Genomic DNA, 57,671 nt, shown 5'->3' with positions numbered 1-57,671 from the left:
TTTCATCACTTTTACGAGGCGCAATAGGTTTTGGTTTAGCTTGAACCGGTGCCTTAGTGCTCGGTGTAGCTTTGGGTTCAATAGTCGCTTCAACAACTTTATTCTCTACAGCGTAGTCACTCTCATCCATAGCGTTTTGCTGCTCAAAAGCTTCATCGTCAGCTTGAATATCTTCAATTTCATCTTGTTTTAGTGGCTCAGCATTAGCCATGTTTTCATCAATTGACTCTTGAAGATCGATTGTTTTGAACTCAGGGCGATCAGGTATCGCTTTAAAGCCTTCTTTATAATGCACTTTTTCGCCATCGAGTATATTAGGGATAAACACAATTGCTGCGATCACTACTATACTTGTTCCGACTAAGCGATTAATAAAACTTGAGTTCACCGACATCCTCTCTATTTTTTAAAGTAATTAATAGCGCCGGCCACTGTAAAAAATGAACCAAATACAATCAACATAGTATCACTTTGTTGTTTTGGTAAAATTACACTCAGTGCCTGTGCCACACTATCATAGCTATTGATAGTATTATGATGAGATATACCCTGCAGCGCATTTTGTAAATTACTTGCAGTGTCGCCTCGCGGACCACTTAAGCTCGCTAATGACCACTCATCGACCAAGTGACTTACTTCTTTAAGTACACCCACTTTATCTTTATCAGCAAGCATAGCGGCTAATGCATGAATTTTAAAGCCTTTATCTTTATAGCTTGATAACTTATTGGCTAAATAACGCGCCGACTCAGGGTTATGTGCTACATCGGTAAAGACTAAAGGCTCAGCGCTTAACTGCTGAAACCGCCCTTCTACAACTAAATTAGCGAGGCAACTTCGTATGACTTGCTCACTTGGTAATAAGTTTAAAACGCTTAGCGCAGTTAACGCCGTTGCTGCATTTTGACACGGTATTGCTGGCTTATCTATTACAAGATTATGTTCTTTATATTGCCAATTAAAGCTCTCAGTATTCTCTTTGAAAATAAAGTCACTGCCCGACAACGTCATATTGGCATTAATTTCTTTGCCGTAATCAGTCATTGTGTGAGGAATATTTAAATCCCCTATAATAGCAGGCGTATTTTCACGAAAAATACCGGCTTTATCATAAGCCACTAACTCTCGTGTATCACCTAGGTACTCTTTATGATCTAAATCGATAGTGGTGATCACGCTTGCAAAGGGAGTTACTATATTTGTAGCATCAAAGCGCCCGCCTAGACCAACCTCTAGTAATACATAATCGACCTTACAGCGTTTAAAAATTGCCAACGCACCCAAAGTACCATATTCAAAATAAGTCAGAGGAGTGTCTTTACGGCCTTGCTCAAGCTGGTGAAAAGAATCTATATGGAGTTGGTCTGCCAGTTCTTCGCCATTAACTCGTACACGCTCGTTATAACGAATTAAATGAGGAGATGCGTAAGTGCCCACGCTAAAACCTTGCGCTAGTAATAGCGACTCTAAGCAACGTGCAGTGGTGCCCTTACCGTTTGTACCGGCAATAAGAATAATTTTACTTGGAGTGTTTAAAAGGCCAATATTGTTGGCAACATTAGCAACTCGTTCTAAACCCATTGCAATGTTAGCTGGGTGAACACTTTCTAAATAAAAAAGCCAATCATCAAGGCTTGATGATTGGCTAGGAATTGTTTTTGTCATAGCGTGTAATCAGTAAAGCTGAAATTTACGCTACTCTATGCTCTTGTTCCGTAGAAGGCAAGTTCATAAATTTAGCTAAAATGCGTGCAAGGGTATCGCGCATTTCACGGCGGTCAATAATCATGTCAATTGCACCATGTTCTAGCAAAAATTCACTACGCTGAAAACCTTCAGGTAATGTTTCGCGAACAGTCTGCTCAATAACACGAGGACCTGCAAAACCAATTAACGCTTTAGGTTCAGCAACGTTAATATCACCCAGCATAGCAAGTGATGCAGATACACCACCCATTGTCGGGTCGGTCATTACTGAAATAAATGGAAGACCTTTTTCCGTCATTTTTGCAAGTGCAGCACTTGTTTTAGCCATTTGCATAAGCGACATAAGCGCTTCTTGCATACGTGCTCCGCCTGATGCAGAAAAACAAATAAGCGGCATGTTATGCTCTAAACATTGATCAACAGCATCAACAAAGCGAGCGCCAACAACAGAAGCCATTGAACCACCCATAAATGAGAACTCAAATGCTACCGCTGCCACTGGAATACCTTTTAATCGGCCTTTCATAGCTACAAGTGCATCTTTTTCACCACTTGCTTTTTGGGCTGCACTGATACGGTCAGAGTACTTTTTAGAATCTTTAAACTTAAGAATGTCTTTAGGCTCATGTTGTGTACCAAGCTCTTGACGATCACCTTCATCTAAAAAGTGCTCTAGGCGCTTACGGCCACTAACACGCATGTGATGGTCACACTTAGGACATACGTTTAATGACTTTTCTAATTCAGCTTTATATAAAATTGAATCACACGATGTACACTTAGCCCAAACACCTTCTGGGATTTCTTTACGACCTGATGATTTTGTCGTTTTAGGTAAGATTTTTTCTAGCCAACTCATTTGCAACTCTCTTAATACTGTTCTGTGTCGCGAGCCTGCTAATAGCAATTAGCAGACAAATTTTTTCAATTAAAACATGAATTACACTAACGCGGTATAAAAAACTGGTCTTAGTAGTTAAAAGTGCTCATAAAAAGTACTTATACCACATCTATATCAGGCAAAAATAAAGGGCCTAAAGGTGTTTGAGGAATATTAAATTGCTCAGGGTAGTCAACATCCACTAAATACAAACCAGCAGCCTTAGCGGTAGCACTGGCCTTTGCGCGTTCTTTACAATCAAGTAGCTCTTTTATCCATATAGGTTGTTGTTTATGTAAACCAACATCCATTAAGCTGCCTGTGATATTACGTACCATGTGATGTAAAAATGCATTCGCTTTAATATCAATAATAACGTAAGTACCTTGGCGCTGTACCGACAGATGATGAATTGTTCTTGTCGGTGTATTCGCTTGGCAATGTATCGCTCTAAAAGAGGTGAAATCGTGTTTACCTATTAAGTACTGACACGCCTCTTGCATCTTTGTTTCATCAAGATGATGATGAAAATGCGTAACCCCCTCGTTTAATACCGCACCTCGTAGGGGGGAGTTATAAATAACATAGCGATAACGACGAGCTGTAGCACTAAAACGGGCATGAAAGTCATCAGCAACCGGTTGGGCAAAGCGAATAGCAATATCTTTAGGCATTAAAGTATTCATACCTAGTGTAAATGCGACCATATCGCGATCGGCTTGCGTTTCAAAGTGTATTACTTGGCCTGTACCGTGCACACCAGCATCTGTACGCCCTGCACATATAACTTCAACAGGATGATTACAAATACGCGACAACGCTTTTTCTACTTCTTGCTGTACGCTATTTACATGTGATTGACGCTGCCAACCACTATAACGTGCGCCGTTGTATTCAACTCCAAGTGCTACTCGCATAATTACCGTTTTACCTACTGTGCTAATGAACGAGGCATTTTATGCTATCTAACGATGCAATAAAAGGAGACCTGTCGTAATCAAACCAATACACATAAAAAAACCCGTATTTAGCTAAGCTAGATACGGGTTCTTATAAACATTTTAATTATTTTAGTTTAGCTTTTAAGCTAAGTGCTTCCTCTTGAACTTCTTCAGGACCTTTGTTAATGACATCCTCAATAACTTTAAGCGCAGAATCAAAATCATCAATTTCAATATAAGCACGCGCTAAATCAAGTTTAGCTGAGTAGCCACCACTTTCAGCATCAACATCCGTTGGGTTATCACCTGCAAGTAATGCATCAAACTCACTCAAACCGACATCCATATTAACGTCGGTGTAAGGTTCGTGTTCAAGTTCAGCGTCGTCACTTTCTTCTAATAATGAATCAATATCTACAAATTCGTCATTATCAAGTTGCTCAACATCACTACCTTCAACAAGTGACTCTGTTGTAGTTAATGAATCATCTGTCTCTAAGTCTTCTTTTAGCAAGCTGTCAAAGTCAACATCAAATTCACTGCTGTCATCAACACTTAAGTCTTCAGGCTCTGCTAACTCACTAAGTAATGAATCAAAATCAGTTTGCGTCAAATTCGACATAAACTCTTCATCAAGTTCATCGTCAGAGCTAATATCAGTGCTACCCACTTCATCTAAGCTTGTTAACTGTGCTTCGCGCTCTGCATTTGTTTGCTCTTGCGATTCGTCTGATAACTCATCAGTTAGCGCTTGCTCTAAACTATCTTCGTCAAATTCAGCATCTAATTCAGAAAAATCATTTTCAATTAAAATCTCATCATCAAAATCATTTTCTAAACTATCTAAATCAGCATCTGCCATAAGTGCGTTTGCTAAATCTTGCTCAGCTTGGCTGGAAGCGACTCCCGGTGCCTCACCATCTAAATCATCCCCTTGTAATTCTTCAGGGATAAATGGCAACTCACTTTCTAATGTTTCTTGAACTTCATCAAGGTTAAGAGGTTTGATGTCATCTTCAATACTTGGTGGTTCAACAGAATCAACCTCATTATTAATTTCTTGAAGTAAATCATCATCAAGCGACTCATCTTCAATCTCCGTTTCAGTTTCTAATTCAGAGAAGTCATTATCAATTAATAGTTCATCATCAAAATCATCTTCTAAACTATCTAAATCACCATCTGCCATAAGCGCATTTGCGAGATCTTTCTCTGTTTGACTAAGTGCTACTGCATTTTCATCACCCGATGCATCTCCTTTAAGCTCTTGCGGCTCAAACGAAGGCTCATTCTCTAATAATGATTGATCATCGTCTAATTCAAGTTCAGGATATTCATCCAACTCTTCACTTGGCGTTACAAGCTCGCTATCAAGCTGCTCTTCAATTTCAGTAAGATCTGAGTCATCGTCGCCCGCTAGCGGATCGTCACCAAGATCAACTTCTATTTCTTCAAGATCATCATCAAGCTCATCTAAAGACCAATCAGGTGTTTCTATATAGTCGTCATCAGTGGCCTGTTGTAGCTCACTTAAAAGCTCATCAACGCTCTTTAAAGTATCATCTGTGTATTCTTCAAGTGCATCTTCAGGATCAAGAAGCGACTCTGATGTGTCTGAAAAATCATCAACCGTTACATCTATAAGTTCTGGCTCTTCTTCAAGCTTAGGCTCTTCTGCAAGCTCTGGCTCTTCTTCAAGTTCTGGTTCTTCTTCAAGCTCTGGTTCTTCTTCAAGCTCAGGCTCTTCTTCAAGCTCAGGCTCTTCTACAAGTTCTGGTTCTTCTTCAAGCTCTGGCTCTTCTTCAAGCTCTGGCTCTTCTAAAGGCTCAAGTTCTTCTTCAAGCTCTGGCTCTTCTTCAAGCTCTGGCTCTTCTTCAAGCTCAGGCTCTTCTTCAAGCTCTGGCTCTTCTACAAGCTCTGGCTCTTCTACAAGTTCTGGTTCTTCTTCAAGCTCAGGCTCTTCTAAAGGCTCAAGTTCTTCTAAAAGCTCTGGCTCTTCTTCAAGCTCTGGCTCTTCTAAAGGCTCAAGTTCTTCTAAAAGCTCTGGCTCTTCTTCAAGCTCTGGCTCTTCTTCAAGCTCTGGCTCTTCTTCAAGCTCCGGCTCTTCTTCAAGCTCTGGCTCTTCTTTAAGCTCAGGCTCTTCTTCAAGCTCAGGTTCTTCTTCAAGCTCAGGTTCTTCTGCAAGTTCAGGCTCATCGTCAAGCTCGGGTTCTTCATTTAATGATGAAGCAAGCGACTCAATATCATCAACATTTAATTCTTCTTGAGCATCTGCTAAATCCTCAACTGAGTCTGCTAATGCATTATCAATTTCTGAATCTCTTACATCTGAATTTTTTAGTTCATCATCAATTAGGTTATCTATGTCGTCTAAATCAAAATCATCGCTTTGTTCAACTAATGAATCATCTACAGTATCTACTGCAGCCTCATCAATTAAGCTATCTATGTCGTCTAAATCAAAGTCGTCACTTTCCTCAACTAATGAATCATTTGCAGTATCCACTGCAGCCTCATCAATTAGGTTATCTATGTCGTCTAAATCAAAGTCATCACTTTCCTCAACTAATGAATCATTTGCAGTATCAACTGCTGCCTCATCAATTAAGCTATCTATGTCGTCTAAATCAAAGTCGTCACTTTCCTCAACTAATGAATCATTTGCAGTATCAACTGCTGCCTCATCAATTAGGTTATCTATGTCGTCTAAATCAAAGTCATCACTTTCCTCAACTAATGAATCATCTGCAGTGTCAACCGCTGCTTCATCAATTAAGCTATCTATGTCATCTAAATCAAAATCGTCGCTTTCCTCAACTAATGAATCATCTGCAGTGTCAACCGCTGCTTCATCAATTAAGCTATCTATGTCATCTAAATCAAAATCGTCGCTTTCTTCTAGAAGTTCATCTTCGTCGAGTAACTCTGCATCAATTGAGTCATCTACCACATCACTTTTTGGGTCATTCGCTTCATCAATTAAGCTATCTATATCGTCTAAATCAAAGTCGTCGCTTGTATCAAGTTCAGCTGAAGTGTTATTTGAGGTATCTAATTCTGTTGATGTTTGATCTAATAATTCATCTATATCAAAATTATCATCATCTGCAAGCTCCTCACTTAAAGCCGCCATTTCATCATGAGACTCTAAGCTATCATCCTCTAAAGCTTCGCTTGTTTGCTGTGCATCAAACTCAGGTAGACTATCGTCTTCATCAAACAAGCTATCTAAATCGTCATTAGTTAGAATTTCATCATTGTTTATTGAGTCATCAGATAAGTCTAAATCAATATCTTCAGCGTTTTCATCTGAAGGTTGATCAAACCCTTGCTGCATAAAAATATCGAGTTCATCATCGTCATCGGTATTTTCATCATCAAAAACAATGTCATCACTTAGTAGACTTTCAAGCTCATCCTGATCGAGTAAATTCTCACCACCTGAAAAATCATCTAGGCCGTCATCTAAATCATCATCAGGCAACATATCATTTTCGAGATTATCATCAAGTTGAACACTCAAGTCATCTAAAGGGTCGGGTACAATTGGATCGTCATTTAAACTTGGGCCTAAATCATCATCGCCAGTGTAAATTGGGGTTTGTGGTAAAAAGTCATCATCGTTTTGTGGCTCTTCTTGATTACTTGCTCGTTTGCGTAAAAACATAACAATTGCAAAAATAATCAGTAGCCCAGGAATAAACATTAATAAACCCAGCACTATCGGATTTAAAAATAATGAGCTTAAATCAAACGATTCTTTTGGTACTATCTCTTGTTTTTTTTGCTGTGCAATAATCTCGTTTTGCTTAACAATTAGTTCTTTTAATTGATTTTGAATTTCACTGTCTTGTCCTAACTGTAAGCGTAAGTTTTCGAGTTCGTTTGAAATACCTGATAATTGTTTTTTAAGATTATTATTCTCAACTAAAATTTCTTCTACATTGCTTACAGAATTTTTAAATTGTTGTTGTAACTCAACCAGCTTAGTACTTTGCTCTGTTTTTATTTCATTTAATTCTTTCTGTATCTCTTTTTTGGCATCGTCTACGTCGACTTTACGAGCTTGGGTTACTTTTGTTTGTGCTGAGGTAATTTCGCTTTGCGTAAGTGTGCCATTTTTTTTCTTTTCCCATAATGCATCATCTTGCTCTGAGCGTTGTTTTGCAAGCTGTGTATTTACACCTTTTATTTCGGCTAAAGTAGGGATTTTTAAATAGGCACCATTTTGAATATGATTAAGATTTTGTTCTAAAAATGAGTTGGGGTTTTTGTTATACAAGGCCTGCATAACTTGATAAATGCTGACGGAGTTATCTGGGCGCACTTTAGCCGCTATACGCCAAAGTGTGTCTGTTGGTTTAATTGGCCCAATAGATCGTCCTTGCGCACCATAGTCAACGCCTTTAGGCCCCTTTAATTGGGTACTGTCTTGAGAGTAAACTGGCGTTACTATCAATGCAGACGCTAATATAATAAGTGTAACTAAACCGCGCATGCTGATCCTTTAATATTTAAATATTAACAAAACACTTAAAGCTTAAGTGCATAAATATTGTTGATTATTGCTGTTATCAGCCAAATGACTGACTCGCATTTATTATTACAATCTATTTTTATTGCAAGCTCTATTCCAATTACAAACTATAAACCAGTTAAGGCTTAATATCCATCGCAACACCTTGAAAATAAATGCCTTAAAACATCTTTATAAATATTAATTTATTGAGTGTTATCAATCAGTTTTTATACTTTCAAAAATAAACGGCAAAAAATTGACAAGCTCTATAAACAAAAAGCGGCAAACAAATAATGTTTACCGCTTCGAAAGTGTGTTCAGCGCTATTAACTATTACATGTAATTAGCAATAAGCTCTTCTGCAATTTGAATACTGTTAGTTGCAGCACCTTTGCGAGTGTTATCACTTACAACCCACATGTTTAATCCATGAGGATGAGAAATATCAGCACGTAATCGGCCTATATAAACAGTATCGTTACCACTAGCGTCAGACACTGCTGTAGGGTAATCACCTTCATCATCAATTAGCTCGACACCAGGCGCGTCTTTTAAAAGTTGCTTAACGTGTTCAAAGTCATAAGGCATGCGCGTTTCAATATTAATTGATTCTGAGTGACCAAAAAACACGGGAACACGTACACATGTAGGATTTACTGCAATAGTGGTATCACCCAAAATTTTATGAGTTTCATTTACCATTTTCATTTCTTCGCGTGTATAGCCATTATCCTCAAAGCTATCAATTTGAGGAATAACGTTAAATGCAATTTGCTTCGGAAATACTTTATTATCCATAGGGCGTGCATTCATCAAGTTAGCTGTTTGCTTTGCAAGTTCATCAACCGCTTCTTTACCTGCGCCCGATACAGCTTGGTAAGTAGATACGTTAATACGGTCTATTCCGTAAGCATCATAAATTGGTTTAAGTGCTAACATCATCTGAATAGTTGAACAGTTAGGGTTAGCAATAATATTACGATTCCTAAAATCAGCTAGGCTTGAAGCATTAACTTCTGGCACCACTAGTGGGATTTCAAAATCATTTCTAAAGTGCGATGTATTATCGATTACAATACAGCCGGCATCAGCAGCAATAGGAGCATATTTTTCAGATACACTACCACCAGCAGAAAACAAACCTATATGCGCTTGGCTAAAATCAAAGCCTTCAACGTCAAGTACTTCAATGGTCTCACCACGAAACTTTATGTCTTCACCTGCGCTGCGGCTGCTCGCAAGTAAAAAAAGCTGATCTACAGGAAACTTACGATCTGCTAGCGTTTCAATGATTTGACGGCCTACTAAACCAGTAGCGCCAAGTATGGCAACGTTATATTTTTGCGACATATTTCTTCCTCTATAAACGACATTAAAACAACATCGTTAGTTAAATAATTATTTAGCTATGCTAAAGCCAAGTTGACTAAGTGCTGCTAGTTGTGGGCTATCACCTTGTAGGAATAAGGTGCTAAATTCTCGCCTTACCGGATAGTTTTTACGTAAACTATCAAAGCCCTCACCTTCTAAATGACGAAGTAAAATTCCGTCATCGCGGCGTACGTCATAAATTAAATGCACCAAACGGGCAATATCTTGCTCGCTTAGGCTTTGCGTAACAGTTGCATTTGTAATAGCAGGTATTGGTAAAAAATCATCCAACGATTTACTCACTTCTACACCTTTTAGGTCACACAATTTTTGATACAACATTTGTGTACCTCGTGCTTTCCCCTCAAGTGTATGCCCTGCGATATGCACACTGGCATAACGCACATGCTCTAGTAATTCAGTTAGAATATTGGGCTCTTTTTCCCATACATCAAGTACTATATCTAAATCAGCCCCAGCTTCCATTACCTCAAGCAATGCTTGGTTATCAATTACATCGCCTCGGCTTGCATTAATTAGCGTGGTTCCTGGTTTAAGTGATTGTAATCGCTCTTTATTCATCATGTGCAGCGTTTTGTGCTCGCCACCTTTAATAAGTGGAACATGAAAAGTAACAACATCTGATTGCGCTAATAACTCATCAAGCGCTACATGCTCTTGTAGTAAGCCCTGTTCGTGCTTAATTGGATCGCATAACAGTACGTCGACATTTAATGCTTTTAATTTTTGCGACAAACACGTGCCAATGTTACCCATTCCTACAATACCAATTGTTTGACCACACAATGGGCGCGCATTTTCTTGGCTTAATGCAAATAAACTACTAATTACATATTCAGCTACAGCAACTGCATTACAACCAGGAGCACTGGTAAAAGCAATATTTCTATCATGTAGTAATTGCGTATCAATATGGTCAATGCCAATTGTAGCAGTGCCCACAAAGCTCAGCTTGTTAGCTTGTGCCAATAGTTCATGATTAACATTAGTCACTGAACGAGTAAGGAGTACATCTACATTTATTAATTGTTCAGGCGTTAATTTACGACCATCAAAACGCTCAACCTCACCAAAGTCTGCAAAGTACTGCTCAACTAAAGGCATATTTTGATCGGCAAGAATTTTCATCACTGAGTCCGTTTGGCAATTAAGTGGCGCCATTGTAACGAACAACCAAGCCTTTACACAAACTAAAAAGGCGCATTTTAGCTGATACAAATACTTAAAAGTGGTTATGTTGATTGTTTTAAATCAGCAATTTAAATTAGGGATTTAAATTATGTGGATAATAATTTTACTATTGAATATATAAAGGCCGAATCACAGCATGATTCGGCCTTTGTTATGAAAAATAAACTTCAATTACATTGAATTTTATTTACTTGATTTTAGTTTATAGCTCAAAATCTTTTTTGAATTTCAAACCAAATTCACTGCGGTCATTACTACGCATTACACCAACAAAACCTGATTGTTGTAGGCGACCAACATCGTAAACTTCGTTTAGAACGTTTTCACCATACAGTGTAACTTCCATATCGCCATATGGATTAGTGTACGAAATATTAAAACCAACTAGTTCACGAGAATCAATGGTCTCACTTTGGTTGTAAACTGATTGACCTTGCATTTCACTGCGATACGAATAATTAGCATTAAACGCAAGTGTTGCGCCACTCTCTAAATCCATAAAGTAAGAAGGTGCAACCATGACAGTCCAGCGTGGCGTCAGTGCTGGTGAATCGCCTTTACCTATGCCTTGTACACCCTCAGCCACTTCTGTTATTTCAGAATCTAAATAACCAACTGCACTGCGAATAGTAAAGTCATCGGTAATAGCAACGGTTGTTTCAAGCTCAATACCTTGCGCTTTAGACTGACCCGCATTTTCTACAATTGTTACAAAGCCACCACCCGCTGTTGGATCTGAAAACGGTAATGCTAAATCGGTGTAATCAGTCACAAATACCGCAAGCATCATAGATACATTTTCGTGTACTTGGCCTTTTAAGCCCATTTCGTAGTTAATTGCTTTTGTTTCGTCAAACGATACAAATTGATCTGGTCCACCAAATGGACGCGGTGGAAAACCACCTGTTTGATAGCCTTTTTGAATCTGGCCATACACATTCATATTATTGCTAAGCTGATAAGATGCATTTACATCCCACGTAACCGCATCAAAATCTGCACTTACATATTTACGAGTTGGAAATGATGGGAATATAGCATTTGCATCTTTCTTATCTTTTGAATAACGAAGACCACCACCAACCGTTAAATCGTCAGTTAAATCGTAGCTGGCATTTATATATGCTGCATACGAATTAGTTTCTTGGTTAATTTCAAATTCGCCGTAACCGCCAAATGATTCTGTTACACCATCATTCAACAAGCCATTAGGTGTATTAAATGGGCTAAATACAAACGGGCCTGAACGTGTAAAGCCATCTTCATTAAAAAAGTAAAGACCAGATACAAAGTCCATATTATCGAATGTTGCATTTAGCTGAACTTCAAATGAGTATTGGTCAGCACCGCCCTCCTCTGGGAACTCAGACAAGTTTAAAGGAGATGCATCATCATCAAGACCACCTTCGTATTCAGATGTACGGTAGCTTGAAATAAACTTAGTAGTATAAGTGTCATTAATTGCCCAATCGGCTGAAAACGATGTGCCCCAACCTGAATAAGAAGTAGATTCAATACCAGCAACAGTCGTACCTAAATCATCAGGATCTGATGGTATTAAATCTTGAGTCAATAATGGGAAGTCGCCATTAAAAACATCATTTGAGTCTAGTGGGTCTGTTAATTCAATTGTATAAGGCGATTGGCCAGATTCGTTATCAACACCATCTAAAGAAAAAGTGAATGCTAAGTCGGTATTTGCTTGCCATTTAAGTGCAACACGACCACTAAATTCTTCTTCTTCACCAATTTCTTTTTCTGGGTTTGCTAAATTAACAGCTTCGCCCACACCATCACGTGTTTTGTATGATGCACTTGCAGACATACTTACATCATCTGTTAGTGAGTTATTAAAATAAGCATCACCGGCAATACGTCCTCGGCTTCCCAGCTTAGCTGTAGTAGTAACAATACCTTCATCACCAGGTTGCTTTGTAATTACATTTACAGCGCCACCTAATGTATTACGGCCATATAAAGTACCTTGTGGGCCACGAAGCACTTCAACACGCTCAACATTAGGTAATGATAAGTTAGAACCCATTTGACGACCTAAGTACACACCATCAAGATACACACCCACACCCGGATCGGTAGTTATTATGTGATCTTGCAAACCTATACCGCGGATAAATACAGACGCATGCGCAGAATTGCCCACGCCATAGCGGGTAATATTTAAATTTGGAACATATTTACCAATATCTTCTAGGTTACTCATATTGGCTTTATCAATTAGGTTAGCGCCAATTGAAGTGATAGCGGTTGGAGATTCAAACAGGCTCTCTGTACGTTTACGAGCTGTGACTTCTATCTTTTCAAATGCGTCTTGTTTAGCTGTTTTTTTAGTTTCTTCGGCGTTTACAGAGGTAGTGAGTGCAGCAAAAATTGCTAGACTTAGCTGTGAGAGGTTACGTAATTTCAAAATATTCTCCAAAGGATACCGTGTGATTTAGTTATGCATTTATACTTAAGAGTATAAATTTCAGGCATAAAAAAAGATGCGTAATGCATCTTTCCTCTGGATGGGTATTATATGACAGAATTGTGAAGAAATGTATAAATTATTTGAATAAATGTATAAAGAATAAAAGCAATTTAGACATTGTTAGCTTTAGGTGGATTATCATAAATAAAGAACATTAATATCAACCTCACTAAAAAGCTGTTTTAAAACAAAAAACCGCATAAATACAATTTTAAAAAGCACATAAAACGTACTTTACACATGTACTTTAGTGTATAAAAAAAGAGCTACAACACATTCTCCTATCATTGAAATTAACTAAAAATAAGAATATAGTACTAAAATGTAGTCTATGGATAGAATATTATGAATATTGAAAACACAGCTGATAAAAGCCTCAAATGCTTCACAAATCCAAATTACACTTCACTTTTTTGTGTTGCAGCTGACTTCAACGTTTTACTTGTTAATTATCAAGCTTTAAACGTCATTACCAATTATGAACTTATTAATCAATTCATGCTAAAAAATGGTCACCAAGGACTGGTAATTTTTGATGTCCCAAAAGACTGCGATGTACTAGCATTAAAAGAGTGGCCAAATTTAAAAGGATTGTTTTACGAAGGCACTGACGAAGTACTACTTCAACAAGGATTAGAAGCCATTGAACAAGGAAAGTTATGGTTCCCTCGTGCAGTAACCGATGATTGGATGAGGCAAATGCTAGCGAGTGAACAACAAACTACGCTGCAATCAAACAACTTAACCTGCAAAGAAATGAAAGTATTAAACTTATTATTTTCTGGCTTACATTCAAGTGCAATTGCCGACACTTTATTTATAAGTGAAGCTACTGTTCGCGTTCACCTACACAAGGTTTACCAAAAAATTGCTGTAAAAAAACAAGCAACAAGCATTACTTTGGTGTCAAAAAAACTTAAATAGAATTAATAGTTAAGTGGGCTTATTTGAAACCTTATTATGTCAGAATATTCACCGGCAGCTTGCCTTTCAAAATCATTTAGCTGAATTTTTAAAGGTAATAAGTAAACGGTTTGCCCTGAATATGAGAATTTATGTTGTGATACGTTATTTAGTTCAAGCCAACTTCCTGCCAGATCTAGACTGTAATTAATTGCATATTTATCTCTATAGAGACTGTGTATTAATTTACCATTATTATCTGAACTTACAGATAATTGAATATCTGAATTAGTAACAACTTGTAAACTAGGTAACATAGTGTATTCCTTACCCGGTATTAGCTCTCCCAAATTAATAGTATTTGAAAATGTATTATACCCAAGTACAGAAAGACTTGTTCTAGGCACAATATTTTCTTGAATGCTATATTCTCGTTCATCTAACAACTTGCTCCCCTGATCGTATAATTTCATTTGGAGTCTATCTGTATAGACACCAGCTTTAATCGGTGTTCCTGATGGTATTAGTAATGACAATATCGTCGAAGAATTAGTAAAGCTCAACTTTAAAGTTGATGTGCTAACTAACTGACTCTGTATACTTTGCATTTGGTACGGAACACTTTGAAATTGCCCTTTTAACTGAGCTTGGTTCTCACTTGTAATCACGAGCTGTAATTGACAACTCTCATCATTAATAACGCTTATACGTAACTCTTTCTTAGAGTCTATTTGCTGTAAGGCATGGTAGCTTTCAAAATCATCATAAATATGTTCAACCTTATCGAACCTAGCAGCACATTGCGCATGAATTAAAGGCGTAAAAATAAATAGTGCTAAACCACCCAATAATAAACTTACTTTTTTATTGTACATAAATAGCTCCTTTGCGCTGTAATTGTTCACCTTCAGATACTTCAATCGTAAAATGTGACTTTTCTGCATTCTTAAGTGTAATTTCATAATTACAGGCGGTTAAACCTGTTAATGCAAATCGTCCTTTTTTATTCGTAAAAAATGTATGCTCTTTCTTACTACTATTATCTAAACAAATAGCCGTTCCAACCTGTAACGATAGTGGCTTTTTTTGTTGGTCGTACAGCGTTGCAATGACTGATATGTTAGCGGCAGTCCCTATTGTAATTGCATGACCCGTTCGATAAGGTGAATAAAGAGTAATAATACCAGAACCTATATCATACCCTGGCGCTAAGTTATCAATATCGACTGCAACGTTGGTTGAGGCGTATGAACTTATATCGTTCAATAAAATAGTCTCGAAGTCTTCATTATCTGCCCTATATTCATCTTCATATTGCCCCAATATAACTTTTTTTCCTTTAAGGCTAGAGTGAGGTTTTACTAAAGCGAAGCTATCGTATATGGGTTTCCCAACAGCCCAACTATTATCTGCAAATGCTATACTTGACGCCAAGCTTAATCGGCTCTGATGGTAAGCTGAGTCCTCATTAAATTGCTCGTAAAAACTCCCATGATCAAAGTTCATAACAAAACGATTCGCGTTATATTGAGTATTTAGATCAAAAATAGCTTCATTTTGATCATTTTTTTCAAGCCCAGCTCTTATGTTCAAAGCTCCAACATAGCGCTGATTACTATCTTGAGAGAATTCTAAACGTGTTTTTTCACGCCTAGATTGATGAGATAATTTAGCCCGTCGAGTATTAGAAAACTTATAAGTGACAGACAACCTTACATCCCATTGACTTTCTTCAGCGAGACCCTCCCACTGCCCACCTAAACTATATCTCCATTGGCTATTATCGATCTCACCAGAAAGACTAACCCCAATTGATTTATCAAATTGAGCTTCATCATATGACCTTGATAAGCTTGTAAAAAAAGATGTTTGCGTATTATCGCCCCAAAAAAAACTATAATTAGCCTGAATATAATGCTCTCTTAAGCGAGAACTAGATTGAGAATCAGGCCGATAACCAAGGCCTGTAAAATATCTTGATGAGTATTCATAACCCACCGTAATGTCAGTGTTATTATCACTATGATTTCTATAGTTACTATAAACAATGCGATAAGCATGGCCTGTTTTTTCATTGAAACTTATCGCATTTTCAAACGCAATCTGTCCAATTTTAGCTGCATAAATATTTTTAAAACCAACCTGCTGAGAATACTCATCACCCTGTACTGCCGCACCAGCTGTCCAGCTAGGTGTAATGCCATAATCAAGATAAAAGCTGGCTAGTGGCTCGTCGTAATCATAATCTAGCTCACTACCTAAGCGTGAAGGAACGCCTAAATGAAACTCATATTCAAGTTGCCCTTGAGCAAAAAGATCTAAACCTGTCGTTACGTCAAAATCAACAAAACGCACAACTCCTGCTATATCAGTGATCCTCAAAGTAATATTATTGCTTCCTTCATTAAGGGGAATATCATCAAGAGAATATATACCTGCGGCTAAATTAAGTTTTTGTACTATCCGCTCGCCAACTAACACCTCTACAGAGGATGGACTCTCTAAGGTAAAGCTACGAGAAGCACTGGGTCTGATAGGTCTGTCAGAAACTAGCGAAAAATCATGTGAAAGCGACAAACCTAGTACCCGTGCTGTTGATTGAAAATAACTACCTGAGCTATAATTATCACCGACTGATATACGTAACCCACTAAGCGGTAGGTCATGTATTATACGAGTACCTAAGCGCCTAATATTTGATGAGGTAGGAGCTACTTCAGATAAATACTCCACTTCGTTTTCTAAAACCCAGCCTTCCCAGCTCACTACCATTTCAGAGCGAATAGCTAAGAGCTCATCTGTTGTGTCCTCGCCTTTATCTTGCTGATAAAAATAGCTTGAATAAGCATTAACAAATCCACTTAGTTTAGCGGGTTCCGATGCTGTTAAATTCCTTGAATCAGATTTTAAACTTAGCTGTTGAGGGCGAGTCAGTGTAAGAGGTACTGATATTTCTAAGCTAAAATCACTCATATCGAATGAAATATTATATCCAAATGACTCTAATGCTTTTGTATCAATGACATTCTTATTAACTTTAGACTCTAAAGAATCAAAATCTTCTGAAAATAAAAGTCGTTCGAATGACACTTTAATTTCACTCCATTTGAGTGATAAATTATCATTTGGGTCAACTGCAAGAGTTAATTTACCAATAGCATTTTTATTCAGTTCTGCTTCAACGCTGAGTTCGATGGTTCTTTTAGACGGGTTAATTTTTGAATAACATAATTGAGTAAAGCTCAATAAAAATATGCATAATAAAACTCGCATAACTAGCGAGCCAGCACTAAACGTAGATGATTTAAACTTCCTTCCTGTAAAGATTGTGGCATAGGGACTTTTATGACACTGGTGCTATGAGGAGCAAAAAAAACATCGTATCCGTTTGCTTTTAATTGATCTTTTAAAATTCGATCGCTCAGGGTTTTATTTTTAGTGATTTTTATTTCATAATCACTTAATCGTCCTGCCCCTTTTCCTTCATTTAATACTTCAGTGACGATAAAGCCATCCTCAACATGAGGCTCTTTTATAGTCAGTTTAGGAACTAATCGAGGTTGATCCAAATGAACAATTAAATTTATATTTAACAACATCGTAAGTTGTGACTGTTTATTTATAGACTGGTTTGCAATGGGCTGCTCAATCAAACTAACTTGATAGCTTTTATCTGTACTAGGAAGTTTTTTATCTAACCATCTAAATTGCAACTGCTGGCTTTGCCCTGGTTGCAAAAATAGCGATGGAGGAAAAACCCACAATGGAGAGTCATCTAAAGAAATTAATTTAGGCGTGCCTTGAGAAAAGTCAATTTCGTAAATTTGGATATCAAAAGCAATGTCTCTTGGTAACTGATTGTGAACCAAGCTAGAAGCGTTACTTGAACGACTATCAGGGGAGAAAGTAACCACCATAGGCGTTACTTCTACACCAAAGGTCGGTGCAATTACAATTACATATATAAGAAAGTAACTGCATATCCGCAGCATTAAAAATTGACCTCAAGATCACTGCTTGCTGCATTAAATTTTGTTGGAATTTTTATTGAGACCTCACGGCTAGATTTTGGTAATAAAATTTTTCCAGTCAGTGCTTTACTCAATTCAGCCCCTTCTAATAATAGCTCTTGATCACCGCCTTTAATAAGCCACTGTGCCTGCGATAAGCGAATATATTTATTGCCTGTATTTTCCAGAAGCACATTCCATGTTTCTGTATCTACTTGGCGTTTATTTTTAATTAATAATTTTGCCTCAGCACCTTTAGGCACCACATTAAATAAAGTCCTAAAGCTAACTGACATACCAACGCCTGACTGCCCCGCTTTCTCTAAATCAACAGATACCTGATCAATGGCTACACGGTACGCTTTCGAATTTTCTAATATTGGTTCCCCAATATATCGAACAATTACCGACTGACTTTTCCCGGACGGAATAATTGTAGTCATGGGAATAATTAAAAAGTCTTCTTCATTCGCTTTTAATGTTTCATCACCGTTAGGTGCAATTAGTAAATCAAAAGCTGATATCTCAATAGTTAAAGAACTATCTGAAGGGTTAGATATACGAATTGTTTGTTGTGATTGGCTACCTGATGATTCAAGCTCTGCGACCATTGGTTTAACTTGAAAAGCCAGTGTAGAATAAGAGCTGAGTAAAAGTATCATTAAAAAGATATAACGCATATAGAGTCCCTCCTGCTAAATTAAAAGGCAGTAATTACTGCCTTTTATTATGCTAATTAGTTAGCTGTTATTGCCAACATCAGCGTATCTGCATAAGTACCGGCATAAACGGGTGCTTGTGTTACAGTTAGTAAAATATTTCCAGCTACGCCACCTGCTGCAAGCGTTGGAGAACCAGCACGGCTTTGCGACTCAGATTTATCATTTTGGCCATTCTCAGCCGAAAGCGTAAAATCAAATGTCCCTGCAGTTAACTTGGCAGTGTAGCCGACACCACGATCTTCATGGTCAGCATTTTGCAAGTGCCCTTCAGATGTTGTTAATGACATTGTTGCACCATCAACATCATTACACTGCAAATCAAAGCCTACATTTTTAGTTGCACCATCTGATAATGTTTGAAAGAATTGTGTAGTGTTAATGTTGCTCACCCCACAAATCGATGACACTGCACCACCTACATTTAGATTTTCAGCAAATGCTGCGCCAGATGTTAGAGTTGCGATTGCTGATAACACGATTAACTTTTTCATTTTAATATTCCTTATCCATGTGACATATTTGTTTATATTTAATAGTTAGTGTTTTACCAAACTCCACCAGATACAACCGATGGTGTCATTTCTATGCGAAGCACATCCTGGTAACTTCCGGCATAAATTAAAGGCTCATCTAGTTTTAACTGTAATTTAGCTACGCTGTTAAATAAAATCTTATCAACATCAAAATTGTACATAGATTTGAGCTCAAGTGCTGTTGCAGAAACGTCGCTTGAAACCCCCTCTATTGACCAATTAATGTTATAAGCATTTATTTGAGTACTTTGCTGATGGCGCAGGCCACCATTTTCAGATTGCATTGATACTCGCATAGGTGAATTACAATTAATCACTAGCTTTGTACTCGCAAGGCCATCTGAAGAAAACTGAAGGTTGTTATTTTGAGTAGTAAAGCCGCACACTGGTGAAATATGACCTACCAGAGTTAAACTTACTTCATCGTTACTGTATGCATTCATTGCAAAGAAACATAATAAAAACCATATTACCTTCTTCATCCGCGCCATCTCCTTTGACCGACCTCGCTAAGACAGGACTGATACTATGATAAAATTGCAGTTTAGAAAGTTGTTATTTGCTTATGATTAGCTTTACTTATTGATAATTTCGACTATGTAACAATATAAAATATAAACATTTAAACTAAATAACTTATGTAAAACACTTATAATTAAATGTTAACAAATCTATATGGTAGTAAATACAATACTTACGGCTTGTAAGTTACATTAAGACGTTATAAACAAAAATCACCAGGCGTATATTTTATATCCAACCCCAGTACTAAACATTTTTAAACACAAACATTCGCACCTGATTAATTAAAAAACAAAATAATATTGACTAAAAATAAAATAAAAACCTTAAACAGTTCTGTTTATTAGATAAATACTCGTTATGCACTTATACTAATAAAGAAATCAACATTTAAATAACAAATAGGAACAACATATGAAAAAGCTATCTGTAGCAGTGGCTGTATGTGCAGTTTTAGCATCTAGCTATGCTAGTGCTGAGGTAAGAATTAATGGTTTTGCATCAATTGTCGGTGGTAAAAGTCTGGATAGTGACAGTACTTTGTACGGCTATGATGACGATATCTCTTTTAAAAATGAGAGTAAATTCGCTTTACAATTATCTGCAGACCTACATGAAAAGCTAACAGCTACGGCTCAAATTATTGCGCGTGGAGAGGATGACTTTGACGCTACATTCGAATGGGCATACATTACTTATGAATACAGCGATGAACTGCAATTTAGCGCTGGTAAAATGCGTGTTCCTTTTTACAAGTATTCTGATTTCTTGGATGTAGGTTATGCTTATCGCTGGGTACGTCCGCCAAAATCAGTATACGGTATCCCATTTTCAACTTATGAAGGAGTTAGTGTAGTTTACAGCTCTCAATTAGGTGATTGGGATTCTACGCTTCAAGGCTTTTATGGTGCATTCGATGGTGATATTGACGTATTTGGAACAGAATTACCTGCTGAATTAAATAATTTAGCCGGTATAAACTGGAGTCTATCATACGACTGGTTCAGTGCGCGAGCTGCATACATTGTGGCCGACACTAGCATTTCATCAGAGGATAGCGGCCTAATTGGTCTCGTAAGTGTATTGTCTGATAGTGGCTTAACTAATACTGCGAATGACCTAATCACTGAAGAAGATAAAACGAGTTTCGTTGGCGTTGGTTTTTCTGTTGATTATGAAAACTTTTTGTTTGATGCCGAATATACACAATTTGAGGTTGAAGACAGTATACTGCCAGAACAGTCACAGTATTACGCATCAGTTGGTTACCGTATTGACAGTGTAATTGTTCATTTTACTTATGAAGACAATGATGACAAACATGACTCATCACGTTTTAATACCATTGAGTCAATACCAACCTTAAACTCGGCTGTAAATGGTGCTCTTGAAGGTCTTCGTGCACAAAGTAACGTATACACAATTGGTGCACGTTATGATTTTCACCCTTCCGCTGCTTTCAAAATCGACTTTAGTCGTTTTGAAGATGATATAACCGATACAGAGACGGATGTTGTAGCTGTTGGTGTAGATCTTGTCTTTTAATTGGAGCTTATGATGAAAAAATTAATTTTAGTAAGTGCACTTTCATTGTGCTCAATTAATGTATTTGCAGAAGTTGCTGTGATTATTAATCCAAGCAATGCTAGCACAGTAGATGCTGACACAATAAAAAAGATTTATCTGGGAAAAAGTAAGTCATTTAGTAATGGCGATAAAGTTAATCCTATAAATCAAGATGGTACATCTGTAGCTGATGAATTTAACGACAAAGTAGTAGGTAAGTCTAGCAGTCAGTTAAATGCATATTGGTCAAAGCTTGTATTTACAGGTAAAGGCACCCCGCCTGAAAAACTAACAACTGACCAAGCTGTTATTGATTTTGTTGCTGCTAATAACGATGCTATTGGCTATGTTGATAGCGCTAAAGTGACCGATAAAGTAAAAGTAATTGCTACCTTTTAGCAGTGAAATTGATATAAAAACCACCTACAGGTTAATACTGATAGGTTAATAAATATTTAACTAATCAATAAACCGACCTTCTGGTTCGTTTATGAAGGCTTCTGAATTTATTCAGAGGCCTTTTTTTGCAGCCCACTACAACACTTTTTCTAGCCAATAGTTACGCATCCAATTCAGAAGACTTCTGTCAGCTGAGTGTTGCGAACTGTGCAATTAATATTATTAATTTAATTCAGACTATGTTTATTGAGAACTCAGGGAGTATCCCTAAATAAATAGAGTAATAGTAAGCTAAAGTAGAGCATCACATATTACTAATAAAGCGGGAGTGGACATATACTAGGTATGTCAAACCAGATATCCAAACAAAAAAGCCAGTCAGCGGTTAACTAACTGGCATCAACCCTAGGGTTGATTTTTATACTGGCTCAGTACTAAGCTTTACTCGATTCTAAACTTAGCGGTTGCATCTAATAGGTTATCAGATAGGTAATGTAGGTTTTTGGCTACGTCGCGTACAGCAAGTAGTGAGTCCATAGTATCTTCGAACGATACATGCATATTTGACACATTATCTACTACCATAGCTGCAACGGATGTTTGTTCTTCAGTTGCTGCTGCTATTTGCGAATTCATACCATTAATTTCTAACATTTGCTCTGCGATTTTCTCTATTGAAATACCTGTTTTTTCTGCGGCTGTAGCATTATCTGTTGCCATATCACGTGCTGAAGTCATAGCAGCTACAGATTCATTTGCGGCAGTCGTTAATGATCCCAATAGTTCACGTATTTCATTAGTAGAATGTGCAGTGCGAGAAGCCAGTTCACGAACCTCATCTGCCACTACAGCAAAGCCTCTTCCATGTTCACCTGCTCGTGCAGCTTCAATAGCAGCATTAAGAGCGAGTAAGTTTGTCTGATCTGCAATAGACGTAATTACATTCAAAATCTGCGATACATTTTTTGTATCGTCCGCAAGCTTATTAATAGTCCCTGCAGCTCGATTAATTTCATCACTGAGCGTACGAGAAGCGGTAACTGACATCTGTACTTGTGTACGACTTTGTTCAACTTCTTTCTCGGCCGTTTCAGCAGCGTGAGAAGCGTTAGCTGCAGATTCTGATATATCACCAACACTCTGTTTCATTTCTTCCATAGATTGCTTAACAATTTCAGCATCAGTGGTTTGCTTTGTTGTAGCACGCTCAGCTTGTTCCATACCTTGAACTAATCGTGTTGAGTTTTCCATTAAAGGCTCACATACAGCAATAACTTCAAGAACTGTTTCTCTTAGTAAGGAAATAAATGCGTTAAAATTAATAGAGACTTGGCCAATTTCGTCTTCTGAGTTAACAGATAGCTGTGTGCTTAAAGAACCATTGCCGCTTGCTAATAAACTAAGGTTGTTAGCTGCATCACTCGCAGATGAACCTATATTCTTAGCAATCCAAATAGCCATAAACAATAATAAAATTAATGAAATAATGGATACAGCTAACATTAGAGTTAATGCTTCATCAGAGCGCGCTTTAGTGTTGGCAACCAGTTCAAAAAAACGATTATCCGCTTTTTGTTGAGCGCCTTTAAAACTTTCTAAGACAGATCCATATAAACTTGTTTTAAGCTGCGCTTGTTGCTGAATCTTACTAAAATCAGCAGTACCGTTAACCATACCTGTAGCAATACTTGAGGATATTTTTTCATAATCTGACAACTCATTAATAATATCGTTATTAATGTAGGAGTTATTAAGTTGCGTTATTAAGGTAATATTAGACTCTAATGTTTGATATACCTCGTCTGCTTTAACTATAAGATCTTGCTCACCAAACGTAACCGCTTGGGTATAAAGTTCATCAAGTTTTTCTAAAAGCCCTACATTTTGCGACGTTATTTTTACAACTTTATACGATGAGTTACTCATTTCATCGAGAGAAACCTTATTATCATTCATAGCTAAATAGTTTATCAATACGATCACTATGAAAGCCACTACGGCAATGCATGTTATTGCATGTATTTTTTTTGTTATGCTTAGGTTTTGAAAAGAGAAGCCTGAAGCCATACTGTGCTACCTTATTTTATTGTCTATATCTATTATCGGCTTGATATCTATAAGTGTGAGCTAAATTTGTAATATTTCTAGTTTTTTCTAACAAATAGAAGAATTATTTAACAATAAACACACATCGCTCATAAAACAATCACAATAAATTACAGATACAAAAAAACCAGTAACATCACTGCTACTGGTTTCTAAATTTGGTGCGGATGGGGGGACTTGAACCCCCATGCCCTAAAGCACCACCCCCTCAAGGTGGCGTGTCTACCAATTCCACCACATCCGCATTTTTTAAGCTTTCGCTTAATTGTTAAACATGTGATTTATTTGAGGACTATAAATCGTTTAACGATAGCTTTACGCTAAATTAGTTTGGTACGTCAGAGCTTTGCTCTTTAGTAGATGTTACTGGAACATCTTCTTCAACAGGAACCACTGTTTCTACTGCTGGAGCTGCTTCTAGGTTTTCCCATTCGTCAGTCTTTTTAATTTGACCAGCAGTTAGGTTTCCTAACACAATGCTTAATACAAAAAATACCGTTGCTAAGCTTGTGGTTGTTTTTGTCATAAAGTTACCTGCACCTGACGAACCAAAAACTGTGCCTGATGCACCAGCGCCAAATGAAGAACCCATATCTGCGCCTTTACCTTGTTGAATTAAAACCATTCCAACTAGAGCCAAAGCCACAACTAAATAAACTACTAATAAAATTTCGTACATCTTATACAGTCCCTTTTGCACTGTTACAGATTGCAGTAAAAGATTCTGCTTTTAGACTTGCGCCGCCAATTAAGCCGCCATCTATATCTGTTTGTGCAAATAATAATTCGCTATTTTTTTCATTAACGCTACCACCATATAAGATGGTAAGCCCTTGTGCTAAATTGCTATCAAGTGATGCAATTTTGTCACGGATAAATTTATGAACAGTTTGTGCCTGCTCTGGCGATGCAGTCTTACCTGTGCCTATGGCCCAAACGGGCTCGTATGCTATCACAGAATCTTTCAGTGCTGCTACACCTAATTTCTCTATTACTGCATCAATTTGTGCAGCAACTACTTGTTCGGTTTGGCCGTTTTCTTGCTCACTTTCGCTCTCGCCTACACATAATATTGGTGTTAACCCAACTTGCTGTGCTCTAGCAAACTTTTCAGCGACTGTTGCATTACTTTCGTTATAAATACTGCGGCGTTCAGAATGACCAACGAGTACGTAAGTTGCACCTAAATCTTTTATAAGCTGCGCATCAACTTCACCAGTAAATGCGCCAGGTGTATTTTCAGAAACAGTTTGAGCTCCTGTAGAAACACCGCTAGCTACCATTGCTGGTACAAGTGGGAATGGAGGAAATAAAACAATGTCCATCTCTTGTGATTTTACATCGTTAATAGCGTCAGACATTTGTTTAACTAACTCTAAAGAGCCATTCATTTTCCAGTTGCCTGCGACCATCGCCTTGCGTATTGCCATTATCCACTCCACATTAGAAAGCGGGCGAGATATTAACTTTTCTCGCCCAAAGTTACAAGAGATTATTGTTATTAATCAGTTTGTTTGCTCATAGATTCTACAACAGCTGCAATTTTTTGAGCGCTGTCGATTACAATCCTTTCTTGCTCGGCTTCAACCATAACACGAACCACAGGTTCAGTGCCTGATTTGCGCAGTAAAACACGGCCTTTATCGCCTAAAGCAAGCTCTACTTCTGCAACAGCTGAAAGTACTTCAGGTGCTTTTGTAGGGTCAGTTCCAGCGGTATAACGCACATTAATCATCTTCATTGGATACTTGGTAAAACCAGCACCTAAGTCTTGCAATGTACGATTTTGCGCAACCATAGCAGCAAGTACTTGTAAGCTTGAAATAATACCATCACCCGTGCTAATTAAATCTAGATTTAGTACATGGCCAGAGCTTTCACCGCCAATTTTCCAGCCTTTTTGCTGTAGTAACTCCATAACATAGCGATCCCCTACTTTACTGCGAGCAAACTCGATACCTTTTGCTTTTAAAGCATTTTCAAGGCCCATGTTAGACATAACAGTGCCAACTACACCGCCACCCAAATTATCATCTTGGGCTGCTTGGCAAGCAATAATATAAACCAGATCATCACCATCAAATACACGGCCATTATGATCAACCATCATCACGCGGTCACCATCACCATCGTATGCAATACCTACGTCGGCTTTAAGTTCAAGCACTTTACGTTTAAGGGTATCTACGTGAGTAGCGCCACATTCATGGTTGATATTAACGCCGTTAGGCTCACACGCATGTGTTATTACTTCTGCGCCAAGTTCACGCATAACAGAAGGTGCAATATGATAAGTTGCGCCATTTGCACAATCGACAACAATTTTAAGACCTTCTAAAGACAGGCCTTGCGGGAACTGGCTCTTACAAAACTCTATATAGCGGCCATCCGCACTGACTAAACGCGATGCTTTGCCTAATTTATCTGAAGCAACACATGTCATTTGCTCATCAAGCATCGCTTCAATTTCAAGCTCTACTGCATCATCAAGCTTTAAGCCTTGACCATTGAAAAACTTAATACCGTTATCGTAATACGGATTATGTGAGGCACTAATTACAATACCTGCCTCAGCACGAAATGTTTGCGCTAAATAAGCAACGGCAGGTGTAGGCATAGGACCCAATAATACAACATCAATACCAGCAGCAATTAAACCAGCCTCAAGTGCGGTTTCAAGCATATAGCCCGAAATACGCGTATCTTTACCAATAATTACTTTTTTAGTACCACTTTGCGATAATACACGCCCAGCAGCCCAGCCTAGCTTCATTGCAAATTCAGGGTTTATTGGAGCAGCGCCTACAAGTCCACGCACGCCATCGGTGCCAAAATATTTTCTTTCTTTCATTGTGAAATTCCTTGTTCGCAGGCTTGATATACACCAAGTACATCTGCGGTTTCTTTTACGTCATGTACACGAATAATTTTTGCGCCATTTTGCGCTGCGATTAACGCACCCGCTAAGCTGCCCGCTAACCGTTCATTTGTATTTCTGTTTAATAAATTACCTATCATCGATTTACGAGATAATCCGGCCAATAATGGCAAACCTAATTTATTAAAATCATCAAACTTAGCCAATATTTGATAGTTATGACTAAGCGTTTTTCCAAATCCAAAACCTGGGTCTAGAATAAGTCGTTCAAACTTAATCCCAGCTGTTTCACATGCTTTAATACGTTCACTAAAAAACATACTTATATCTGCAAACAAATTATCGTAATGAGGTGACGATTGCATGCTCCGGGGCTGCCCTTGCATATGCATTAAACAAATTGCTACATCTTCATACTGCGCAACCGTTTCTAAGGCGTCTATTTCTTGCAAAGCTCTAACATCATTGACTATATCTGCCCCTGCAAGTATTGCTTGTTCCATTACTTGTGCTTTACTGGTATCAATTGAAATAACGCAATCACTGTGCTGACGTATCGCTTTAATAGCGGGGATTACTCGAGCAAGTTCATCTTCTAAGCTAACATCTGGCGCGCCTGGGCGAGTAGATTCTCCCCCTATATCTAAAATTGTCGCACCGTCATCTAATAATTGCATTGCGCGCTTTAGCGCTATTTTGGGATCTAAAAACTGCCCACCATCAGAAAATGAATCCGGCGTTACATTTAGTATTCCCATAATAACGGGCTTTTCAAGATTAAGCGTACGCCCTCTCGGAAGCTTTAATATGTTAGTCATTGCCAACCTTTATTCTTTTTCTAAATAGCTGATACAAAAAAGCCCCGAAGTTCGGGGCTTTCATTACTATTTTAACGATTATTCAGCTTTGTCATCAAGGTTTGTTTCATCTTTTTTTGATGAATCATCAGTCTTTTGATTTTCATCAGCAACTGGTTCTTGAGGTTCTTCCGCTTTTACCGGTTTAGCTTCATGACGGTCATGTGCATCACGCGGTTCACGTACTGGTTGGCGTGCCATTAAATCATCAATTTGCTTAGCATCAATAGTTTCGTATTTCATTAACGCATCTTTCATTGAGTGAAGAATATCAATATTTTCTTTTAATATTTCTTCTGCTCTTTGATAGTTACGATCTGAAAGTAATCGAACCTCTGCATCAATTACTTTTGCCGTGTCGTCCGACATGCTAGATGAACGACTACCGCCACCACCCATATACATTTCGTTCTGATCTTCAGCGTAAAGTAACGGACCTAGTTTTTCACTTAAACCCCAATGTGTAACCATTTTACGCGCTATATCTGTAGCTCGTTCAATGTCATTACTTGCACCCGTTGTTACTTTATCTGCGCCGTAAATAAGCGCTTCAGCAATACGGCCACCATAAAGGCTAGAAATCATTGATTCTAAAAGCTCTTTTGAATGACTAACACGATCTTGCTCAGGCAAGTACATTGTTACACCCAGCGCACGGCCACGTGGAATAATAGATACTTTATAAACTGGATCATGTTCTGGCACCATACGACCAACAATAGCATGGCCAGCTTCATGGTACGCTGTCATTGCTTTTTCTTGCTCGCTCATCACCATGGTCTTGCGCTCTGCGCCCATCATGATTTTATCTTTAGCAGCGTCAAATTCAGCCATACTTACAACACGTTTATTACCACGCGCTGCATAAAGTGCAGCTTCGTTTACTAAGTTAGCTAAATCCGCGCCAGAGAAACCTGGAGTACCACGTGCTATAAGAGCAGCTTCTACGTTATCGCCTAATGGCACTTTACGCATGTGTACTTTAAGTATTTGCTCACGACCACGAATATCAGGTAAACCTACTTCAACTTGACGGTCAAAACGACCTGGGCGAAGTAATGCAGGGTCTAGTACATCTGGTCGGTTAGTTGCTGCGATAACAATAATACCTTCGTTACCACCAAAACCATCCATTTCTACTAGCATTTGGTTAAGTGTTTGCTCACGTTCGTCGTTACCGCCGCCCATACCAGCACCACGTTTACGACCAACAGCGTCAATCTCATCTATAAAGATAATACAAGGCGCCGCTTTTTTAGCTTGCTCAAACATGTCTCGTACACGTGACGCACCAACACCCACAAACATTTCAACAAAATCTGAACCAGAAATTGTAAAAAATGGCACTTTAGCTTCACCAGCAACAGCCTTCGCAAGTAACGTTTTACCGGTACCTGGAGGACCAACCATTAGTACACCTTTAGGAATACTACCGCCAAGTTTTTGAAACTTAGAAGGATCTCGTAAAAAGTCTACCAGCTCAGTAACATCTTCTTTCGCTTCATCACAACCTGCAACATCAGCAAACGTTGTTTTAATTTGATCTTCACTCATTAAGCGAGCTTTACTCTTACCAAATGACATAGCGCCTTTACCGCCGCCGCCTTGCATTTGACGCATGAAGAATATCCATACACCTATAAGCAGTATCATCGGGAACCAAGAAATAAATATACTTGCTAAGAATGATTGTTCTTCAGGTTGTACACCCTTCACATTTACATCATTTTTAAGTAAATCATTTATTAAGTCTTCATCGTACATTGGCATCGTTGTTTGAAAACGCTCACCACTGCTCTTAGTACCAGTAATATTTCCTGTACCGCGGTCGATAATAACTTCTTGTAAAGAGCCACTGCGGACATCTTTTACAAATTGAGTGTAACTTGTTTGACGATCAACTTGCTCGCCGCCATTAAAGCTCTGAAAGACTGACATCAGCACAACTGCAATCACCAGCCATAGTATTAAATTTTTCGCCATATCGCTCAAGGGGTTAACCTCTTGTATCCAATTAATTTAAATTCAACTAAACGCCAAGCAACTGTACTACAGTTTGTATCCAGTCGCTACTATATATACTTCCCGAGAACGGGCACGTGAGGCATCAGGTTTGCGTATTTTCACTGCTTTAAAACTATTACGTACATCTTGCAAGTATTGATCAAAGCCTTCTCCTTGGAAAACTTTAACAATAAATGCGCCATTTTTCTTTAGTACTTGACTACACATATCCAGCGCAAGTTCTACCAAATACATACTACCCGCTTGATCTACTGAGTTATTGCCACTCATATTTGGTGCCATGTCAGAGAGTACCACATCAACATTTTTACCATCAATACGTTTTAACAACGCATTTAATACAGCCTCCTCACGAAAGTCACCTTGTAAGAAGTCAACACCCGCAAGTGAATCCATCGGCAATATATCACACGCGATCACTTGGCCTTTGTCACCTACTTTTTCAGCCAAATATTGAGACCAACTTCCTGGAGCCGCCCCTAAATCAACAACTGTCATACCTGGACGAAGTATTTTATCTCTATTTTGTACTTCATCTAATTTAAAAACCGCTCGGGAACGCCAGCCTTTTTTTTGCGCTTCTTGAACATATTTATCATCAAAATGTTCTTTCAGCCATCGCTGTGAACTGGCTGACTGTTTTTTATTTGTCATAAATTAACACGCAACTAATTAGTAATATTCTCTAGATGGCGTTAGAATACCCTTAATTCAAGCCATATTCAGCAAAATTTGTATAAACATGACATTATCAAACAAACAAAAGCAGTTTTTAAAAGGTCAGGCACATAGCCTTAAGCCTGTAGTTTTACTAGGTTCTAACGGTTTAACCGAAGGCGTAGTAGTAGAAATTCAAAGTGCATTAGAAATTCACGAATTAATCAAAGTTAAAGTTCCAACTGACGATCGTGAAACAAAAGCATTAATTTTTGAAGCAATCGTACGTGAAACTGGTGCGACTAAGCTACAAACGATAGGTCACACTATTGTGCTTTATCGTCAAAGCGTTGAGAAAAAAATACATTTACCGCGTAACTAATTATTCCTGTTAAAGGATTTAGTGCGTTTAAATTAAAAAAACCAGCTTAATGCTGGTTTTTTATTATTTAACATTTTAAATCAAAAACTCATTTTATGATGGGTTACATCATATTCGCTACCATTACTACTGCGCTTCTTATTCAATATAAAGTACTGAGAAAATTGTGTTTCACTCATTGCTGGCACTTTTTCATTCGAAAGTAGCTCGGCTAGTTGCGGTGTTGTATTACTGTGCCCAATAACAACAACTACACCTTTTAGTTTTAGTAACTCATTTTTTAAATCACTTAGCTTACCTGCGTTATACACATTTATTTTGGTATTAAAATGTGCCTGCAAAGGTGCGGCTGTTTGCAACGTGCGTTTATAGTTGCTGCTAAAAAGATGTATATTTTGATGTTCTTTAAACAACGTAACTAAATTATTTGCACGTGCCTTCCCCTCTTCTGAAAGCGCTGGATTTTTACCCGTTAACTTTTCGCTATGACGAAACAAATATATCTCATCAGGTGCTGCAAACACTAAACTACAATTGAATGACATGATTAAAAAAGTGATTGCTAATATTATTTTATTATTCATATTTTTTTACCTCGTTTGTATTCTAATAGCCTGTCGATAAATTCAGTCGTTAGCTCATTGATTACGCCGGTTTCAGCATTAACTATTAAGCTAAAACCAATATTTAAGTGAGGAAATACAATCACATCACTTCTATAACCTTGCACCCAGCCACTATGATAGTAAAGTGTTTCATCAGCATAGTTATAAACGCGCCAGCCTAATCCGTAATAGGCTTCATTGAGGTGTTTTTTCCATACCCTGCGATGCATTTCTTTTTTTGTATGTGTATAAGGGCGTGTTTGTTTTGCTAGAGTATCCAATGACAAAACATCAGGATATTGGCCCAGCTGCGCTCTTAACCAAATAGCCATATCACTTGCGCTAGCGTTCACACCAGCTGCAGGTCCCACTTTATAATAATTTTTTTTAAGCTTAGCGCTATACCAGCGTTTTTTACCCCGCACATGAGGTAGAGCATAATTATTGTCATGCACCATTTGTTCAAAACCTAAGCTCGCATCACTCATTTTTAATGGCTCAAAAATAGCTTCTCGTAACCACTGTCCGTAACTTTTATCGGTGCTTTGTAATATCACATCGCCTATAAGACTAAACATAACGTTTTGATAGCCATAACATTCGCCGGGTTTGCAAATTGGTTTGACGCTAAGCAGCTTTTCAACAATACCTGGGTAATCCATACGAGATTCAATTAAATTGTCGTATGCATTAGGAACTAATCCACTTGAATGGCTTAAAAGATGAAACACCTTTAAATCATCTTGATAAACAGTCCCTTTAAAATCAGTTATGTATTCGCTAACAGGCTTATCTAATTCCAGTAGGCCGTTAGCAGCCAATTTAGCTGATAACGAGCCTGCAAATGTCTTCGAAACAGACGCGAGTCTAAACCGAGTATGCTTATTAACTTTTTGTCCATTTCGTGATTTAGTTACGCCCATGGTGTGGATGTAGTCTGAATTGTTTATATTTACAATCGAAAGCGCTGCACCGGGTATACCTTTACTTTTTAATTTTTTTTGTGCGTAACGGCCGTACTTTTTTACAAATGCATCCCAATCAGGATCCGCTTTTGCTGCAAAACCCACAGAACTAAACAGCAAACACAAAGCAGATAGGCAATACGATAAAGAGTTGAGATACTTCATTTTTTATAAAATTTATCTTTTTAACTACATCTGCGCAGATAATATCATGAAGTTTTGTTTGTACTAACGTACAATACGACGATTATTTGGTTTTAAGCGAGTGTTTAGTACTTATGCGTTTTTTAGTTGTGTCACTTTTTATTTTATTATCAACTGGTTGTGCTATTACAAAGCAACCGGCCGAACCACTGGCTATGCCATTAAAGCCAACATTAAAAAGTCAGACCTATCAACTTGAGTACACTACAGAGCACTCATCTCCAAAAGTTAAATCGGTTCAACTTCCTGCACATAAAGTAGTTAGAAACCAAACAGTAAAAATCATTACCGATAAGGCAAGCGTAACCGATAAACTTCTATCGCAAATTAGCCAAGCACTGAACGATAAACAACTAAAAGTAACAACTAAAAATAACAGTGACTACACACTGACTATTCAGCAACTCGATTTAACTTTCACAGATGATACTAAGTACGCAATAAAGCAACCAGAGAAGCCATTTACTTTATATTCAAATGTTGCCCAGCAATACCCAACACAACAGTGCGCTGCAATATTTGCACAAGTTAGTATGCGTCTCACGCACAAGTCATCGGGTGATGTTGTTTGGTTTGCTAAATCTTCAATCGACAGTGCAAGTTTTCATCGTGAACCACTAATTTACAATTTCACCGAAGAGCAAAAAATAACAAATGAGCTTGAGGTTGTCGCTTTTATTCATCAGCAAAACACTGACGAGGCCCGAATTGAAAGACTTGGCAAAGATATTCAAATACCTCAGTACAAAACGTTGTCAAAACTATCTAGCCTTACCAAACTTAGCGGTCCATGTAATAGAACAGAAGTAAGTGCATTAACACCTATGATGCAGTTTTACTTGAGTAGTATATTAATCGATAAAATTAAAGTTCAGTAAATTAGGGTCTGTTGATCTTTACGGATTAAAATTTGTTCAAACTAGGGGCTATTTAATCGCGGCGCGAGATTTGTAACCTAGTGGGCTAAGTCAAAACCGAGCAACAAAGAGTAAATAGCCCCTAGGAAGAACCCTTTGGGCAGCGCCTGTTTGGCATTAATGCTACGTTATCGCCCATTTATGGGGAATAGCCACACTGCATAGGCTCTGCCTTACCTAAATACCAAACAGACTGCTGCAAATTTAACCTTGAAAGATCAACAGACCTAACACTTACTACATTTTTTTACAGATTAAAGGAACGAATTAACAATATACTACGCTTAATAACAAATAATAATTAGGCCCTAAGGGATGAGAAACGCTTTGCTTAACCATACTTTACTGAGCATAACACTGCTTTTTTGCTGCATTTTTAGCACGTCGAGTATGGCAAGTAACCGCTATTATGCAGATAATACGTTAGAGCCAACCCAAGGCTTTGCGTGGGATTGGAGTGCTGGTGCGGGCTTTTATATTGAAGATTCTTACCTTGTCGGCATTGAGTCTTACGATAAAGGCGTTGAGCTCGACTTAAGTCTTGCTGTTTCCTACGATAAATTTTACCTTGATTTCGATCACAATCAACTCAGTGGCGGCCTTGTAATAGGCTACAGTCTTATAGATAAATTTGATTGGGGCCTAGATATATTAGGCACAAATACTCAAGCTGGATTTGACGAAAAAGGCCTCGGATTCTATAACCATGGTGTTATAAAAGAACTCCAAGGTATAAAAAAACGTAATTACGACTTTGACGTCGGCCTTCGACTTTCTCGTCGATTTGAAAATTCTCAATTCTCTTTTGAATACCTTCATGATGTATCTGGCGCGCACAATGGCTGGGTTATAAACAGCTTTTTTAGTCACATTTTACCATGGCGAAACTGGGAGTTTAGATCTGGTGTTGGTTTAAGCGCCTACTCTGCTGACTTTACCAATTATTACTTTGGCATTGATAGCGATGAAGCCACCAGCCTTCGCCCGATTTATAGCAGCAATGCCAGTACTAGTATTATTTTTGAGTTCCATGCTGAGTACCCAATAAGCCAAGATTGGGTGTTTTTATCCGGCTGGCTTACCACATGGTTTTCAAAAGAGATTGACGACAGTCCAATTATTTCCCAAGGATATCAACACAAAGCCAAGGTAGGCCTACGTTATGTATTTTAGATGGATCTGTGTATTACTGATCTTCCCCAGTACTTTTACTGTTAAAGCTCAGGAACCTCCTGAAGCACTTATAGCAGTTCCAGACACCTGCGTTGCATTGCGCGAAGGGCGAAATTGCTACGCTGACGTAACGCTAACGTGGGAGCAACCTATCATTGGTAATTACTGCCTACGTGACGCCACCTCAAAGTACATAATGCAATGTTGGCTCAAGCAACAGAGCGGTACCTTTAATTATGCATTTGATTCACAGCAAAGTATTTCATTTGAACTATTTGACAGCAATACCTCTAAAATAATTAGTATTGCCGAAGTAAAGCTTCAATGGGTATATCAAAACAGGCAAAAAAAGCGCCGCTGGCGACTATTTTAATACCAATCGCATTAAGGATATTTTCATGGATAACTATGGCACTATTTTACTCGTTGAAGACGATGTATCACTTGCTCAATGGGTTGCTGAATACTTAACAGAGCAAGGCTACACAACGCATGTTTGTCACAGAGGTGACGAAGTAATTAGCCAAGTCAAAACGTTAAATCCAAATATCGTGCTCCTTGATATTATGCTTCCAGGGCAAGATGGTATAAGCGTGTGTAGAGAACTTCGTAGTTTTTATAATTCGCCCATCATAATGCTCACCGCACGCGATGAAGAAATGGATGAGGTCATTGGTCTAGAAGTAGGTGCAAGCGACTACATAATGAAACCTGTGCGCCCTCGTGCATTGCTAGCGCGTATAAAAGCAGCCCTTCGCCAAAACAATGAGCCAAATACCCCACACGTTAACGAGAGTGTTATTAATGTTGGTACGCTTAGTATTGATACCGAATCTAGAAATGTAAAACTCAACAAGCAAGACGTAAACATATCAAGTGCTGAGTATTTACTGCTTCATTACCTTGCGAGCAATGCAGGCCAAGTGGTCTCGCGTGACGCTGTATTTAAAGCAACCAAAGGCAGAGAATACGATGGGCTTGATAGAAGTGTTGATGTACTTATTTCTGCACTTCGTAAAAAGTTTAATGATGATCCACAAAACCCTGAAAAAATTAAAACTATTTGGGGCCGTGGATATTTACTTGTTTCTACTGCGTGGTAATAAAGTGATGAATAAATAAATGAAAAAGTTTTATATATCGCTTTTAGGCAGTGCACTTTTATCTATTGTGGTATTGGGCTGGCTTATTGATGCTTTTAGTCAACAAGCGCATACCCCACAGGATGAATTTAGTCAGCAAAGTAAAATGATTATGGGTTTTAGCAAGCAATTAGCTAACATACCCACATCTGAGCGCAGCGATTATGTAAAACAACTGGCGCTAGAATTTGATGTTTTAATTGATTATAAACCTAATGAATCACTTGCTTTACCGCCTTCTTTATTATTACAAATGCATACGCCGGGTGGGCTGATTTTAGAAGATCAGCAAGGCTTTTATATGCTTTATAGCAGCGCTGTTTTAAATCCTTTTCACTTATCAATGCGTTTAGATAAAATTTTTGATAGCGAGCAACATAACGACATTATATTAACCTTACTCTTTTACGCAGGCTTATGTGTATTTATGGGGTTTATTATTGCGCCCTTAGCTAAACGATTAACCGTGTTAAATGAAGCCGCTAAAAAGTTTGCCTCTGGTAATGTTCAAGCCCGAATAAAAGTATCGCATTTTACTTACATAAAAGACGTAGAGCTTACCTTTAACCGCATGGCCAGCCAAATAGAGAAACTTGTCGCTGAAAATAAACTAATGGCTTCAAGTTTATCTCATGATATACGCACCCCTATCGCGTGCCTGCGATTTGGTTTAGATGCGGCATTAGATAGCCATGATGAGCAAAAAGTAAAACAGTATTTAACCCGTATGGAAAATGATTTAGACCATATGGAATCGATGCTTAGTAGCTATTTAGCTTTTGCTACTTTAGAACAAAATGCTAATAAGCTGACCTATTCATCAACAAACATTAAGTCCTACCTTGAAGATATTTTAGTTCAACTTGCACCAAAACTTGAAATGCAAATGCTTAACGTACAGCTCAATAGTACAGATAAAATAATAAATGCAGATCTTCACTGGCTTGCTCGCGCAATTACTAACTTATTAACTAACGCATGTGATTTTGCAAGCCAACATATTTACCTGAGCGCAAAGTTACACGAGCAACAGCTTATAATAACGGTAGAAGATGACGGCCCGGGTATCGCTCGAGAAAATTTTAGTAATGTATTTAGCCCATTTTTTAGGGAAGAAGATCACCGTAACAGAGCTGATAAAAGTTACGGCCTTGGTCTAGCTATTGTTGAAAAAGTAGCCGACTGGCATCATGGCAGTGTTAAAGTAAGTAAAAGTACCCAGCTAGGTGGTGCGTGTTTTACTTTCACTATTGCACAGCATCATAATTCGTAAAGCAATAGTTACAGACTGTAATTAACAATTATTAAACAAAATCAACTCGTTATTTTAAACGACTCGATAACAACAATTAAAATCGATGGTTATAACACACACTTTACTTATTAAATTGTGCTAGATCAGCAAATAAGCACTTTTTATTTTTTAACATTTCCAGTAGATTGTCACCGCCGTCACACAATAGAGAAGTACAATAATATGAGCGCAGTTAGAGGCGAGTTCAGCTCTCGCTTTGGTTTTATTATGGCCGCCGCGGGTTCTGCCGTTGGTTTGGGCAATATTTGGGGATTCCCTACACAAACAGCAAGTAATGGCGGTGCTGCATTTTTAGTCGCATATTTAGTGCTTGCGTTCTTTTTAGCCTACCCCGCTTTAATGGCTGAACTTATGATTGGTCGTCATGGCCAAGCAAATGCGGTTTCATCACTTCAAAAAATATCTAATAAGCCATGGCAAAAACACTTTGCCTTTATTGTTGGTTTTGGCGGTATTTTATGTGCTGGCTTTATATTAAGTTTTTACGCCATTGTTGCTGGTTGGATGCTCAGCGCTACAGCTGAACCCATAGCCACTTTAGTTGGTGCCAACACAGCATCTACATGGTTAAGCGAGCAATCACTTACCCGAAACATTATATTCACTCTCGTCTTTATCGTACTAACTGTCGCTATTATCAGTAGAGGCGTTGAGAACGGTATTGAAAAATGGTCAAAACGTTTAATGCCCGCTCTTTTGGGGATTTTATTTGCACTTATTGCTTATGTAATGACCCAAGATGGCGCAATGGAAGGTTTAAAGGCTTACTTAGTTCCTGATTTTTCGTCTATTTTTGACGCAAAACTATTAGTTAGCGCACTAGGACAAGCTTTTTTCTCTTTATCGCTAGGTACTAGCGTAATGATTATTTACGGCTCGTACATCAGCAAAAAAGAAAATCTTGTTTCTTTAGGTGCCTATGTAACCCTTATTGATGTATTTATAGCCTTTGTAGCGGGTTTACTGATTATTCCGGCTATGTATGTAGCGCAAGCTCAAGGCGTTGAAATATTCTCGGCCTCAACAGGTAAATTACTCTCTGAAGATACGTTAGTATTTCAGGTACTCCCTGCTTTATTTGATGGAATGGGCGAAGTTGGCTTATTTGTGGGCTTTTCATTTTTTGCGTTAATGAGTATTGCCGCTTTAACGTCATCTATTTCAATGTTAGAGGCGCCAGTATCATACACTGTAGAACGCTTTGGGATGAAACGCGTTCAGGCAACCTGGTTGATTGGAGCTTTAATTGCTATCGTTAGCATTATAATTGTGTGTAACCTTAGCAGCTTATTTGGCTTAGTGATTACTTTAACTACAAAAGTAGCTCAACCTTTGCTTGGCCTGATGTGTTGTATATTTGTAGGCTGGATTTGGTACAGAAGCTCATTACTTAAAGCAATTAAAGAAGGTAATCCTGAGGTCCATAACACATTGTTTTGGAAAATATGGCCTTGGTATACCAAGTTTGTGTGTCCACTTGCTATTGGTATGGTGTTTTTACACTCACTCTTGAGCTAAATAATACCTTAACCTTAAAATAGTCTTAAATTAAAATAGCCCACATTAGTGGGCTTTTTTATAGCTGCTTAAATTGGATTTATTTAGTGAGTTTTAAAATCATATCTTGATGAGGTATACCGTCTTCTAAATATTCACTTTTATAATCCTCAAAGCCAAAAGAGCGGTAAAAATCAAGTAAGTAAGTTTGTGCACCTATATAAATATCTCGCTCAGGCCATTGTGCTTTGCAGCAGTCTATAGCTTTAGTAATAAGTAAAGTAGCATACCCATTACCACGCGCTCCTTCACTCACTAGCACGCGACCTATTGCGCTGTATTGCTCACTTTTGTCATAACAACGCGCATAAGTTTGTAGTTGCTCATTATCCAATGTATATAAATGCTGTGTATTTGAAGCAATATCTACATCATCAAGTTCAGGGTAAGGACATTTTTGCTCTACAACAAACACATCAACCCGCCCACGCATAATAGTAAAAAGAGTCTGTGTATCAAGAGCGTCAAACTGCTCACATTTAAACTGCATATTAAATCCTATAAGCAAAAAACCCAGCTTAGGCTGGGTTTATTAAAATCACTCGCTAGCTTAGTTAGCTTATACTAAGTAAATAAGCGCTCTAGCTGATCACACAACTGCGATAGATTCACATGATCGTGCTCTATGGTCAAATCTACATAACCATCGCCTTTAAAGGCTCTGTCTAGCTCTATAAGCACATGTGTTTTATGTGCCTCTGGTACAAACGATAATTCAATCTCCTGAATGCCAAATAAGCTGCGGCTATTAGGTTTATACTCAAGTTCTTGGTAACACCCAGATAATGACTGAAAAGTTGAAGCCCGTAAGTGACCTTTTTCTACGTCAGCTTTCATTAAACTAAAACCTAACTTTTCCATCGCTTGCATACACGTTTTAACCGCTTCATTAGGGTAAATGTGTAAATGATCTTTATCTGTTGGGTCAAGTGCTAAGTCTATATCTAGGCCTGTTTCTAGCCATACATGTGATTGATTATAACCTGCATTAATTTCTGTAATAGGTGTTTCAGAATGAAGACGTGCTTCAAAAGGGATGTTTTTAACTTCGCCTGGCTCAATTGTACCAATATCTGTAATTCGCCATTGCTCAATTACATGATTAGTAAAATAATCGCCATCATCACCCGCAACTTTAACACGAGTCATTAATAATAAATCTAAGCCAGCGATATCTTGGCTAACATCCCCTGCTGTGATAACTATTTGTGCGTTAAAAAGTTGACCTGGTTGTAGGTGTTCAGTTTCTAAAATAGTGTCTACTTTTGCAGCACCAATACCTACCGACGCTAAAATCTTTTTAAACATATCTCTCTCCTTAAGCTGAGCTGCTCTATTATTTGCTCTGGCTTAAACTTCTTCGTTATCGCATCTTAACCATATTTAAAAGCTAATGTCAGTGAAAAAATGTTATTTACATACTATTTACGATTAAATAAGTGTTTAATGCGCATTTTTCATACGCAGCAAGGCAAGTAATTGATTAGACGCGTTCATTTTTAGGTCTATTATATTTTCAATGGCATAAATTTTTCGTTACACTGCAACACCAAATGAAGTGATATTAAGAATTATGGAACTAATCTATTTTGCTGCCGCGTTTGTTTGTGGTTTTGCCGTTTATCAATTAAAACTACCTCCTCTTATTGGATTTTTATTAGCAGGCTTTGCTTTAAATTTATCGGGATATAAAAGTACAGAGTTGCTCGATACAATTGCAGCCCTTGGCGTTACCCTTCTTCTTTTTAGTATTGGCTTGAAACTTAAAGTTAACAGTTTAATTAAACCTCAAGTTTGGGCACCTGCAACATTGCATATCATTTTTAGCAGTGCGTTATTTAGTGGCTTTATGCTGTTACTTGGCGTATTCGCTATTCCACTATTTGTTGATTTAAGTTGGCAAAGTGCTTTATTAGTTGGGTTTGCGCTTAGCTTTTCAAGTACTGTATTTGCAGTGAAAGTGCTTGAAGAACGCGGGGAAATGGCAAGCTTACACGGTAAAATAGCCATTGGTATATTGGTAATGCAAGATATCTTTGCTGTTATCTTTTTAGCTATTAGCACCGGCAAAGTCCCAAATTTATGGGCAATTGCACTAATAATTGCTTTGCCTTTATTACGACCTGTAATGTATGGCGTATTGAACCGATCTAAACATGGTGAACTATTACCATTGTTTGGTTTTTTCTTTGCTCTAGTTGCTGGTTATCATGCATTTGAATTTGCAGGCCTAAAAGGCGATTTAGGTGCATTAATAATAGGAATGATGTTTGCCCCTCACAAAAAGGCAGGCGAGCTATCAAAATCCCTGCTTAATTTAAAGGACATATTGCTAGTTGGCTTCTTCTTAAGTATTGGTTTGAGCGCAGAGCTAACCACTAACTCCTTGATTGTTGCTATTATACTTATTTTAGTATTACCCGTTAAAATAGCGCTTTATTATGTGTTCACTAATATATTTAAACTACGCGCGCGTACATCATTACTTACTGCTTTTAGCTTATCTAACTACAGTGAGTTTGGTTTAATTGTATGTGCAGTGGCTGCAACTACAGGCATGATCACCTCTGAATGGCTAGCTGTAATGGCAATTGCTGTTTCTATTACCTTTATAATTGCCTCCCCATTAAATAAACGTTCAAACGAGTTGTACGTCAAAATTGAGCACTGGTTATTAAAGTTCGAAAGCAAAACTCGTTTAGCTGAAGAGCTACCTGTTAACCTTAACGATACTAGAATAGTCATTTTTGGTATGGGACGTATTGGTACTGGTGCTTATGAGACTATCAACGCGACTCACCCAAATGTTGTTGCAGGTATAGATATAAAACCTGAGGTGGTAGATAAGCACGTTAACAGAGGCCGCAACGTCTTAATTGCTGATGCAACCGACCCTGACTTTTGGCAACGAGTAAATCACTCACAAGTAGAAATGGTTATGCTTGCAATGCCAAAGCATATGCAAAATATCTTTGCTCTAGAGCAGCTACAAGCCTCTGGTTATAAAGGCCAAGTAACAGCTATTGCAAACTACCCTGATCAACAAAAAGAACTAGAAGAAATGGGTGTTCATTCTACTTATAACTTTTACCTAGAAGCCGGTAGTGGTTTTGCAGAGCACGTTAAACAAGAGCTATTTAACGAATAATTACTTTTTATAACGTCTATAAATAACAAGGCCTTAATTAGTTAAGGCTTTGTTATTAGTTTTTAAATAAAAAGCAATTCTATTTACATTCCTTTACAAGCCAATTCACCACAACAATGAAAAACAGGTAGACTAACTGTGTTGGTTAAATAAGAACCCATGTTCTAATAATAACTTAATTAGATCCCAGCTAATTAAAGTTCAACTAGGTTTATATCAATCAACATAAAATTATTAAATCAGAGGGCCTACTCCCTCGCAAAATAGGCTGTTTCTTGCCCGTCACAGCCTATTTTATATCTCTAAAATCCCTTACACTTACGCATACTTTAAATACATAAGTAGTTTTTATGGATCCAAAACAACTAAAAATAGCTATTAATACCATAATGCCGTTTGGAAAATATGCAGGACGGCCATTGCTTTTACTGCCAGAGCCTTATTTAGTCTGGTTTAATCAGCAAGGGTTTCCTGACTCAAAACTAGGTAGTCAACTTGCGATGATGTATGAGGTAAAACTAAATGGCCTTGAGCAAATGTTAATGCCATTACTTGAAAAAAATAAAAATAGTTGAGAACTTTTTTAAGTACTTGCGGTCTATTGTATTGCTACTTGTTGATTTTGGTTTTTAACCACAAAAAAAGCGCCTCTAGGCGCTTTTTTTATGTCTTTAATTTGAGGGGTAAATATACAATAAATTTAGCACCACCTAAGCTTGAGCTTTCTGCTTTACACTCTCCTTGGTGCCACGACACAATTTTAGCAACTATAGCGAGTCCTAAACCAAAACCACCGGTATCCTTGCCTCTACTTTTATCTAGTCGAGTAAAAGGTTTAAATACATTTTCTCGCTCAGCGGGAGCTATCCCCTCACCATCATCTTCAACAATCAATACGATGTGTTTTGTCTCTTGTAGCAATGAAATTTTAACTTGTTTATGAGTGTATTTGAGCGCATTGCCAATTAAATTTTGAAATACTCGCGCCATAAAGTGACTATCACAGTAATAACTTAAATGCTCAGGGAGGTTTACGGAGAGCGTTGTTCGGGCTTCAAAGTTTAGCTTTTCAACAGTTGTTTTTACCAGCCCAGCTAAGTCACAGTTTATTGGCTGTAAACTAGGTTGTTGAGAGTCTAATCGCGCGTATTCGAGCATTTCAGAAACTAGTGACTCAAGCTCGCTAATGTCTGTTTGCATGTTTGTTAAGTATTTCTCACCTTTTTCGTCAAGCATTTGTTCTTGCAGCATTACAATTGCAAACTTTAAACGTGCTAGTGGTGTTCTAAACTCATGCGACACCGATGAGGTAAGTTCTTGCTGCGCACTAAGTAAAAACTCAATACGTTGCTGCATTACCTTTAATGTATCAGTAATAGGTAAAAAGAAAGACTTAGAAGAGTCGTTTAGTTGAAAGTCTTGCAAACCCTCTACCGCTTCACACGCTTTACGTAGCTTTGCAAAGTCGCGCCATAGTAAAAAGCTCCACAGCCCAACAGGTATACCTACAATAATAAGTAGTAATAAATACGGCCAAACAGAAGATGATTCCTGCGTTAATACACCTACCGGTCCTACTTGAAGTAATGAATCATTACCGAGATCTACATACCAAACAATGCGTTGTTGCTTATCGTATAAGTATAAGTAGTGGTTTTGGTTGAGCTGCGATTGTTGTTTTTGAGGGAGTATTAAATCACGTCGTTCAATCACTTTACTTTCAAAGTTGTGCTTTAATTTTTTAAGACCATTTGGAGTTTGTGAGAGCAACCAGAGTGATTGCCCAAACTCATCATCTAAGAAGACCTGTTGTTGCGACTCTTCGTAAGGCCACAATTGCTCTATAACACCGCTTACTACAAACAAAGAAACGATGATATATAAATATAAGCTGGTAAACAGTTTTCCCATTAAAGCCGACTAACCTTAAATAGTTCTAAAGATCCCATGCATCAGAAACAAATAAGTAGCCTTGTCCCCATACAGTTTTTATACGATATGGCTTATCGCTGTTGTCGCCTAATTTTTTACGAATTCGTGATACGCGTACATCCACAGTTCTATCAAGTCCATCGTATTGGCGGCCAATCATATGCTGGTGCACATGTTCTCGACTTAGTACTTCACCCGCATTTGACGCTAATAGCCATAGTAACTCAAACTCGTGCGAAGTTAATACAATCTCCGAATCACTTAGTTTTACAATACGACTTGTTTTATCAATGACTAAATCACCAAACTGGAGCTCTTCGCTTGATTTTACCATGGGTTGTCCACGACGCAGTAATGCATTAATTCGCGCTAGTAATACACGTGGCTCTGCTGGTTTTATTACATAATCATCAGCGCCAAGCTCTAAGCCAAGTACTTGGTCGAAATCTTCACCTTTAGCAGTCAACATTAAAATTGGTAGAGTAAATTTATCTCTTACTTGGCGGCAAACGCTAAAGCCATCTTTACCTGGCAGCATAACGTCTAAAATCATTAAATCGGGTGTATTGTTTTCTAAGTAATTAAACACTTCGTCACCACGGTCTAATACTTCGACTTCAAGGCCATTATGTTCAAGGTAATCTTTTGTTAGTTGTTGTAAACCGAGATCATCTTCAACAAGTAAAATTTTTGGCATTAGTTGCTCCTAAATTAAAAAAAGCTCCACGGAGAGCGAAGCCTACGCCTATTTTTTTTAGCATGGGCGCTTTGTACTTCAACCTGTGTTTTTGCTATTAACACACCCGTATGAGGATTGATTAAGGAGTATATGGTCTCCACCTGAACACGCGCTTTATAATTAAATTGCCCAGAAAGTTGTTGCTCCCAGCATTGAAGCCGTTGCTCTTGCTGATACAAACAGACATCACTGTAGGCGTTTAATTGCCATTTAAATTGTAAATCAAGATCGCAAAAACCCTGCTGTTCAGAGACAACGCAGACTTTTGGAGAAACGCTAAAAAAAGGGGTTTGTGCCACACTAAAACCACTAAAAAAAGTGGTAATAAAGACAACTAATATTAAATACTTCATATTAAAAAGTACGATCGAATCCTATAAATGCAGTCATTGAATAAGTACGTTCGAAGAGCGGACTGCCATCCATAGCCGAATAGTCGTAATATGCTACATGAAAACGAAGAGAGTCAGCCTTACTCAGTGGCCAACGGGCGTCGATTTTAGCATAAGGTTGCCAACTACTACCAACGTCTATTTTGCCAAATTGAGTTTCACCCTCATTAAGTCCATAAAAATAGCTATTTAGTTCCGCAGATTTATAGTTTATTCCAAGTGTTGGCTTTATTTTGAGCTTTCCTATCACAGTATGATACTGCCACTGTAATGCTGCGCGTACACCTCGATAAACATCGGTTATATCATGCAGAGCCTGAACCGAAAAAACATGGTCTTCATTTACATAGTGATATGCAATACCCGCATCCAGTGCAATTTGCCGTTTATGTAAATTATCAATATTAACATAGCGAGAGGACGAGGCTTCATCTTGCATTACGAACTGATTGTTGAGGGCACTACTTTGTAGTGTAAATACATTTTTAGGGTGCCAGTCTATAAAAAAGCGAGACTCAGAGTTGAGTTCACCAACTAGATTAAAGTGATGCTTAGGGGTTTGCAAAAATGAATAACCAAGACGGCCATTATCAAAAAACCATTGCTCTGCATAAAACGCAACTTGAGGAATAAGCACGAGCGGAATATTATCTCCACCATGCAAAGGGTTGGTTATAACTCCAGCCCCCACGCTTAAACTCAAATGCAGACGATCGGTTGTTATATCTTGCTCTGTATAATCATCAGCATGCTTGCTTGCCTGTGTTGCTTGCACCGAAAGGCAAACAAACAAAGTGCTAAAACATAGAGCTGTTAATAATGAGAAGGCATACCGCATCAGCGTAAATCAAAGTATCAAAATAAGTGAGTTCCCCATACTAGCAAGGTCTTTTTAAACTAGCTCTAGCTGGTTACAATTATTCACAATTTGTATACAAAAATGTTAACTTTATGCTTTTCGGACTATTTATCTTTCAAGGTAGTTGTGTCTAAGGACTATATTTTGAGTTGCTTGTGTAATTTTTGACTAATAGTACTTTAAGATCCTTTGAAAATGAGGCACTACGTAGCAAATGCAATTATTCAAATAAAAAATTACTAAGAGCTAACTCGCTAAAGCTCTATTGGGTTTTACCTGCTTGTTTACCAAAACTGAAGTTGGATTAAATCGCCCTAAATTGAGCGGCTTTAACCCAAATAAATCAGAAACCTCTGGCACTTATTAAATATCAGGGGCTATTTCTATACGATTTCGTCCATGTGTTTTGGCAATGTATAAGGCTCTATCTGCACGCTCAACTAAAACAGAACTATTTGTAAATGGCCGTAAAATTGCTAAGCCAAAACTTGCTGAAATAGCACGTTTTGCAGTTACATCATGCTTTTTACGAATCGCCAATTTTGCTATTGCTAAACGAATACAATCTGCAAATGCTATTATATCGTTAATAGTGTCAAAGTAGGCTGTTATGCAAAACTCCTCGCCACCATATCTATACACATTTGCAGCTTCAGTTGTATTTTCTCTCACTTTTTTAGCAACTAGCCTAAGGACTTCATCACCCTTTTGATGGCCAAAATCATCGTTAAAGCGCTTAAAATGATCAATATCAAACATAATGAGTACGGCAAGAGAGTCTTCTTGCGCTTGCTCTGAGTATTCGAGGCAAAAGTTTACAATATCAGAATCAAACTTACCTCGATTATAAAAACCCGTAAGCGTGTCGGTATCGGCTGCTTCCTTTGAAATATTGAGTGCTTCTTTTAAATCTTTTATTTCATTGTAGGCAACGGCTAATTTAGTCTGAAACTCCCGAGCATAATCTTGCATTGCAATAGAATCGTCGGTTAAACGCTCAACACAACCTAGTATCTCATTGTAAGAGTTTACATCAACAAGCATATTTAATTCATTTTGTGAGTCGACTAAACTCGTCGTAAAGCTTTTAGAGTGATCAAGCGTTGTGCTTATATCTTGCTGAACTTGCTCCATAGTTGTATGAAATTTTTCAGTCATTTCTTGAAAAAAAACGAGATCGTCTTGCGTTAAATATTTATCAAAAATTTCTTTTGCTTTGTCTTGTGAACATGTTTGTTGCAGAGCAATAACATGGTCTAACTCAGCATTTAATGAAGGTTTGTTTCCTTGAATATAACAGTACCAAATTGCATAGTTGATGGGTGTAACCGGCATTCGGTATTTTACCATCAAAGGAATCGCCTTTTTTAGGCATTGAGCAGAATGAGCAAGTGATACGGCGTGGTTCATAAATAAACTCTCAAGCGTCATTGTTTTTATTATTAGCGCTCAATGTTAAGTAATAGTAAACTTATACGCAACCTATATTCATACTATTTAACTAACTTGCTTATTCTCTGCGCGCATTAAATCGCTTTTGCATCTAAAGTTTGCGCAATATTCCACAAAGCACTGATTGCAGGGTCATTTAACTCTTTCCTTAATACTGCCAAACCAATATCAAACCCATCAGGCGCTTGCATTTTTGGTGTTAGTATTTGTACTTTATCTTGCAGCGGGCTGTTATCTAGCACTATTTTAGGGACCATTGCGACACCTAATCCTAAGCTCACCATAGATACCATTGCTTCGTGCCCAGCAACTTGTGCGTAAATTTTCCCGTGAATATTATTTTTGCGCCACCAGTGTTCTAACCTTTGGCGAGAAAAACCTTGTTCTGGCACAATAAATTCTAAATCAGACCAATTAATGCCATCACTATTGTGTGTTAATTTTTCTGTGATCGGACATTGAATTTTTGGTCCAATTAATAAAAGTGGAGAATGCCCTATATCTACAAAAGCAATTTGCGCCGGTAACTTATTTGGCTTAGCTGCAATAGCCATTAATTCATGCCCATCTAACACACGGTTTATAGCAAGTGCAGGGTCGCCTGTATTTAATGTTATTTCTATATACTGATGCTGCGCACGAAGTTGCTCTAATATTTGATGTAAAAAACTATAAGATGCAGTAACCGAGCAATAAATACTTACTTTGCCGTAAATATGTTGTTGTGGGTCTTTCACATTCGTTTTAAAACGCTGCCAATTAGCAAGCGTTGCTGTGGCGTAATCAATAAACGACTCACCCTCACGCGTTAATTTAACACTGCGGTTATCGCGTACAAATAATGCAACACCTACCTCTTCTTCCAAGTGTTTTATATTGCGGCTCAAAGTGGGTGCGCTTATATGACAAAGCTCGCTTGCGCGTCCAAAATGAAGTGTTTTAGCCAGTGCTAAAAAGTAGTTTAAATGTTTATGATCCATGCCAAACCCAGTATTTCATATTATGAAACACTTTAATTCAAATATATCATTTTACGCAAGCAACGATTTTACATATGGTGTTTGTAAGCGCAATAAACCTTGCGCATCTAACAAACATGACTTTATAGGACACTAACAATGGCGAATTATTTCAATACCTTACCTTTACGCGAGCAATTAGCGCAATTAGCGCAATGTGAATTTATGGACGCAGGCGAATTTGCCGATGGCGTTGACGCACTTAAAGGTAAAAAACTAGTTATTGTAGGCTGTGGCGCACAAGGTTTAAACCAAGGCTTAAACTTACGTGACTCTGGTTTAGATGTTTCTTACACATTACGTGCTTCAGCTATTTCTGAGCGTCGCCAATCATTTTTAAATGCGTCTGAAAACGGCTTTACTGTTGGTACTTATGAAGAATTAATTCCTACCGCTGACGTAGTACTTAACTTAACACCAGACAAACAACATACCGCTGTAGTAAGTGCAATTATGCCACTTATGAAAAAAGACTCTACACTTGCTTACTCTCATGGTTTTAATATCGTTGAAGAAGGCATGCAAGTACGTGAAGACATTACTGTAATCATGGTTGCACCTAAGTGTCCTGGTTCTGAAGTACGTGAAGAATACAAACGCGGTTTTGGTGTGCCAACTCTGATCGCAGTTCACCCAGAAAATGACCCTCAAGGCCTTGGTTTAGCACAAGCTAAAGCGTATGCAGCGGGTACTGGCGGACATCGCGCAGGTGTACTTAAATCATCATTTATTGCTGAGGTTAAGTCTGACCTAATGGGCGAGCAAACCATTTTATGTGGCATGTTACAAACTGGCTCTATTTTATGTTTTGATAAAATGGTAGAAAAAGGCGTTGATGCGGGTTATGCATCAAAACTAATTCAATACGGCTGGGAAGTAATTACCGAAGCACTTAAGTACGGCGGCGTTACTAACATGCTTGACCGCCTTTCAAACCCAGCAAAAGTAAAAGCGTTTGAACTAAGTGAAGAGCTAAAACTAATTATGCGCCCGCTTTATAATAAGCATCAAGATGACATCATCGACGGCACTTTCTCACGCACTATGATGGAAGACTGGAATAACGATGACGTAAACTTACTTAAATGGCGCGCAGAAACAGCAGAAACTAACTTTGAAAAGACCCCTGCTGGCGATGTAGAAATCTCTGAACAAGAATTTTTTGATAACGGTATTTTAATGGTAGCAATGGTTAAAGCAGGTGTTGAACTTGCATTTGAAACCATGACAGCAGCCGGCATTATTGAAGAGTCGGCCTACTACGAGTCATTACACGAAACGCCATTAATCGCCAATACTATTGCGCGTAAAAAGCTTTTTGAAATGAACCGTACTATCTCTGATACTGCAGAATACGGCTGTTATTTATATAACCATGCATGTTTACCATTACTTGCTGATTTTATGAAAAACGTTGATACAGACATTATCGGTAAAGGCCTTGGCGAGCACAGTAACCAAGTTGATAACCAAACATTAATTCAAATTAACGCTGCATTGCGCGAACACCCAGTTGAAAAAGTAGGTGCTAAATTACGTGGCTACATGTCAGCAATGAAAAAGATTGTTTAACCCTAAACAATAAATGTTTCGCTTGTTAGAAACCAAGCCCGTATGCTTTTTGCATGTGGGCTTTTTTATGCCTGTTAATAAAACTTTAATCAATCTGGTATATCTTTGCCTATTCTGCTTAGCCAATATTTAGTTCCAAATAAATAATGTGCTAATATGTTTTTCTATTTAGTTGTAAAATTAATTAATATCATGACGATACAAAATCTTTCGATCACTCAAAAAATCACAGCTTTAGGCAGTGTTATTGCTATATGCGTAGCCGCACTGATTGGTTTGACTTCCCTACACAGCTCAGAGGATATTATTGAGCGACGTATGATTGAGTCAGAGCTCCCTAGTAAACTGCAAACAATCAGCAATCACATAGGCGGTGAAATCAACGAGTTACTCGGTGCTGCTCAGCAACTATCATCAAACGAATTTATTTTACAATGGGCTCAATCAAACAACCAAGACGATACATTACTATTAAAAGAATTAAATCGCGTTGCCCAGCAATACGATTTAGCCACAGCATCTTGGGCAAATAGAGACACTGCACAGTACTGGAACCAGAATGGGTTTTTGCGTGTGTTAAAAAACGATGCAGCCGATGGCTGGTTCTTTGCTTTTAAGCAATCAAAACAACCTTACTCTATCAGTATTTATCAAGAGTCAGCCAATGATGTGAAAATGTTTGTAAATCATCAGCAAGCTAATGGGACTGGTTTAGCAGGTCTTGCAAAAAGCATCACTGATATGCAAAAGCTATTACAGCAATTTAAAATTGAGCAAACAGGCTTTGTATTCATTGCAGATAAAAGTGGATTGATTCAGCTTCATAAAGATGCAAGTAAAGTAGCTAAAGCAAACATTGATGATTTATATACTGCAAATATTCACAGCCAACTATTTAATAGTAATGGCTTTGCACTAGAAGAAATTAATTTAAATGGCGAACCGACACTTGTAGCTGCTATGCCTATTAAAAACACCGATTTATATGTTGTAGCCCAAGTGCCAAAAAGTGAAGTTTTCGCAAGCGTAAACACCCTGCAATGGCAAATATTTACTTTTACGGTAATTACAGCATTGGTTGCGAGTTTAATCAGTTATTTGCTTGCTCGCTCACTTTCATCTCCACTTTCTAAAATGGCTGAGTTATTTTCACGCTTAGGCTCTGGCGATGCAAATTTAGCATACCGCTTACCAGAATCGAGCCAACCAGAGCTTAACAATCTAAGTAACGGCTTTAACCAGTTTATAAATAAAATAGAAACAGCGATTACTCAAGTTGCGAGCGAAAGTCACGATATTAGAAAAAGCTCTGATCATGTATTTGAACAAGCAAAACGGAACTCCCAAGCAATAGACAACCAAAAAGAACAAACAATATCTGTCGCAGCAGCAATCAACGAAATGGGCGCTACAGTACAAGAAATAGCGCAAAGCGCAGCAAATACAGCTAAGTTAACCGATAACAGCCGCGAAAATACTATTCAAAGCCATAAACAAGTACTCCAAAGCCAAGTAACTATATCAGCCCTTGCCAGCGATATTGATGGCATAACAGAGCAAGTTACTTTGCTTTCTAAAAAAACGGTTGATATTGCAAGTATTGTTGACTCAATTAGAGGCATATCGGATCAAACTAATCTACTTGCTTTAAATGCTGCAATTGAATCTGCTCGCGCAGGTGAACACGGACGCGGCTTTGCTGTTGTTGCTGATGAAGTACGTGCACTGGCAAACCGTACATCGCAATCAACCACCGAAATTCAATCTATGATTGAAGAGCTTACAAAAATATCTGATGATGTAGTTAATGATATTAGCCAATCGAAAGATAAAGCTCAGCAAAGCGTTGGTGCAATGCAAAGCTCTGTTGAATTACTTGATACGATAACCGAAACAGCAAATCAAATAAACGATATGGCTACGCTTATAGCGACTGCAACTGAGCAGCAAAGTAATGTGGTTGCCGATGTAAGTCGTAATATTGAGCAAATTAGCGAAATTAGCGATAAAGCAATGAGCGAACAAATCAATACAGAGCAAGCGATTCGCGACTTAGCCAACAGTGCACAAACACTTGATGCGCTTGTAGCTACCTTTGAACAGCATCGCTAAGCAGCTCTGATATTACACGCCAGCTATGAGCATAAGCTATATTCGAAGATAGTTTTTGCTCATAACGAATATGCTTAATTTACACAAACTAAGTACTTTTGCCATCGCCAGTATTAAATGCTAAAACGTACGCTTCCTTTTTAGCTCTAGGGAGCTTTTTTAATTGATACTCAAGCTTACTTGCTTCACTTTTATTACCTACTTGTTGTTGATGGATAAGTAAAAGAGGCCCTTTTCCTCTAAGGTTTTTAGCCCCTTTACCAGCTTGATGAGTTGCAAAGCGTTTTTCAACATTAGTCGTGATCCCTGTGTACCAATGACCAAATCGTGTTTCAACTATATATAAAAACCAAGTAGACTCAGTTTTTAAAATATTCGTTTCAATATGCTGTAAACTTTTTTCATTATCAGTGGTCAAAACATTACCTTAACGCCCTTAACATAAAACAATTGCTTAAAAGGGTTTTACCTTCAGTGACTAATCGGTATCATGCAGATTATAAAAAATAAGGATCACAACTAACAATGCAGTCGTTAAAAACTTTTTCTCTTTGGCTTATCGTCGCTTTAACACTTAGCTCAGCAGCAGGTTGCTCTAGCTGGGTATACCGAATTAACATTCCACAAGGTAACTTTTTAGAGCAATCGGATGTTGAAAAACTTCGTGTAAATATGACCCGAGAGCAAGTTGTTTATGTATTAGGTAGACCTATTGCCGAGGACGCCTTTGATAACAATACTTGGCGCTATATTTACAGCTTTAATAAAGGCCGTAAAAACGAACAAAATAAAGAGTTAGTAATTAACTTTGAAAATGAAAAGTTAGTTTCAATCTCAGGTGATTATGACCAACCTGAAAACTTTACTACACCGCTAGAACAATAAACGTCTCAGGTAGTAAAAAAGGTGAGCATGGCTCACCTTTTTTATTGGTTTACTTAAAAAGCTTTTACCATTTTAAAAGACGTTAGCGTGTGATTTAATCTGTTAAATTGTTCGAAGTTTATGCCGATTGGTATTACTTCTCGAGTGGGCGACCACCCGTTATTTTATTTGCACGCCCCTCTTCTTTTGCTTTTTCTGCACGTTTTCTGCGGGCATCTTTAGGATCTGCAATTAGTGGACGGTATATTTCTATACGGTCACCGTCTTTTAATTCATAGTTAGCTTTTACAGTTCGATTCCACACACCTAACGTTAGCGATGTGGCATCTATTTCTGGGCACTTTTCTATAATACCTGACTGAATAACAGCTTGCTCGACTGTAGTCCCTTGTGGCACTTCAATTGATAAACACGTGGCCGTGGTCGGTAATGCAAAGACCACTTCAACATTAATCATACTCGCGCTCCATAAACCTGTTTTGCACGTTGAGTAAATGCACTCACCATATTTTTTGCTACATCGTTAAAAATCTTTCCAAAGGCAAGCTCTATTAACTTACTTGAAAATTCAAACTCTAGGTGCAAATGAACCTTACATGCTTTGGCGTCAAGCTCTTGAAAATGCCAGCGCCCTTTTAAGGTCTTAAACGGACCATCAACAAGGCGCAGTAACACGGTTTGCTCATCAACAAAGGTGTTTTCGGTGGTAAACCACTTTTTTATACCCGCCTTAGATATTTCTAAACTCGCGGTCATGTTATTATCGTGCTGTGAAACAATTTTTGAGTCTGAGCAATTTGGTAAAAACTGTGAATAAGCTTCTACATCATTAACTAGATCAAACATCTCTTTAGTGCTGTACATAACCAGCGCACTTTTTTCTATTTGTGGCATACTCACTCCCAACTGTGTGGGCGAATTTTAGCAAGCTTTGCGCGTTTCCCCAAATTTTCATGCTGCTTAAATTAAAGCTAAATTTTTAAAAGCATTATTAAAAAAATCGATGTAAAACATCTCACATTACGTATATTATAGGGCACTATGGCTAAGAAAAATTCATCAAAATCGACAAGTAATACCATCGCGCTAAACAAAAAAGCGCGACATGAGTATTTTTTACACGATAAGTTTGAAGCGGGTGTTGAACTACAAGGCTGGGAAGTTAAAAGTATCCGAGCTGGTAAAGTAAATATCACAGAAACTTATATTCATCTTAAAAATGGCGAAGCATTTTTACTTGGCAGTCAAATTCAGCCACTTATAAGTGCATCGACCCATGTAATTTGCGACCCGCTACGTTATCGTAAATTGCTATTAAGCAGACGCGAACTTGACCGTTTATTCGGTGCAACAGAGCGCGATGGCTATTCTTTAATAGCTACAGCGATGTACTGGAAAAAATGCTGGGTAAAACTTGAGTTTCATTTGGCAAAAGGTAAGAAATTACACGACAAACGCGAAGACGGTAAAGATAAAGACTGGTCGCGTGAAAAAGAACGCTTAATGAAGCATAAAGCATAATTAAAAACGCCTAATTTATTAGGCGTTTTTAATTTCACCTATATAAAAGCTCAAATAATACCAATTCTCTTAATTAAATAATCTACTTTGAAATAAGAAAATCGTATCGATAACAAGACAAAACTTGTTATACCAATCTGCTTATATATGGGGTCTATTTAACGTTAAGAAAATTACGCTAGAACTAGGCAAAAATTTTTATATCTAGTTGTTCTAAATAAAAAATTTTTAACGACGTTATAGTGCAATTTAATTCGTTAAATTGATCAAAGATTTATGCAGGTTGGTATTACTTAGCCATTATCAGCAATTACTCCTGCATTACCCCACCTCCTGTATCTAGCAGTCGTAAATCAGAAAATTTCAATGCCTTTAGCATCAATTTTAACCCCTCAAATTGATTAAGTATTACTGCGAATTGGTATTACATAATTGAATAAATTAAAAGTATAAAAACAAACATAAGTTTTAATTTATAGAAATAAATTATTACAAATTATTTCTATCATTAGCTATTCCACACATGGCTTCATGTAGCTATATGACAATTATTAACCCTATGTCCTATTCACGCTTAGTTTCACCTAGAAAACAAAGTATAAATAAGGTCATAAAACCCACAAAAAAGCATTGAAACTAATACTTAAATCACAAATTAAGCTAATTGCTAACACTTAAGTTACATGATATTAACACCCGCGCTTGTTAAGCAAATAATTTTACAATATATCGACAAGGACTTAAGGATGAAGCAATCAACTGCATTTACACCAAGCATTATTGTGGGCGCAACACTCGCATTATCAGCAGGTTTTACAACAACAGCCTACGCAGCAGAAGAAGCTAAAAAAGTAGAGCGAATTCAGGTTACTGGTTCTCGTATTAAGCGAACTGATATTGAAGGGCCTTCTCCGGTACAATCAATCGGTAGAGCTGAAATCGAAAACATGGGTTACGATAATTTACAGCAACTTCTAGAAAGAATGCCTGTAGCAGGTAGCGGTACTTTCTCTACTCGTGGTAACAACCAAGATTCAACCGCTAACGGTTCAGCTGCAGTAAGCTTACGTGGCTTAGGAGCCGATGCAACACTGGTATTAATTAATGGTCGCCGTGTATCAATTAGTGCCTTTGCTGAAGGTATCACCAACTCATTTGTAGATATTAACAGTATTCCTGTTTCTGCTATTGAGCGTATCGACATACTAAAAGATGGCGCTTCAGCTATCTATGGCTCAGATGCAGTAGCGGGTGTAGTTAACGTTATCTTAAAGAAAGATATTGATGGTGTTGAGATTAACCTAGGCTATGGCGGTACGGATGGTCCAAATTATGAAGAAACAACAGCAAGCCTAGTTTGGGGTACAACAAGCGAAAAAAGTAGTGCATCTGTTATTATCGATTACTTTAAAAACACATCTCTTTCTTCTGATGAAATGGGCAGCCTTGGCACTGCAAACCAAGCACCTTATGGTGGTGAAGATTTCCGTTCATCTCGTGGTTTCCCAGGCTACTTTTATGTGGATGGCGTTAAAACAATCGACCCTGCCTGTCCTGCTGAAAATGCAACTTCAAGTGGTAGCTGTTTATTTGATTACGGCCCATATGGATATGTTGCCCCAGCATCTGAGCGTGTAGGCGCTATTTCACAATTTGAATACCGCTTTGATAACGGCATTACTGGCTTTTTAGAAATGGCTGTTCAGCATAACAGCTCTGTCGCTGCAGGTGCACCAACACCACTTGATGAAGATGCAGGCCTTACGGTACCCGCTAATCACCCAAACAATCCATTTGGTGAAGACATTCAAATTGGTCGTTACCGTACAGTAGATGCAGGCGCTCGCCAATGGGACATTGAGTCAGACACCTTACGCTTTGTTGCAGGGTTAAAAGGCGAAATAAACGATTGGAGCTGGGAGACAGCGGTACAAAAAGGTCGCAGTAAATCACTACAAACAGGCGATCGTACACAAGGCTGGGTACGCACCGATTTCTTACAACAAGAAATTGATGCCGGTAACTATAATCCATTCGGTGGCACATATAACGACCCAGCTGTAATTGACAGAATCACAACTAGCTTAGTGCGTCGCGGTGAGTCTCATATGACCTCTTTTGACGCTAACATTACAGGTGAAGCGTTTAGTTTTGGTGGCGAAGCTGTAATGATGGCCGCCGGTATTGAGTACCGTGAAGAAGATGTAAATGATATCCCTGATGATCAATTTCAACGTGGCTTAATATTTGGTACTGAATCAGTATCAGCTTCTGCTGATCGTGAACAATACGCTGCATATGTTGAGTTCTCAATCCCACTTGCTGAAAACCTCGAACTACAATTAGCCGGTCGTTACGATGATTATAGCGACTTTGGTACAACAACAAATCCAAAAATAGCTCTGCGCTGGGCACCGACTGATGAAGTAACGGTTCGTGGTTCTTGGGCGCAAGGCTTTAGAGCGCCTTCGTTAGCGCAAATAGGCTTAGGTCCATCACAAAAAAGCCAATTTTTTGTTGATACACAGCGCTGTGAACAAACAGGATTAGATTGCCAAGCACTTGATTACAACATTGAGTTCTCTGGTAACCCTGATTTACAAGCAGAAGAGTCAGAATCATGGAACGTGGGCGTTATCTGGGCACCAACAGCTGAGTTTGGTTTAAGTGTTGATGTATGGAGCATTACTCAAGATAATAAAATCGATGAAGAAGAATTTGGTCCTATTTATGCTGCAGAATGTGGTAACCAAAATAGTACCGTATGTGTTCGTTTAGCTCCTACAGGCGGAGCAAGCTTAGGCACAATACAAAAAATACACAGCACATTTAAAAATTTATCATCGCAAGAAGTGTCTGGTGTTGATGTTTCAGCAAACTATAACCACTCTCTTGATGACTTAGGTTTACTTAAATTTAATTTAGAGTGGGCATATCAAGATAAGTTTGAAAAAGATGGTCGTGATTACACGGGTGAATATGGCTACCCAGAGCATCGCTTTATTTTCTCAACCAACTGGGAAATTGGTGAGTTTAACACCAATGTAAATATCAGTTATGTAGGCGAATTTGAAGATACGCCTGATATCGACTTTGATGGCAATTTAGACTTTGATAGCAATACTTCACGTATGATTGACTCGCAAACGCTTGTTGATTTACAAACGTCGTACCGTATTACTGAATCAGCTAAAATATCTTTAGGTGTTAATAACTTATTTGATGAAGAGCCACCATTTGCAATTGGTGATGGCGATGGCGATTTATACGGTTATGCATCAGCTGTGCATAATCCTCGTGGCCGCTACTTGTACACTAAAGTAAGCTTTTCTTTCTAAATAAAAGACACAAAAAAACCGCCAATTGGCTAACACCGATCAGTTAAGGTATTTTTGATCGGTTGACCGATCTTTTGGTTGCTTCACAATACCCTTATCATCTTTTGATTATGAGGGTATTTTTATGCTTAGTCATTGGTTACTTG

50 protein-coding genes, 1 tRNA gene and 1 pseudogene (1 of these 52 running past the window's edge) are annotated in these 57,671 nt (G+C 38.1%); 17 read left to right on the top strand and 35 right to left on the bottom strand.

Going from position 1 to position 57,671, the window contains the following annotated elements:
• From I6F45_RS07745 to I6F45_RS07710, 8 genes are all read right to left on the bottom strand, one after another.
• A protein-coding gene (locus I6F45_RS07745; RefSeq protein WP_165725402.1) for an SPOR domain-containing protein crosses the window boundary here: on the bottom strand, positions 1-388 show its 5' portion. Its footprint begins 254 nt before the window's first position; only the first 388 of its 642 coding nucleotides appear in the window; the start codon lies at positions 386-388; the stop codon falls past the left edge of the window.
• An 11-nt stretch (positions 389-399) separates the two neighbouring features.
• Positions 400-1,665 carry a bifunctional tetrahydrofolate synthase/dihydrofolate synthase gene (gene folC, locus I6F45_RS07740; protein WP_165728735.1) on the bottom strand — a complete coding sequence of 422 codons (1,266 nt, stop codon included), beginning with the start codon at positions 1,663-1,665 and terminating at the stop codon, positions 400-402.
• A gap of 25 nt (positions 1,666-1,690) precedes the next feature.
• Entirely contained in the window at positions 1,691-2,566 is an 876-nt protein-coding gene (accD, locus tag I6F45_RS07735; RefSeq protein WP_007376856.1) for an acetyl-CoA carboxylase, carboxyltransferase subunit beta, read from the bottom strand.
• 140 nt (positions 2,567-2,706) lie between these two features.
• Positions 2,707-3,504 carry a tRNA pseudouridine(38-40) synthase TruA gene (truA, locus tag I6F45_RS07730; protein ID WP_007584098.1) on the bottom strand — a complete coding sequence of 266 codons (798 nt, stop codon included), beginning with the start codon at positions 3,502-3,504 and terminating at the stop codon, positions 2,707-2,709.
• Between the two features lie 148 nt (positions 3,505-3,652).
• Positions 3,653-8,026, bottom strand: a complete 4,374-nt coding sequence (locus I6F45_RS07725; RefSeq protein ID WP_197160122.1) for a FimV/HubP family polar landmark protein — start codon at positions 8,024-8,026, stop codon at positions 3,653-3,655.
• A gap of 354 nt (positions 8,027-8,380) precedes the next feature.
• Positions 8,381-9,397 (bottom strand): aspartate-semialdehyde dehydrogenase, encoded by a 1,017-nt coding sequence (locus I6F45_RS07720; RefSeq protein WP_197160121.1) that lies wholly within the window; start codon positions 9,395-9,397, stop codon positions 8,381-8,383.
• A gap of 48 nt (positions 9,398-9,445) precedes the next feature.
• A complete protein-coding gene (locus tag I6F45_RS07715; protein WP_197141448.1) occupies positions 9,446-10,567 on the bottom strand; it encodes a 4-phosphoerythronate dehydrogenase in 1,122 nt (373 codons plus the stop codon).
• A 265-nt stretch (positions 10,568-10,832) separates the two neighbouring features.
• Entirely contained in the window at positions 10,833-13,055 is a 2,223-nt protein-coding gene (locus I6F45_RS07710; RefSeq protein ID WP_197141446.1) for a TonB-dependent receptor, read from the bottom strand.
• A gap of 408 nt (positions 13,056-13,463) precedes the next feature.
• Between I6F45_RS07710 and I6F45_RS07705 the strand changes: the two are divergent.
• Positions 13,464-14,055 (top strand): annotated as a pseudogene (locus I6F45_RS07705) (LuxR C-terminal-related transcriptional regulator).
• On the opposite strand, the gene I6F45_RS07700 reads toward I6F45_RS07705, so the two are convergent.
• The 6 genes from I6F45_RS07700 to I6F45_RS07675 all read right to left on the bottom strand — a co-directional run bounded on the left by I6F45_RS07700 (position 14,045) and on the right by I6F45_RS07675 (position 19,768).
• Entirely contained in the window at positions 14,045-14,896 is an 852-nt protein-coding gene (locus I6F45_RS07700) for a hypothetical protein (protein ID WP_024594058.1), read from the bottom strand. The pseudogene I6F45_RS07705 and the gene I6F45_RS07700 overlap by 11 nt on opposite strands.
• On the bottom strand, positions 14,886-17,294 hold the full coding sequence (locus I6F45_RS07695; RefSeq protein WP_197141444.1) for a fimbria/pilus outer membrane usher protein: 2,409 nt from the start codon (positions 17,292-17,294) through the stop codon (positions 14,886-14,888). Before I6F45_RS07695 ends, I6F45_RS07700 begins: the two co-directional genes overlap by 11 nt.
• A gap of 2 nt (positions 17,295-17,296) precedes the next feature.
• Positions 17,297-17,938 carry a hypothetical protein gene (locus I6F45_RS07690; RefSeq protein ID WP_231609639.1) on the bottom strand — a complete coding sequence of 214 codons (642 nt, stop codon included), beginning with the start codon at positions 17,936-17,938 and terminating at the stop codon, positions 17,297-17,299.
• 74 nt (positions 17,939-18,012) lie between these two features.
• Positions 18,013-18,711, bottom strand: a complete 699-nt coding sequence (locus tag I6F45_RS07685; protein ID WP_197160118.1) for a molecular chaperone — start codon at positions 18,709-18,711, stop codon at positions 18,013-18,015.
• A gap of 56 nt (positions 18,712-18,767) precedes the next feature.
• Positions 18,768-19,244, bottom strand: a complete 477-nt coding sequence (locus I6F45_RS07680) for a hypothetical protein (protein ID WP_024594053.1) — start codon at positions 19,242-19,244, stop codon at positions 18,768-18,770.
• A 53-nt stretch (positions 19,245-19,297) separates the two neighbouring features.
• The gene (locus tag I6F45_RS07675; protein WP_024594052.1) at positions 19,298-19,768 is read right to left on the bottom strand and encodes a hypothetical protein; all 471 of its coding nucleotides are present in this window, start codon (positions 19,766-19,768) and stop codon (positions 19,298-19,300) included.
• Positions 19,769-20,222: 454 nt separating this feature from the next.
• Between I6F45_RS07675 and I6F45_RS07670 the strand changes: the two genes are divergently transcribed.
• Both I6F45_RS07670 and I6F45_RS07665 read left to right on the top strand, forming a co-directional pair.
• Positions 20,223-21,353 (top strand): porin, encoded by a 1,131-nt coding sequence (locus I6F45_RS07670; protein WP_165728728.1) that lies wholly within the window; start codon positions 20,223-20,225, stop codon positions 21,351-21,353.
• A gap of 12 nt (positions 21,354-21,365) precedes the next feature.
• Entirely contained in the window at positions 21,366-21,773 is a 408-nt protein-coding gene (locus I6F45_RS07665) for a phosphate ABC transporter substrate-binding protein (protein ID WP_024594050.1), read from the top strand.
• A gap of 441 nt (positions 21,774-22,214) precedes the next feature.
• Here the strand turns inward: I6F45_RS07665 and I6F45_RS07660 are convergent, their stop codons facing one another.
• The 8 genes from I6F45_RS07660 to rlmE form a co-directional block, all read right to left on the bottom strand.
• Positions 22,215-23,840, bottom strand: a complete 1,626-nt coding sequence (locus I6F45_RS07660) for a methyl-accepting chemotaxis protein (RefSeq protein WP_024590962.1) — start codon at positions 23,838-23,840, stop codon at positions 22,215-22,217.
• 198 nt (positions 23,841-24,038) lie between these two features.
• Positions 24,039-24,123 (bottom strand) — tRNA-Leu (locus tag I6F45_RS07655).
• A gap of 81 nt (positions 24,124-24,204) precedes the next feature.
• A complete protein-coding gene (secG, locus tag I6F45_RS07650) occupies positions 24,205-24,558 on the bottom strand; it encodes a preprotein translocase subunit SecG (protein ID WP_002962769.1) in 354 nt (117 codons plus the stop codon).
• Between the two features lies 1 nt (position 24,559).
• Positions 24,560-25,309 (bottom strand): triose-phosphate isomerase, encoded by a 750-nt coding sequence (gene tpiA / locus I6F45_RS07645; RefSeq protein WP_007586641.1) that lies wholly within the window; start codon positions 25,307-25,309, stop codon positions 24,560-24,562.
• Positions 25,310-25,380: 71 nt separating this feature from the next.
• Positions 25,381-26,730, bottom strand: a complete 1,350-nt coding sequence (gene glmM / locus I6F45_RS07640) for a phosphoglucosamine mutase (protein WP_197160116.1) — start codon at positions 26,728-26,730, stop codon at positions 25,381-25,383.
• A complete protein-coding gene (gene folP, locus I6F45_RS07635) occupies positions 26,727-27,575 on the bottom strand; it encodes a dihydropteroate synthase (protein ID WP_010553862.1) in 849 nt (282 codons plus the stop codon). Before folP ends, glmM begins: the two co-directional genes overlap by 4 nt.
• A gap of 78 nt (positions 27,576-27,653) precedes the next feature.
• The gene (gene ftsH / locus I6F45_RS07630) at positions 27,654-29,597 is read right to left on the bottom strand and encodes an ATP-dependent zinc metalloprotease FtsH (RefSeq protein ID WP_231609128.1); all 1,944 of its coding nucleotides are present in this window, start codon (positions 29,595-29,597) and stop codon (positions 27,654-27,656) included.
• A 66-nt stretch (positions 29,598-29,663) separates the two neighbouring features.
• Positions 29,664-30,293: a 23S rRNA (uridine(2552)-2'-O)-methyltransferase RlmE gene (gene rlmE, locus I6F45_RS07625; RefSeq protein WP_007586629.1), complete on the bottom strand. Its 630-nt coding sequence runs from the start codon at positions 30,291-30,293 to the stop codon at positions 29,664-29,666.
• An 88-nt stretch (positions 30,294-30,381) separates the two neighbouring features.
• Between rlmE and yhbY the strand changes: the two genes are divergently transcribed.
• Complete coding sequence (gene yhbY, locus I6F45_RS07620; RefSeq protein ID WP_002963153.1) at positions 30,382-30,678, top strand: ribosome assembly RNA-binding protein YhbY; 297 nt, start codon at positions 30,382-30,384, stop codon at positions 30,676-30,678.
• Positions 30,679-30,758: 80 nt separating this feature from the next.
• Here yhbY and I6F45_RS07615 read toward each other — a convergent pair whose 3' ends face one another.
• Both I6F45_RS07615 and I6F45_RS07610 read right to left on the bottom strand, forming a co-directional pair.
• Entirely contained in the window at positions 30,759-31,262 is a 504-nt protein-coding gene (locus I6F45_RS07615) for a SixA phosphatase family protein (RefSeq protein WP_165728722.1), read from the bottom strand.
• A complete protein-coding gene (locus tag I6F45_RS07610; RefSeq protein WP_197118713.1) occupies positions 31,259-32,413 on the bottom strand; it encodes a serine hydrolase domain-containing protein in 1,155 nt (384 codons plus the stop codon). The genes I6F45_RS07615 and I6F45_RS07610 overlap by 4 nt, the downstream gene beginning before the upstream one ends.
• A gap of 113 nt (positions 32,414-32,526) precedes the next feature.
• Here I6F45_RS07610 and I6F45_RS07605 point away from each other — a divergent pair, with 113 nt between their 5' ends.
• The 6 genes from I6F45_RS07605 to I6F45_RS07580 all read left to right on the top strand — a co-directional run bounded on the left by I6F45_RS07605 (position 32,527) and on the right by I6F45_RS07580 (position 38,517).
• Entirely contained in the window at positions 32,527-33,330 is an 804-nt protein-coding gene (locus tag I6F45_RS07605; protein WP_007586622.1) for a hypothetical protein, read from the top strand.
• Positions 33,331-33,759: 429 nt separating this feature from the next.
• Positions 33,760-34,542, top strand: a complete 783-nt coding sequence (locus I6F45_RS07600) for a MipA/OmpV family protein (RefSeq protein ID WP_010553867.1) — start codon at positions 33,760-33,762, stop codon at positions 34,540-34,542.
• Positions 34,532-34,915 carry a DUF3019 domain-containing protein gene (locus tag I6F45_RS07595; RefSeq protein ID WP_007586617.1) on the top strand — a complete coding sequence of 128 codons (384 nt, stop codon included), beginning with the start codon at positions 34,532-34,534 and terminating at the stop codon, positions 34,913-34,915. The genes I6F45_RS07600 and I6F45_RS07595 overlap by 11 nt, the downstream gene beginning before the upstream one ends.
• Positions 34,916-34,940: 25 nt before the next feature.
• The gene (locus I6F45_RS07590; RefSeq protein WP_024590954.1) at positions 34,941-35,645 is read left to right on the top strand and encodes a response regulator transcription factor; all 705 of its coding nucleotides are present in this window, start codon (positions 34,941-34,943) and stop codon (positions 35,643-35,645) included.
• A gap of 19 nt (positions 35,646-35,664) precedes the next feature.
• Positions 35,665-36,957 (top strand): sensor histidine kinase, encoded by a 1,293-nt coding sequence (locus tag I6F45_RS07585; protein WP_101216201.1) that lies wholly within the window; start codon positions 35,665-35,667, stop codon positions 36,955-36,957.
• Between the two features lie 204 nt (positions 36,958-37,161).
• The gene (locus I6F45_RS07580; RefSeq protein ID WP_165739754.1) at positions 37,162-38,517 is read left to right on the top strand and encodes a sodium-dependent transporter; all 1,356 of its coding nucleotides are present in this window, start codon (positions 37,162-37,164) and stop codon (positions 38,515-38,517) included.
• A 79-nt stretch (positions 38,518-38,596) separates the two neighbouring features.
• On the opposite strand, the gene I6F45_RS07575 is transcribed toward I6F45_RS07580, so the two are convergent.
• Together I6F45_RS07575 and I6F45_RS07570 are read right to left on the bottom strand one after the other, a co-directional pair.
• The gene (locus I6F45_RS07575) at positions 38,597-39,046 is read right to left on the bottom strand and encodes a GNAT family N-acetyltransferase (RefSeq protein WP_165728719.1); all 450 of its coding nucleotides are present in this window, start codon (positions 39,044-39,046) and stop codon (positions 38,597-38,599) included.
• Positions 39,047-39,120: 74 nt separating this feature from the next.
• Complete coding sequence (locus I6F45_RS07570; RefSeq protein ID WP_007586609.1) at positions 39,121-39,864, bottom strand: sporulation protein; 744 nt, start codon at positions 39,862-39,864, stop codon at positions 39,121-39,123.
• 265 nt (positions 39,865-40,129) lie between these two features.
• Here I6F45_RS07570 and I6F45_RS07565 point away from each other — a divergent pair, with 265 nt between their 5' ends.
• Both I6F45_RS07565 and I6F45_RS07560 read left to right on the top strand, forming a co-directional pair.
• A complete protein-coding gene (locus tag I6F45_RS07565) occupies positions 40,130-41,704 on the top strand; it encodes a cation:proton antiporter family protein (protein ID WP_007586608.1) in 1,575 nt (524 codons plus the stop codon).
• A 350-nt stretch (positions 41,705-42,054) separates the two neighbouring features.
• On the top strand, positions 42,055-42,279 hold the full coding sequence (locus tag I6F45_RS07560) for a DUF3820 family protein (RefSeq protein ID WP_007586607.1): 225 nt from the start codon (positions 42,055-42,057) through the stop codon (positions 42,277-42,279).
• Positions 42,280-42,367: 88 nt separating this feature from the next.
• Here I6F45_RS07560 and I6F45_RS07555 read toward each other — a convergent pair whose 3' ends face one another.
• From I6F45_RS07555 to ilvY, 6 genes are all read right to left on the bottom strand, one after another.
• Positions 42,368-43,615, bottom strand: a complete 1,248-nt coding sequence (locus tag I6F45_RS07555; protein ID WP_165740783.1) for an ATP-binding protein — start codon at positions 43,613-43,615, stop codon at positions 42,368-42,370.
• Between the two features lie 25 nt (positions 43,616-43,640).
• Positions 43,641-44,333: a response regulator gene (locus I6F45_RS07550; protein WP_007584133.1), complete on the bottom strand. Its 693-nt coding sequence runs from the start codon at positions 44,331-44,333 to the stop codon at positions 43,641-43,643.
• A gap of 14 nt (positions 44,334-44,347) precedes the next feature.
• Positions 44,348-44,728 carry a DUF3019 domain-containing protein gene (locus tag I6F45_RS07545; protein WP_197116694.1) on the bottom strand — a complete coding sequence of 127 codons (381 nt, stop codon included), beginning with the start codon at positions 44,726-44,728 and terminating at the stop codon, positions 44,348-44,350.
• 1 nt (position 44,729) lies between these two features.
• Positions 44,730-45,542, bottom strand: a complete 813-nt coding sequence (locus I6F45_RS07540; RefSeq protein ID WP_165728717.1) for a MipA/OmpV family protein — start codon at positions 45,540-45,542, stop codon at positions 44,730-44,732.
• Between the two features lie 447 nt (positions 45,543-45,989).
• The gene (locus tag I6F45_RS07535) at positions 45,990-47,036 is read right to left on the bottom strand and encodes a GGDEF domain-containing protein (protein WP_197160114.1); all 1,047 of its coding nucleotides are present in this window, start codon (positions 47,034-47,036) and stop codon (positions 45,990-45,992) included.
• A gap of 116 nt (positions 47,037-47,152) precedes the next feature.
• Entirely contained in the window at positions 47,153-48,058 is a 906-nt protein-coding gene (ilvY, locus tag I6F45_RS07530) for an HTH-type transcriptional activator IlvY (protein WP_165728716.1), read from the bottom strand.
• A gap of 138 nt (positions 48,059-48,196) precedes the next feature.
• On the opposite strand from ilvY, the gene ilvC reads away from it, so the two are divergent.
• Together ilvC and I6F45_RS07520 are read left to right on the top strand one after the other, a co-directional pair.
• Positions 48,197-49,669, top strand: coding sequence for a ketol-acid reductoisomerase (gene ilvC, locus I6F45_RS07525; RefSeq protein ID WP_024589917.1), 1,473 nt, complete (start codon positions 48,197-48,199; stop codon positions 49,667-49,669).
• Positions 49,670-49,861: 192 nt separating this feature from the next.
• Positions 49,862-51,781, top strand: a complete 1,920-nt coding sequence (locus I6F45_RS07520; RefSeq protein ID WP_165740782.1) for a methyl-accepting chemotaxis protein — start codon at positions 49,862-49,864, stop codon at positions 51,779-51,781.
• An 88-nt stretch (positions 51,782-51,869) separates the two neighbouring features.
• On the opposite strand, the gene I6F45_RS07515 is transcribed toward I6F45_RS07520, so the two are convergent.
• Entirely contained in the window at positions 51,870-52,199 is a 330-nt protein-coding gene (locus I6F45_RS07515) for a GIY-YIG nuclease family protein (protein ID WP_197160112.1), read from the bottom strand.
• A gap of 107 nt (positions 52,200-52,306) precedes the next feature.
• Here I6F45_RS07515 and I6F45_RS07510 point away from each other — a divergent pair, with 107 nt between their 5' ends.
• A complete protein-coding gene (locus I6F45_RS07510; RefSeq protein WP_004335706.1) occupies positions 52,307-52,666 on the top strand; it encodes an outer membrane protein assembly factor BamE in 360 nt (119 codons plus the stop codon).
• 133 nt (positions 52,667-52,799) lie between these two features.
• On the opposite strand, the gene I6F45_RS07505 is transcribed toward I6F45_RS07510, so the two are convergent.
• Together I6F45_RS07505 and I6F45_RS07500 are read right to left on the bottom strand one after the other, a co-directional pair.
• A complete protein-coding gene (locus I6F45_RS07505) occupies positions 52,800-53,123 on the bottom strand; it encodes an RnfH family protein (protein WP_007584122.1) in 324 nt (107 codons plus the stop codon).
• Positions 53,120-53,560, bottom strand: coding sequence for a type II toxin-antitoxin system RatA family toxin (locus tag I6F45_RS07500; protein ID WP_007584120.1), 441 nt, complete (start codon positions 53,558-53,560; stop codon positions 53,120-53,122). Before I6F45_RS07500 ends, I6F45_RS07505 begins: the two co-directional genes overlap by 4 nt.
• A gap of 147 nt (positions 53,561-53,707) precedes the next feature.
• On the opposite strand from I6F45_RS07500, the gene smpB reads away from it, so the two are divergent.
• Together smpB and I6F45_RS07490 are read left to right on the top strand one after the other, a co-directional pair.
• Positions 53,708-54,187, top strand: coding sequence for an SsrA-binding protein SmpB (gene smpB / locus I6F45_RS07495; RefSeq protein ID WP_010553883.1), 480 nt, complete (start codon positions 53,708-53,710; stop codon positions 54,185-54,187).
• 746 nt (positions 54,188-54,933) lie between these two features.
• Positions 54,934-57,525, top strand: coding sequence for a TonB-dependent receptor (locus I6F45_RS07490; RefSeq protein WP_024608153.1), 2,592 nt, complete (start codon positions 54,934-54,936; stop codon positions 57,523-57,525).
• Positions 57,526-57,671 lie beyond the last annotated feature (146 nt).

This window comes from Pseudoalteromonas sp. SWYJZ19, from assembly GCF_015864375.1.
In the GTDB taxonomy this organism is placed as follows: domain Bacteria; phylum Pseudomonadota; class Gammaproteobacteria; order Enterobacterales; family Alteromonadaceae; genus Pseudoalteromonas; species Pseudoalteromonas arctica.
Note: the sequence above shows the minus strand (reverse complement) of the source record. Positions and strands in the feature narration are given on the sequence as shown.

Excerpts from the sequence above, each read along its gene's own strand:
- folC (WP_165728735.1), bottom strand. The coding sequence starts at position 1,665 with ATGACAAAAACAATTCCTAGCCAATCATCAAGCCTTGATGATTGGCTT.
- accD (WP_007376856.1), bottom strand. The coding sequence starts at position 2,566 with ATGAGTTGGCTAGAAAAAATCTTACCTAAAACGACAAAATCATCAGGT.
- truA (WP_007584098.1), bottom strand. The coding sequence starts at position 3,504 with ATGCGAGTAGCACTTGGAGTTGAATACAACGGCGCACGTTATAGTGGT.
- I6F45_RS07725 (WP_197160122.1), bottom strand. The coding sequence starts at position 8,026 with ATGCGCGGTTTAGTTACACTTATTATATTAGCGTCTGCATTGATAGTA.
- I6F45_RS07720 (WP_197160121.1), bottom strand. The coding sequence starts at position 9,397 with ATGTCGCAAAAATATAACGTTGCCATACTTGGCGCTACTGGTTTAGTA.
- I6F45_RS07715 (WP_197141448.1), bottom strand. The coding sequence starts at position 10,567 with ATGAAAATTCTTGCCGATCAAAATATGCCTTTAGTTGAGCAGTACTTT.
- I6F45_RS07700 (WP_024594058.1), bottom strand. The coding sequence starts at position 14,896 with ATGTACAATAAAAAAGTAAGTTTATTATTGGGTGGTTTAGCACTATTT.
- I6F45_RS07695 (WP_197141444.1), bottom strand. The coding sequence starts at position 17,294 with ATGCGAGTTTTATTATGCATATTTTTATTGAGCTTTACTCAATTATGT.
- I6F45_RS07690 (WP_231609639.1), bottom strand. The coding sequence starts at position 17,938 with ATGGTGGTTACTTTCTCCCCTGATAGTCGTTCAAGTAACGCTTCTAGC.
- I6F45_RS07685 (WP_197160118.1), bottom strand. The coding sequence starts at position 18,711 with ATGCGTTATATCTTTTTAATGATACTTTTACTCAGCTCTTATTCTACA.
- I6F45_RS07680 (WP_024594053.1), bottom strand. The coding sequence starts at position 19,244 with ATGAAAAAGTTAATCGTGTTATCAGCAATCGCAACTCTAACATCTGGC.
- I6F45_RS07675 (WP_024594052.1), bottom strand. The coding sequence starts at position 19,768 with ATGAAGAAGGTAATATGGTTTTTATTATGTTTCTTTGCAATGAATGCA.
- I6F45_RS07670 (WP_165728728.1), top strand. The coding sequence starts at position 20,223 with ATGAAAAAGCTATCTGTAGCAGTGGCTGTATGTGCAGTTTTAGCATCT.
- I6F45_RS07665 (WP_024594050.1), top strand. The coding sequence starts at position 21,366 with ATGAAAAAATTAATTTTAGTAAGTGCACTTTCATTGTGCTCAATTAAT.
- I6F45_RS07660 (WP_024590962.1), bottom strand. The coding sequence starts at position 23,840 with ATGGCTTCAGGCTTCTCTTTTCAAAACCTAAGCATAACAAAAAAAATA.
- secG (WP_002962769.1), bottom strand. The coding sequence starts at position 24,558 with ATGTACGAAATTTTATTAGTAGTTTATTTAGTTGTGGCTTTGGCTCTA.
- tpiA (WP_007586641.1), bottom strand. The coding sequence starts at position 25,309 with ATGGCAATACGCAAGGCGATGGTCGCAGGCAACTGGAAAATGAATGGC.
- glmM (WP_197160116.1), bottom strand. The coding sequence starts at position 26,730 with ATGAAAGAAAGAAAATATTTTGGCACCGATGGCGTGCGTGGACTTGTA.
- folP (WP_010553862.1), bottom strand. The coding sequence starts at position 27,575 with ATGACTAACATATTAAAGCTTCCGAGAGGGCGTACGCTTAATCTTGAA.
- ftsH (WP_231609128.1), bottom strand. The coding sequence starts at position 29,597 with ATGGCGAAAAATTTAATACTATGGCTGGTGATTGCAGTTGTGCTGATG.
- rlmE (WP_007586629.1), bottom strand. The coding sequence starts at position 30,293 with ATGACAAATAAAAAACAGTCAGCCAGTTCACAGCGATGGCTGAAAGAA.
- yhbY (WP_002963153.1), top strand. The coding sequence starts at position 30,382 with ATGACATTATCAAACAAACAAAAGCAGTTTTTAAAAGGTCAGGCACAT.
- I6F45_RS07615 (WP_165728722.1), bottom strand. The coding sequence starts at position 31,262 with ATGAATAATAAAATAATATTAGCAATCACTTTTTTAATCATGTCATTC.
- I6F45_RS07610 (WP_197118713.1), bottom strand. The coding sequence starts at position 32,413 with ATGAAGTATCTCAACTCTTTATCGTATTGCCTATCTGCTTTGTGTTTG.
- I6F45_RS07605 (WP_007586622.1), top strand. The coding sequence starts at position 32,527 with ATGCGTTTTTTAGTTGTGTCACTTTTTATTTTATTATCAACTGGTTGT.
- I6F45_RS07600 (WP_010553867.1), top strand. The coding sequence starts at position 33,760 with ATGGCAAGTAACCGCTATTATGCAGATAATACGTTAGAGCCAACCCAA.
- I6F45_RS07595 (WP_007586617.1), top strand. The coding sequence starts at position 34,532 with ATGTATTTTAGATGGATCTGTGTATTACTGATCTTCCCCAGTACTTTT.
- I6F45_RS07590 (WP_024590954.1), top strand. The coding sequence starts at position 34,941 with ATGGATAACTATGGCACTATTTTACTCGTTGAAGACGATGTATCACTT.
- I6F45_RS07585 (WP_101216201.1), top strand. The coding sequence starts at position 35,665 with ATGAAAAAGTTTTATATATCGCTTTTAGGCAGTGCACTTTTATCTATT.
- I6F45_RS07580 (WP_165739754.1), top strand. The coding sequence starts at position 37,162 with ATGAGCGCAGTTAGAGGCGAGTTCAGCTCTCGCTTTGGTTTTATTATG.
- I6F45_RS07575 (WP_165728719.1), bottom strand. The coding sequence starts at position 39,046 with ATGCAGTTTAAATGTGAGCAGTTTGACGCTCTTGATACACAGACTCTT.
- I6F45_RS07570 (WP_007586609.1), bottom strand. The coding sequence starts at position 39,864 with ATGTTTAAAAAGATTTTAGCGTCGGTAGGTATTGGTGCTGCAAAAGTA.
- I6F45_RS07565 (WP_007586608.1), top strand. The coding sequence starts at position 40,130 with ATGGAACTAATCTATTTTGCTGCCGCGTTTGTTTGTGGTTTTGCCGTT.
- I6F45_RS07560 (WP_007586607.1), top strand. The coding sequence starts at position 42,055 with ATGGATCCAAAACAACTAAAAATAGCTATTAATACCATAATGCCGTTT.
- I6F45_RS07555 (WP_165740783.1), bottom strand. The coding sequence starts at position 43,615 with ATGGGAAAACTGTTTACCAGCTTATATTTATATATCATCGTTTCTTTG.
- I6F45_RS07550 (WP_007584133.1), bottom strand. The coding sequence starts at position 44,333 with ATGCCAAAAATTTTACTTGTTGAAGATGATCTCGGTTTACAACAACTA.
- I6F45_RS07545 (WP_197116694.1), bottom strand. The coding sequence starts at position 44,728 with ATGAAGTATTTAATATTAGTTGTCTTTATTACCACTTTTTTTAGTGGT.
- I6F45_RS07535 (WP_197160114.1), bottom strand. The coding sequence starts at position 47,036 with ATGAACCACGCCGTATCACTTGCTCATTCTGCTCAATGCCTAAAAAAG.
- ilvY (WP_165728716.1), bottom strand. The coding sequence starts at position 48,058 with ATGGATCATAAACATTTAAACTACTTTTTAGCACTGGCTAAAACACTT.
- ilvC (WP_024589917.1), top strand. The coding sequence starts at position 48,197 with ATGGCGAATTATTTCAATACCTTACCTTTACGCGAGCAATTAGCGCAA.
- I6F45_RS07520 (WP_165740782.1), top strand. The coding sequence starts at position 49,862 with ATGACGATACAAAATCTTTCGATCACTCAAAAAATCACAGCTTTAGGC.
- I6F45_RS07510 (WP_004335706.1), top strand. The coding sequence starts at position 52,307 with ATGCAGTCGTTAAAAACTTTTTCTCTTTGGCTTATCGTCGCTTTAACA.
- I6F45_RS07505 (WP_007584122.1), bottom strand. The coding sequence starts at position 53,123 with ATGATTAATGTTGAAGTGGTCTTTGCATTACCGACCACGGCCACGTGT.
- I6F45_RS07500 (WP_007584120.1), bottom strand. The coding sequence starts at position 53,560 with ATGCCACAAATAGAAAAAAGTGCGCTGGTTATGTACAGCACTAAAGAG.
- smpB (WP_010553883.1), top strand. The coding sequence starts at position 53,708 with ATGGCTAAGAAAAATTCATCAAAATCGACAAGTAATACCATCGCGCTA.
- I6F45_RS07490 (WP_024608153.1), top strand. The coding sequence starts at position 54,934 with ATGAAGCAATCAACTGCATTTACACCAAGCATTATTGTGGGCGCAACA.